The sequence below is a fragment of the Streptomyces sp. NPDC046712 genome, from assembly GCF_040645695.1.
Lineage (GTDB): Bacteria > Actinomycetota > Actinomycetes > Streptomycetales > Streptomycetaceae > Streptomyces.
Genome location: NZ_JBEYYW010000037.1, coordinates 1 through 56,411, shown reverse-complemented (window position 1 = coordinate 56,411; position 56,411 = coordinate 1). Strand labels below are relative to the sequence as shown.

53 protein-coding genes, 1 pseudogene and 2 riboswitches (1 of these 56 running past the window's edge) are annotated in these 56,411 nt (G+C 70.7%); of the genes and pseudogenes, 22 read left to right on the top strand and 32 right to left on the bottom strand.

From position 1 onward, the window contains the following. Positions 1-23, top strand: a riboswitch (TPP riboswitch); it begins 90 nt to the left of the window's first position. The 6 genes and pseudogenes from thiO to ABZ939_RS33430 all read left to right on the top strand — a co-directional run bounded on the left by thiO (position 21) and on the right by ABZ939_RS33430 (position 5,733). Further along, positions 21-1,187, top strand: a complete 1,167-nt coding sequence (gene thiO / locus ABZ939_RS33455; protein ID WP_361863767.1) for a glycine oxidase ThiO — start codon at positions 21-23, stop codon at positions 1,185-1,187. It overlaps the preceding riboswitch by 3 nt. Beyond that, entirely contained in the window at positions 1,184-1,408 is a 225-nt protein-coding gene (thiS, locus tag ABZ939_RS33450; protein WP_361863764.1) for a sulfur carrier protein ThiS, read from the top strand. The genes thiO and thiS overlap by 4 nt, the downstream gene beginning before the upstream one ends. A 5-nt stretch (positions 1,409-1,413) precedes the next feature. Beyond that, positions 1,414-2,208, top strand: coding sequence for a thiazole synthase (locus ABZ939_RS33445; RefSeq protein WP_361863762.1), 795 nt, complete (start codon positions 1,414-1,416; stop codon positions 2,206-2,208). 116 nt (positions 2,209-2,324) lie between these two features. Next, positions 2,325-4,241 (top strand): Stk1 family PASTA domain-containing Ser/Thr kinase, encoded by a 1,917-nt coding sequence (gene pknB / locus ABZ939_RS33440; protein WP_361863759.1) that lies wholly within the window; start codon positions 2,325-2,327, stop codon positions 4,239-4,241. Between the two features lie 6 nt (positions 4,242-4,247). Then, positions 4,248-5,099 (top strand): annotated as a pseudogene (locus ABZ939_RS33435) (deoxyribonuclease IV); the annotation flags it as partial. A 79-nt stretch (positions 5,100-5,178) separates the two neighbouring features. Next, the gene (locus tag ABZ939_RS33430) at positions 5,179-5,733 is read left to right on the top strand and encodes a DUF4396 domain-containing protein (protein WP_361863756.1); all 555 of its coding nucleotides are present in this window, start codon (positions 5,179-5,181) and stop codon (positions 5,731-5,733) included. 31 nt (positions 5,734-5,764) lie between these two features. Here the strand turns inward: ABZ939_RS33430 and ABZ939_RS33425 are convergent, their stop codons facing one another. After that, complete coding sequence (locus tag ABZ939_RS33425) at positions 5,765-6,397, bottom strand: sulfite oxidase-like oxidoreductase (protein ID WP_361863754.1); 633 nt, start codon at positions 6,395-6,397, stop codon at positions 5,765-5,767. Positions 6,398-6,573: 176 nt separating this feature from the next. Between ABZ939_RS33425 and bfr the strand changes: the two genes are divergently transcribed. Then, a complete protein-coding gene (bfr, locus tag ABZ939_RS33420) occupies positions 6,574-7,050 on the top strand; it encodes a bacterioferritin (protein WP_361863752.1) in 477 nt (158 codons plus the stop codon). Between the two features lie 8 nt (positions 7,051-7,058). Here the strand turns inward: bfr and ABZ939_RS33415 are convergent, their stop codons facing one another. Together ABZ939_RS33415 and ABZ939_RS33410 are read right to left on the bottom strand one after the other, a co-directional pair. Then, positions 7,059-7,304: a (2Fe-2S)-binding protein gene (locus tag ABZ939_RS33415; protein WP_361863750.1), complete on the bottom strand. Its 246-nt coding sequence runs from the start codon at positions 7,302-7,304 to the stop codon at positions 7,059-7,061. A 134-nt stretch (positions 7,305-7,438) separates the two neighbouring features. Next, positions 7,439-8,791 carry a class II 3-deoxy-7-phosphoheptulonate synthase gene (locus ABZ939_RS33410; protein WP_361863747.1) on the bottom strand — a complete coding sequence of 451 codons (1,353 nt, stop codon included), beginning with the start codon at positions 8,789-8,791 and terminating at the stop codon, positions 7,439-7,441. Between the two features lie 156 nt (positions 8,792-8,947). Between ABZ939_RS33410 and ABZ939_RS33405 the strand changes: the two genes are divergently transcribed. The 3 genes from ABZ939_RS33405 (at position 8,948) to ABZ939_RS33395 (ending at position 13,906) form a co-directional block, all read left to right on the top strand. Beyond that, complete coding sequence (locus ABZ939_RS33405) at positions 8,948-11,779, top strand: N-acetylmuramoyl-L-alanine amidase (RefSeq protein ID WP_361863744.1); 2,832 nt, start codon at positions 8,948-8,950, stop codon at positions 11,777-11,779. Positions 11,780-11,883: 104 nt separating this feature from the next. Continuing rightward, the gene (locus tag ABZ939_RS33400) at positions 11,884-11,940 is read left to right on the top strand and encodes a trp operon leader peptide (protein WP_361863798.1); all 57 of its coding nucleotides are present in this window, start codon (positions 11,884-11,886) and stop codon (positions 11,938-11,940) included. A 97-nt stretch (positions 11,941-12,037) separates the two neighbouring features. Next, complete coding sequence (locus ABZ939_RS33395; protein WP_361863741.1) at positions 12,038-13,906, top strand: anthranilate synthase family protein; 1,869 nt, start codon at positions 12,038-12,040, stop codon at positions 13,904-13,906. Positions 13,907-14,083: 177 nt separating this feature from the next. Here the strand turns inward: ABZ939_RS33395 and ABZ939_RS33390 are convergent, their stop codons facing one another. The 4 genes from ABZ939_RS33390 to ABZ939_RS33375 form a co-directional block, all read right to left on the bottom strand. After that, positions 14,084-15,112 (bottom strand): 6-phosphofructokinase, encoded by a 1,029-nt coding sequence (locus tag ABZ939_RS33390; RefSeq protein ID WP_361863738.1) that lies wholly within the window; start codon positions 15,110-15,112, stop codon positions 14,084-14,086. 88 nt (positions 15,113-15,200) lie between these two features. Then, positions 15,201-15,887, bottom strand: a complete 687-nt coding sequence (locus ABZ939_RS33385; RefSeq protein ID WP_361863735.1) for a response regulator transcription factor — start codon at positions 15,885-15,887, stop codon at positions 15,201-15,203. Next, positions 15,884-17,095, bottom strand: coding sequence for a DUF5931 domain-containing protein (locus ABZ939_RS33380; RefSeq protein ID WP_361863733.1), 1,212 nt, complete (start codon positions 17,093-17,095; stop codon positions 15,884-15,886). The genes ABZ939_RS33385 and ABZ939_RS33380 overlap by 4 nt, the downstream gene beginning before the upstream one ends. A gap of 36 nt (positions 17,096-17,131) precedes the next feature. Continuing rightward, positions 17,132-17,878, bottom strand: a complete 747-nt coding sequence (locus tag ABZ939_RS33375) for a lysophospholipid acyltransferase family protein (RefSeq protein WP_361863730.1) — start codon at positions 17,876-17,878, stop codon at positions 17,132-17,134. Between the two features lie 186 nt (positions 17,879-18,064). On the opposite strand from ABZ939_RS33375, the gene ABZ939_RS33370 reads away from it, so the two are divergent. Beyond that, a complete protein-coding gene (locus ABZ939_RS33370) occupies positions 18,065-18,847 on the top strand; it encodes an alpha/beta fold hydrolase (RefSeq protein WP_361863727.1) in 783 nt (260 codons plus the stop codon). Further along, positions 18,840-19,478 carry a hypothetical protein gene (locus ABZ939_RS33365; RefSeq protein WP_361863724.1) on the top strand — a complete coding sequence of 213 codons (639 nt, stop codon included), beginning with the start codon at positions 18,840-18,842 and terminating at the stop codon, positions 19,476-19,478. The genes ABZ939_RS33370 and ABZ939_RS33365 overlap by 8 nt, the downstream gene beginning before the upstream one ends. Positions 19,479-19,512: 34 nt before the next feature. Here the strand turns inward: ABZ939_RS33365 and ABZ939_RS33360 are convergent, their stop codons facing one another. The 6 genes from ABZ939_RS33360 to ABZ939_RS33335 form a co-directional block, all read right to left on the bottom strand. Beyond that, complete coding sequence (locus tag ABZ939_RS33360) at positions 19,513-20,256, bottom strand: endonuclease/exonuclease/phosphatase family protein (protein ID WP_361863721.1); 744 nt, start codon at positions 20,254-20,256, stop codon at positions 19,513-19,515. Between the two features lie 132 nt (positions 20,257-20,388). Beyond that, positions 20,389-21,330: an ROK family glucokinase gene (locus tag ABZ939_RS33355; RefSeq protein WP_361863718.1), complete on the bottom strand. Its 942-nt coding sequence runs from the start codon at positions 21,328-21,330 to the stop codon at positions 20,389-20,391. Between the two features lie 66 nt (positions 21,331-21,396). After that, positions 21,397-21,825 carry a DUF5304 domain-containing protein gene (locus ABZ939_RS33350; protein WP_361863715.1) on the bottom strand — a complete coding sequence of 143 codons (429 nt, stop codon included), beginning with the start codon at positions 21,823-21,825 and terminating at the stop codon, positions 21,397-21,399. A 41-nt stretch (positions 21,826-21,866) separates the two neighbouring features. Continuing rightward, the gene (locus tag ABZ939_RS33345; protein WP_361863712.1) at positions 21,867-22,979 is read right to left on the bottom strand and encodes an ArsA-related P-loop ATPase; all 1,113 of its coding nucleotides are present in this window, start codon (positions 22,977-22,979) and stop codon (positions 21,867-21,869) included. A gap of 91 nt (positions 22,980-23,070) precedes the next feature. After that, positions 23,071-23,514 (bottom strand): SRPBCC family protein, encoded by a 444-nt coding sequence (locus ABZ939_RS33340; RefSeq protein ID WP_361863709.1) that lies wholly within the window; start codon positions 23,512-23,514, stop codon positions 23,071-23,073. Between the two features lie 101 nt (positions 23,515-23,615). Then, the gene (locus tag ABZ939_RS33335) at positions 23,616-24,383 is read right to left on the bottom strand and encodes a metallophosphoesterase (protein WP_361863706.1); all 768 of its coding nucleotides are present in this window, start codon (positions 24,381-24,383) and stop codon (positions 23,616-23,618) included. A gap of 257 nt (positions 24,384-24,640) precedes the next feature. Between ABZ939_RS33335 and ABZ939_RS33330 the strand changes: the two genes are divergently transcribed. Further along, positions 24,641-26,437 (top strand): AMP-dependent synthetase/ligase, encoded by a 1,797-nt coding sequence (locus ABZ939_RS33330; protein ID WP_361863704.1) that lies wholly within the window; start codon positions 24,641-24,643, stop codon positions 26,435-26,437. A 156-nt stretch (positions 26,438-26,593) separates the two neighbouring features. On the opposite strand, the gene ABZ939_RS33325 is transcribed toward ABZ939_RS33330, so the two are convergent. Continuing rightward, positions 26,594-27,736 carry a glycosyltransferase family 4 protein gene (locus ABZ939_RS33325; protein WP_361863701.1) on the bottom strand — a complete coding sequence of 381 codons (1,143 nt, stop codon included), beginning with the start codon at positions 27,734-27,736 and terminating at the stop codon, positions 26,594-26,596. A gap of 92 nt (positions 27,737-27,828) precedes the next feature. Between ABZ939_RS33325 and ABZ939_RS33320 the strand changes: the two genes are divergently transcribed. Beyond that, positions 27,829-29,091, top strand: a complete 1,263-nt coding sequence (locus ABZ939_RS33320; RefSeq protein ID WP_361863797.1) for a glycosyltransferase family 87 protein — start codon at positions 27,829-27,831, stop codon at positions 29,089-29,091. Here ABZ939_RS33320 and ABZ939_RS33315 read toward each other — a convergent pair. After that, on the bottom strand, positions 29,055-30,389 hold the full coding sequence (locus ABZ939_RS33315) for an MATE family efflux transporter (RefSeq protein ID WP_361863698.1): 1,335 nt from the start codon (positions 30,387-30,389) through the stop codon (positions 29,055-29,057). The genes ABZ939_RS33320 and ABZ939_RS33315 overlap by 37 nt on opposite strands. Before the next feature lie 95 nt (positions 30,390-30,484). Here ABZ939_RS33315 and ABZ939_RS33310 point away from each other — a divergent pair, with 95 nt between their 5' ends. Then, a complete protein-coding gene (locus ABZ939_RS33310) occupies positions 30,485-31,060 on the top strand; it encodes a PadR family transcriptional regulator (RefSeq protein WP_361863695.1) in 576 nt (191 codons plus the stop codon). Here ABZ939_RS33310 and ABZ939_RS33305 read toward each other — a convergent pair. The 5 genes from ABZ939_RS33305 to ABZ939_RS33285 form a co-directional block, all read right to left on the bottom strand. Further along, positions 31,017-32,231: a hypothetical protein gene (locus tag ABZ939_RS33305; protein WP_361863693.1), complete on the bottom strand. Its 1,215-nt coding sequence runs from the start codon at positions 32,229-32,231 to the stop codon at positions 31,017-31,019. The genes ABZ939_RS33310 and ABZ939_RS33305 overlap by 44 nt on opposite strands. A gap of 40 nt (positions 32,232-32,271) precedes the next feature. Beyond that, a complete protein-coding gene (locus ABZ939_RS33300; protein WP_361863690.1) occupies positions 32,272-33,297 on the bottom strand; it encodes an NlpC/P60 family protein in 1,026 nt (341 codons plus the stop codon). A 186-nt stretch (positions 33,298-33,483) separates the two neighbouring features. After that, the gene (locus tag ABZ939_RS33295) at positions 33,484-34,512 is read right to left on the bottom strand and encodes an NlpC/P60 family protein (protein ID WP_361863687.1); all 1,029 of its coding nucleotides are present in this window, start codon (positions 34,510-34,512) and stop codon (positions 33,484-33,486) included. Positions 34,513-34,768: 256 nt separating this feature from the next. Further along, complete coding sequence (locus ABZ939_RS33290) at positions 34,769-36,133, bottom strand: NYN domain-containing protein (protein WP_361863684.1); 1,365 nt, start codon at positions 36,131-36,133, stop codon at positions 34,769-34,771. Positions 36,134-36,167: 34 nt separating this feature from the next. Beyond that, complete coding sequence (locus ABZ939_RS33285; protein ID WP_260228851.1) at positions 36,168-36,410, bottom strand: hypothetical protein; 243 nt, start codon at positions 36,408-36,410, stop codon at positions 36,168-36,170. Between the two features lie 156 nt (positions 36,411-36,566). On the opposite strand from ABZ939_RS33285, the gene ABZ939_RS33280 reads away from it, so the two are divergent. Beyond that, complete coding sequence (locus ABZ939_RS33280) at positions 36,567-37,316, top strand: rhomboid family intramembrane serine protease (RefSeq protein ID WP_361863681.1); 750 nt, start codon at positions 36,567-36,569, stop codon at positions 37,314-37,316. Beyond that, positions 37,313-37,594, top strand: coding sequence for an Lrp/AsnC ligand binding domain-containing protein (locus tag ABZ939_RS33275; RefSeq protein ID WP_017238849.1), 282 nt, complete (start codon positions 37,313-37,315; stop codon positions 37,592-37,594). The genes ABZ939_RS33280 and ABZ939_RS33275 overlap by 4 nt, the downstream gene beginning before the upstream one ends. Before the next feature lie 118 nt (positions 37,595-37,712). On the opposite strand, the gene ABZ939_RS33270 is transcribed toward ABZ939_RS33275, so the two are convergent. The 6 genes from ABZ939_RS33270 to ABZ939_RS33245 all read right to left on the bottom strand — a co-directional run bounded on the left by ABZ939_RS33270 (position 37,713) and on the right by ABZ939_RS33245 (position 44,811). Further along, entirely contained in the window at positions 37,713-39,092 is a 1,380-nt protein-coding gene (locus ABZ939_RS33270; RefSeq protein WP_361863678.1) for an aminotransferase class V-fold PLP-dependent enzyme, read from the bottom strand. Between the two features lie 160 nt (positions 39,093-39,252). Continuing rightward, positions 39,253-39,369, bottom strand: a riboswitch (SAM riboswitch). Positions 39,370-39,445: 76 nt separating this feature from the next. Continuing rightward, a complete protein-coding gene (gene trpD, locus ABZ939_RS33265; RefSeq protein ID WP_361863675.1) occupies positions 39,446-40,510 on the bottom strand; it encodes an anthranilate phosphoribosyltransferase in 1,065 nt (354 codons plus the stop codon). Between the two features lie 130 nt (positions 40,511-40,640). Beyond that, on the bottom strand, positions 40,641-42,266 hold the full coding sequence (locus ABZ939_RS33260) for a cytochrome bc complex cytochrome b subunit (protein ID WP_361863672.1): 1,626 nt from the start codon (positions 42,264-42,266) through the stop codon (positions 40,641-40,643). Further along, positions 42,263-43,321, bottom strand: coding sequence for a Rieske 2Fe-2S domain-containing protein (locus tag ABZ939_RS33255; protein ID WP_361863670.1), 1,059 nt, complete (start codon positions 43,319-43,321; stop codon positions 42,263-42,265). The genes ABZ939_RS33260 and ABZ939_RS33255 overlap by 4 nt, the downstream gene beginning before the upstream one ends. Further along, positions 43,318-44,127, bottom strand: coding sequence for a c-type cytochrome (locus tag ABZ939_RS33250; RefSeq protein ID WP_361863667.1), 810 nt, complete (start codon positions 44,125-44,127; stop codon positions 43,318-43,320). Before ABZ939_RS33250 ends, ABZ939_RS33255 begins: the two co-directional genes overlap by 4 nt. A gap of 63 nt (positions 44,128-44,190) precedes the next feature. After that, on the bottom strand, positions 44,191-44,811 hold the full coding sequence (locus ABZ939_RS33245) for a heme-copper oxidase subunit III (protein WP_137989839.1): 621 nt from the start codon (positions 44,809-44,811) through the stop codon (positions 44,191-44,193). 177 nt (positions 44,812-44,988) lie between these two features. Here ABZ939_RS33245 and ABZ939_RS33240 point away from each other — a divergent pair, with 177 nt between their 5' ends. Next, positions 44,989-45,390 carry a hypothetical protein gene (locus tag ABZ939_RS33240; RefSeq protein WP_361863664.1) on the top strand — a complete coding sequence of 134 codons (402 nt, stop codon included), beginning with the start codon at positions 44,989-44,991 and terminating at the stop codon, positions 45,388-45,390. A gap of 4 nt (positions 45,391-45,394) precedes the next feature. On the opposite strand, the gene ABZ939_RS33235 is transcribed toward ABZ939_RS33240, so the two are convergent. The 4 genes from ABZ939_RS33235 to coxB all read right to left on the bottom strand — a co-directional run bounded on the left by ABZ939_RS33235 (position 45,395) and on the right by coxB (position 49,815). Next, entirely contained in the window at positions 45,395-46,648 is a 1,254-nt protein-coding gene (locus tag ABZ939_RS33235) for an Ig-like domain-containing protein (protein WP_361863661.1), read from the bottom strand. Between the two features lie 112 nt (positions 46,649-46,760). After that, positions 46,761-47,159, bottom strand: a complete 399-nt coding sequence (locus ABZ939_RS33230; RefSeq protein ID WP_361863658.1) for a cytochrome c oxidase subunit 4 — start codon at positions 47,157-47,159, stop codon at positions 46,761-46,763. Beyond that, positions 47,156-48,892, bottom strand: a complete 1,737-nt coding sequence (gene ctaD / locus ABZ939_RS33225) for a cytochrome c oxidase subunit I (RefSeq protein ID WP_361863655.1) — start codon at positions 48,890-48,892, stop codon at positions 47,156-47,158. The genes ABZ939_RS33230 and ctaD overlap by 4 nt, the downstream gene beginning before the upstream one ends. Further along, the gene (gene coxB / locus ABZ939_RS33220) at positions 48,889-49,815 is read right to left on the bottom strand and encodes a cytochrome c oxidase subunit II (RefSeq protein WP_361863652.1); all 927 of its coding nucleotides are present in this window, start codon (positions 49,813-49,815) and stop codon (positions 48,889-48,891) included. The genes ctaD and coxB overlap by 4 nt, the downstream gene beginning before the upstream one ends. 387 nt (positions 49,816-50,202) lie before the next feature. Between coxB and ABZ939_RS33215 the strand changes: the two genes are divergently transcribed. After that, a complete protein-coding gene (locus tag ABZ939_RS33215; RefSeq protein WP_361863649.1) occupies positions 50,203-51,585 on the top strand; it encodes an aminotransferase class V-fold PLP-dependent enzyme in 1,383 nt (460 codons plus the stop codon). Positions 51,586-51,613: 28 nt separating this feature from the next. Here the strand turns inward: ABZ939_RS33215 and ABZ939_RS33210 are convergent, their stop codons facing one another. Then, on the bottom strand, positions 51,614-52,588 hold the full coding sequence (locus tag ABZ939_RS33210; protein ID WP_361863646.1) for a carbohydrate kinase family protein: 975 nt from the start codon (positions 52,586-52,588) through the stop codon (positions 51,614-51,616). A 132-nt stretch (positions 52,589-52,720) separates the two neighbouring features. Here ABZ939_RS33210 and ABZ939_RS33205 point away from each other — a divergent pair, with 132 nt between their 5' ends. Together ABZ939_RS33205 and ABZ939_RS33200 are read left to right on the top strand one after the other, a co-directional pair. Beyond that, a complete protein-coding gene (locus ABZ939_RS33205; RefSeq protein WP_361863643.1) occupies positions 52,721-52,927 on the top strand; it encodes a hypothetical protein in 207 nt (68 codons plus the stop codon). Between the two features lie 66 nt (positions 52,928-52,993). Beyond that, positions 52,994-54,430, top strand: coding sequence for a hypothetical protein (locus ABZ939_RS33200; protein ID WP_361863641.1), 1,437 nt, complete (start codon positions 52,994-52,996; stop codon positions 54,428-54,430). 73 nt (positions 54,431-54,503) lie between these two features. Here the strand turns inward: ABZ939_RS33200 and ABZ939_RS33195 are convergent, their stop codons facing one another. Next, positions 54,504-54,860 carry an iron-sulfur cluster assembly accessory protein gene (locus ABZ939_RS33195; RefSeq protein ID WP_018848827.1) on the bottom strand — a complete coding sequence of 119 codons (357 nt, stop codon included), beginning with the start codon at positions 54,858-54,860 and terminating at the stop codon, positions 54,504-54,506. Between the two features lie 269 nt (positions 54,861-55,129). On the opposite strand from ABZ939_RS33195, the gene nadA reads away from it, so the two are divergent. After that, the gene (nadA, locus tag ABZ939_RS33190; RefSeq protein WP_361863638.1) at positions 55,130-56,311 is read left to right on the top strand and encodes a quinolinate synthase NadA; all 1,182 of its coding nucleotides are present in this window, start codon (positions 55,130-55,132) and stop codon (positions 56,309-56,311) included. Positions 56,312-56,411: the final 100 nt, after the last annotated feature.

Sequence of the window (56,411 nt, the reverse complement as noted above, 5' to 3'; positions counted from 1 at the left end):
AAGGGAGGGGCTGGACGCCCATGTCGCGTACATGCAGTACATCTGACGTTCTCGTCATCGGGGGCGGAATCATCGGTCTGGTCACGGCCTGGCGGGCGGCGCAGCGCGGGCTGCGCACCGCGGTCGTGGACCCGGAACCGGGCGGCGGGGCCGCCCGCGTGGCGGCCGGGATGCTGGCCGCCGTCACCGAACTCCACTACGGCGAGGAGACCCTGCTCGCCCTCAACCTCGCCTCCGCGCGCCGCTATCCGGACTTCGTCGCCGAGCTCCAGGACGCCACCGGGCACGACGTGGGCTACCGCGCCTGCGGCACACTCGCCGTCGCGCTCGACGCCGACGACCGGGCGCACCTGCGCGAGCTGCACGCCCTGCAGACCCGCTGCGGCCTGGAGTCGGAGTGGCTCAGCGGGCGCGAGTGCCGCCGACTGGAGCCGATGCTCGCTCCGGGGGTGCGCGGCGGACTGCGGGTCGACGGCGACCACCAGGTCGATCCGCGCCGGCTCGCGGACGCGCTGGTCGTCGCCTGCGAACGGGCCGGGGTGGTCTTCCACCGGGCCCTGGCGGAGCGGCTGACGGTGGTACGGGACCGGGCGACCGGCGTACGGCTCGCGGACGGCGCCGCGCTCGAGGCGGACCAGGTCGTGCTGGCCGGCGGCAGCCTCAGTGGCCGGCTCGCCGGCGTACCGGAGGAGGTGCTGCCGCCCGTACGCCCCGTGAAGGGGCAGGTGCTGCGGCTGACCGTGCCGCGGGCGTACGCCCCGTTCCTGTCCCGGACCGTCCGGGCCGTCGTGCGCGGCAGCCATGTCTATCTGGTGCCGCGCGAGAACGGCGAGCTGGTGGTCGGCGCGACCAGCGAGGAGCTGGGCTGGGACACCACCGTCACGGCGGGCGGTGTCTACGAGCTGCTGCGCGACGCCCATGAGCTCGTGCCGGGCATCACCGAGCTGCCGCTCACCGAGACCCGCGCGGGCCTGCGGCCCGGCTCGCCGGACAACGCTCCGCTGCTCGGCCCGACCGCGCTGCCCGGCCTCCGGCTGGCCACCGGCCACTACCGCAACGGGGTCCTGCTCACCCCCGTCACCGGCGATGTGATGGCCGACCTCCTCACCACCGGCGTGCTTCCGGACGAGGCCCGCCCCTTCACCCCCCGCCGCTTCTCCCCCGTACGTCAGGAGCAGCCCGCATGAACGTCCCGACGAACGTCCCGACGAACGTCTCCGTCAACGGCGAGGCACACGTCCTCACCGCACCCACGACCCTCGACTCCCTGGTCGCGACGCTGACGGCGGCGCCGTCGGGCGTGGCCGCGGCCGTCAACGAGACCGTCGTGCCGCGCAGCCAGTGGTCCGCGACCGTCCTCGGCGAGGGCGACCGGGTCGAGGTCCTCACCGCCGTGCAGGGGGGCTGAGCGCGATGTCCGACGACTCATTCCTCCTCGGGGGTACGGAGTTCTCCTCCCGCCTGATCATGGGCACGGGCGGGGCCCCCAGCCTGGACGTCCTCGAACGCTCTCTGGTCGCCAGCGGCACCGAGCTCACCACCGTCGCCATGCGGCGCCTCGACCCGACCGTGCAGGGCTCCGTCCTGTCCGTCCTGAACCGGCTCTCCATCCGTGTCCTGCCGAACACGGCGGGCTGCTTCACGGCGGGCGAGGCCGTCCTGACCGCGCGCCTCGCGCGGGAGGCGCTGGGCACCGACTGGATCAAGCTGGAGGTCGTCGCCGACGAGCGGACCCTGCTGCCGGATCCGATCGAGCTGCTCGACGCGGCGGAGACGCTGGTGGACGACGGCTTCACGGTCCTGCCGTACACCAACGACGATCCGGTCCTCGCGCGGAAGCTGGAGGACGTGGGGTGCGCGGCGATCATGCCGTTGGGCTCGCCGATCGGCTCCGGGCTCGGGATCCGCAACCCGCACAACTTCCAGCTGATCGTGGAGCGGGCGGGGGTGCCGGTGATCCTGGACGCGGGGGCGGGGACGGCCTCGGACGCCGCCCTGGCGATGGAGCTGGGGTGCTCGGCGGTCATGCTGGCCTCGGCGGTGACCCGCGCGCAGGAGCCGGTGCTGATGGCGGAGGCGATGCGGCACGCGGTGGAGGCGGGCCGCCTGGCGTGGCGGGCCGGCCGGATCCCGCGCCGTCACTTCGCCGAGGCCTCGTCCCCGACGGAGGGCCGCGCGGCCCTGGACCCGGAGCGCCCGGCCTTCTGAGCGCGCGCTCGTGGACCTGGTCCGAGTGCCTGTGGACCGGGTCCGCGCGTCACAGGTGTGCTGCGGTCCTGGCCGGTGGGGACGGGGTGTCCTCACCGGCTCGTAAACTCAGGGCCGTGGACACGACCCTTCAGGACCCTCTCGTCGGGCAGCTGCTCGACGACCGCTACCGCGTCGACGCGCGCATCGCCGTCGGCGGGATGGCCACGGTCTACCGGGCCGTCGACACCCGCCTCGACCGGGTGCTCGCGCTCAAGGTGATGCACCCGGCGCTCGCCACCGACGCCACGTTCGTGGAGCGGTTCATCCGCGAGGCCAAGTCCGTCGCCCGGCTCTCCCACCCCAACGTCGTCGGGGTCTTCGACCAGGGCGCGGACGGCGCGTACGTCTATCTCGCCATGGAGTACGTCGCCGGGTGCACCCTGCGTGACGTGCTGCGCGAGCGCGGGGCGCTCCAGCCGCGGGCGGCGCTCGACATCCTGGAGCCGGTGCTCGCCGCGCTGGGGGCGGCGCACCGGGCCGGGTTCGTGCACCGGGACATGAAGCCGGAGAACGTCCTGATAGGGGACGACGGCCGGGTCAAGGTCGCCGACTTCGGACTCGTACGGGCCGTCGGCTCGGCCACGAACACCACCGGCTCCGTCCTCGGCACCGTGTCGTACCTCGCCCCCGAGCAGATCGAGCACGGCACGGCGGACACCCGTGCCGACGTGTACGCCTGCGGTGTCGTCCTGTACGAGATGCTGACCGGCGGCAAGCCGCACTCCGGGGACACCCCCGCCCAGGTCCTCTACCAGCACCTGAACACCGACGTACCGGCCCCCTCCGCCGCCGTCCCCGGCCTCGCCCTCGAACTGGACGAGCTGGTGGCGAGCGCGACCGCGCGCAACCCCGAGGTGCGGCCGCACGACGCGGTCGCGCTCCTGGCCCTGACCCGGGAGGCCCGCGCCGCGCTCACGGAAGAGCAGCTGGACGCCGTACCGCCGCAGGCGCACCCGGCGGACCGCACGGGGTCCGAGGACCGGACCAGCGTGATCCCCAGGGCCCTGCCCGCGGACGCCCAGCAGGCGCAGCCGGTGCAGCACACCAGCCGGCTGACCATGCCGCCGCCCGAGCCCCGGACGGAGTCCCGGCGCGCCCCGCGCCGCCCCCGCGGCCCCCTGCTCGTCGTCGCCGCCGTCCTGCTCGCCCTCGGGCTCGGGGCGGGCGTCTGGTACATCAATTCCGGCCAGTTCACCCGCGTGCCCGCCGTCCTCGGCAAGACCGAGGCGCAGGCCACGAAGCGGCTCACGGACGCGGGACTCGACGTCGGGTCGACGAAGCGCGCGTTCAGCGACGTGTACGAGCGCGGCACGGTCATGGCCACCGACCCCGCCTCCGGCGAGCGGATCCGGGGCAACGGCACGGTCACGCTCACGGTCTCCCGCGGCCCCGAGATCGTGAAGGTCCCGAACCTCAAGGGGAAGCCGCTGGCGGAGGCCAAGCGGCTCCTGGCGAAGGAGGGCCTGGCCCCTGGCGTGATCACCAAGGCGTTCAGCCAGGACATCGCGCAGGGCGCCGTGATCAGCTCCGACCCCGAGCCCGGCACCGAGCGCAGCCCGGACTCGGCCGTGGCCCTCGTGGTGAGCAAGGGTGTTCCGATCGACGTCCCGGACGTGGCCGGCGAGTCGGTGGCCGAGGCCACCAGCACGCTCCAGGAGGCCGGGCTCAAGGTGGAGGTCGCGACCGAGCAGGTCCACTCCCCCGAGGCGGCCGGCACCGTCGCGGCCCAGTCTCTCGCCGAGGGCAGCCGCGCCGCACAGGGCGACCGGATCGTCCTCACCGTCTCCAAGGGCCCCCGGATGATCGAGGTCCCCGACGTCGTGGGCGAGTCCACCGACGCCGCGCGCGCCAAGCTGGAGGGGGCGGGCTTCGAGGTGAAGGTCGAGAAGACCTTCCCCTTCCTCGGCGACAAGGTCTCCGGCCAGTCCGTCGACGGCGGCTCCACGGCCGCCGAGGGCTCCACCGTCACCATCACGATCAAGGGACTGTAAGAACTCATGCGCAACCCCGTCGGCGGTCATGTCCCCGTGGCCGGCGGCCTCGCCACGACCGGTCTCGCCTACGCCCGCGAGCTGGGCGCGGAGACCGTCCAGGTCTTCGTCGCCAACCCGCGCGGCTGGGCCACTCCCCCCGGCAACCCGGCGCAGGACGAGCTGTTCCGCGCCGCGTGCGCGGCCGAGTCCCTGTCGGCCTGGGTCCACGCGCCGTACCTGATCAACTTCGGCTCCCACACCGAGGCCACCGTGGAGAGGTCGGTCGAGTCGCTTCGGCACTCGCTGCGCCGCGGCCGGGAGATCGGGGCGAAGGGTGTCGTGGTGCACACCGGTTCGGCGACCGGGGGGCGTCCGCGGGCGGAGGCGCTGGCGCAGGTACGGGAGCGGATGCTGCCGCTGCTCGACGAGCTGACGCACCCGGATGACCCGTTCCTGCTCCTCGAGTCGACGGCCGGGCAGGGGTTCTCCCTCTGCTCGCGCGCCGAGGACTTCGGCCCGTACTTCGACGCGCTGGACCGCCACCCGAAGCTCGGCATCTGCCTCGACACCTGCCACATCTTCGCCGCGGGCCACGATCTGACCGGTCCGCACGGCATGACGCAGACGCTCGACCAGTTGGTGGCGACCGTCGGCGAGGGGCGGCTGAAGCTGATCCACGCCAATGACTCCAAGGACGTCGTCGGCGCGCACAAGGACCGGCACGCGAACATCGGGGCGGGCCACATCGGCGAGGATCCGTTCCGGGAGCTCATGCGGCACTACGCGACCGACGGCGTACCGCTGATCATCGAGACCCCTGGCGGGAAGGAAGGGCACGTGGCGGACGTGGAGCGGCTGAAGAAGCTCAGGGGGTGAGTTTCCCGTTGAGGAATACCCCTAGGGGGTATACGGTTCCTATGTAGGCAGGAACCGCCACCGGTCATTGGGGGACCTCATGGAGCACGAGGCGCACGCACATCACCACGCGACGCACGACCACGCCGCCCACCAGGAGCACGCGGGTCACGGAGGCCACGACGGGCACGAGGGTCACCACGGGCACACCCCTGACAAGGTCACCTGGTCCATGGCGGCGAAGGCCACCCTCCACTGCCTCACCGGATGCGCCATCGGCGAGGTCCTGGGCATGATCATCGGCACCGCGCTCGGCTGGGGCAACGCCCCCACGATGGCCCTCGCCATCGTCCTGGCCTTCTTCTTCGGCTACTCGCTGACCCTGTGGGCGGTCATCCGCGCCGGCCTGAGCCTCAAGGCGGCCATCGGCGTCGCGCTCGCCGCCGACACCCTCTCGATCGCCGTGATGGAGCTCGTCGACAACGGCGTACTGCTGCTGATCCCCGGCGCGATGGACGCGCACCTCTCGGACGCGCTGTTCTGGGGCGCCCTGGCCTTCGCCTTCCTGGTCGCCTTCCTGATCACCACCCCCGTCAACAAGTGGATGATCGGCCGCGGCAAGGGCCACGCGGTGGTCCACCAGTACCACCACTGAGCACGGCCCGAGGCGAGCCGGCGGGACAGCCCTACAGCTCCGGGCCGTCCCCCGGCTCCTCCTGGTACGAGTACCGCTGCTCCGTCCACGGATCGCCGATGTTGTGATAGCCGCGCTCCTCCCAGAAGCCGCGGCGATCGGCGGTCATGTACTCCACGCCCCGGACCCACTTGGGCCCTTTCCAGGCGTACAGGTGCGGCACCACGAGACGCAGCGGGAAGCCGTGCTCGGCGGTGAGCAGCTCACCGTCCTTGTGGGTGGCGAAGATCGTGCGCTCCGAGGCGAAGTCCGAGAGCCGCATGTTGGCGCTGAAGCCGTACTCGGCCCAGACCATCACATGCGTGACGTTGGCCGCCGGCGGGGCGAGCTCCAGGATCGTCCGGGCGGGCACCCCACCCCATTCGGCCCCGAGCATGCTGAATTTCGTGACGCAGTGCAGATCGGCCACGACCGTCGAGAACGGAAGCGCCGAGAACTCCTCGTGGTTCCAGCACCGCTTGTCGCCGTCCGCCGTCGCCCCGAAGACCCGGAACTCCCAGCGGTCGGGCTTGAACTTGGGGACGGGGCCGTAGTGGGTGACCGGCCAGCCGCGCTGCAGCCGCTGCCCCGGCGGAAGATCCGACTGCCCTGCTTCCCGGTGTACTCCGCTCTCCGGCTGACCCATGTCATCCATGGTGACAGACCGCGAGGGGTGGTCATGACCAGCCAACCTCGCACACCAGCGTGATTCGGGGCAACTCCCACTAAGCGTGCACTTACTGGACGCCCCCCATCCGTGGTGCAAGGATGCGGCCATCCTGCCCAGTCACGACATAGACATGCGTGGAAGGAGCCTCTGCGATGCAGGGCGACCCCGAGGTCCTCGAGTTCCTCAACGAGCAGCTGACCGGCGAGCTGACGGCCATCAACCAGTACTGGCTGCACTACCGCATCCAGGACAACAAGGGCTGGACCAAGCTCGCCAAGTACACCCGCGAAGAGTCCATCGATGAGATGAAGCACGCGGACAAGCTCACCGAACGCATCCTGATGCTGGACGGTCTGCCCAACTACCAGCGGCTCTTCCATGTACGTGTCGGTCAGACGGTCAAGGAGATGTTCGAGGCGGACCGCCAGGTGGAGGTGGAGGCGATCGACCGCCTCAAGCGTGGCATCGAGGTCATGCGCGCCAAGGGCGACATCACCTCGGCGAACCTCTTCGAGGAGATCCTGGCCGACGAGGAGCACCACATCGACTACCTCGACACGCAGCTGGACCTGATCGAGAACCTCGGCGAGAAGCTGTACCTCTCGACGCTGATCGAGCAGCCGAGCTAGTCCTCGGGCTAAGCCGCCTCGGACAGATCCTCAGGGGTCGAGGCCAGCGCGGGCATCCCCTGGTCGAGCAGCTCCCGTCGCGGGCAGTTGCCGCGCCCGAGGATGGCCTGAATGCGTCGTACGCACGAACCGCAGTCGGTTCCGGCCTTGCAGGCCGAGGCGATCTGGCGAGGCGTGCAGGCGCCCGCGTCCGCGTGCTCCTTGACCTGCTTCTCCGTCACACCGAAGCATGAGCAGACGTACACGCGGTTCACCTCCCGCCGAGATCGATAAGGCTAACCTAACCTTACCCGGCCCCTACGAGGTGTAAAGCCCTGGAAATGACTGTGGGGCGCGGATCACATGGATCCGCGCCCCACAGTCGTACGAAGCTACCTACTGATCACGCTCACTGGTCGCGGTACATCTCCGCCACCAGGAACGCCAGGTCCAGCGACTGGCTGCGGTTGAGCCGCGGGTCGCAGGCCGTCTCGTAGCGCTGGTGCAGGTCGTCGACGAAGATCTCGTCGCCGCCGCCCACGCACTCGGTGACGTCGTCACCGGTGAGCTCGACGTGGATGCCGCCCGGGTGCGTACCGAGGGCCTTGTGCACCTCGAAGAAGCCCTTGACCTCGTCGAGCACGTCGTCGAAGCGCCGGGTCTTGTGGCCGGAAGCCGCCTCGAAGGTGTTGCCGTGCATCGGGTCGGTGACCCAGGCGACGGTCGCGCCGGAGGCGGTGACCTTCTCGACCAGCTCCGGGAGCTTGTCCCGGACCTTGTCGGCGCCCATGCGGACGATGAAGGTCAGCCGGCCGGGCTCGCGGTCCGGGTCCAGGCGGTCGATGTACGTCAGCGCCTCGTCGACCGAGGTCGTCGGGCCCAGCTTGATGCCGATCGGGTTCGCGATCTGCGAGGCGAACTCGATGTGGGCGTGGTCGAGCTGGCGGGTGCGCTCACCGATCCAGACCATGTGCCCGGAGGTGTCGTACAGCTTGCCGGTGCGCGAGTCCGTACGGGTGAGGGCGCCCTCGTAGTCGAGCAGCAGCGCCTCGTGGGAGGCGTAGAACTCGACGGCACGGAACTCGGCCGGGTCGGTGCCACAGGCCTTCATGAAGTTCAGCGCGTTGTCGATCTCGCGTGCCAGCTGCTCGTAGCGCTGCCCGGAGGGGGACGACTTCACGAAGTCCTGGTTCCAGGCGTGCACCTGGCGCAGGTCGGCGTAACCGCCGGTGGTGAAGGCGCGCACCAGGTTGAGCGTGGAGGCGGAGGCGTTGTACATCCGCTTCAGGCGCTCGGGGTCCGGGACGCGGGCCTTCTCGTTGAAGTCGAAGCCGTTGACCGAGTCGCCGCGGTACGTCGGCAGGGTCACGCCGTCGCGGGTCTCGGTCCCCTTCGAACGGGGCTTGGAGTACTGCCCCGCGATGCGGCCGACCTTGACGACGGGCACGGAGGCCGCGTACGTCAGGACGGCGCTCATCTGGAGCAGCGTCTTGAGCTTGGCACGGATGTGGTCGGCGGACACGCCATCGAAGGCCTCGGCGCAGTCGCCGCCCTGGAGCAGGAACGCCTCGCCACGGGCGACGGCTCCCATGCGGGCGCGCAGCTGATCGCACTCGCCGGCGAAGACGAGCGGCGGATACGACTCGAGGTCCGCGATCACATCGCGCAGAGCCTCGGCATCGGGGTACTCAGGCTGCTGCGCCGCGGGAAGGTCTCGCCAGGTGTTGCCACCGGTAGCGGTGGTCTTAGCGTTCACGGTCACACCACCACATTACGGGGTCCGGCGACCTGTCCAGAGCCGCGACCAGTGGCTGAGACGGCTGCCCGAATTGTCCGTGGACGGGGTTCACACCTTCAGGTGGTGTTACCCTCACGCGCGTTTTAAACATCTGAATCCACAGAGACCACAGGGGTGGGCGTGAGCCAAGGGCACCGCAGGGACCGCAAAAAGAGACGGCTGCTTTACGGTGCGGCGGCGGCCGTTGTCGCCACCGCGACGATCGGCACCATCGCCGTGGCGTCGCCCGGCATCCTGGGCGCCTCGGACGACAAGAACGACGTGAAGGCGTCGCTGCAGTCGCAGTTCGCGGCGGCGGCGGACGAGTTCGACGTGCCGCAGAGCGTACTGATGGCGGTGTCGTACCGCCAGACGCGCTGGGAGTCGCACGACGGCGAGCCGAGCGTGACCGGCGCGTACAACGTGATGGGGTTGACGGACGTCGATCCGGAGGACGTCGAGTCCGAGACCGACGAGCACCGCCTCGAGCACATGAACCGGAGCGGCGACCCGAACGTCGAGAAGCACTTCGACGCGGCGAAGGCGCTGCGCACCACGCCGAAGGAGACCGTCGACACCGACGATCCGCGGCTGCACACCCTGGACAAGGCCGCCGAGCTGGTCGACGGCTCCGCCGAGTCCCTGAAGGACGACACCGCGCAGAGCATCCGCGCCGGCGCGGCCCTGCTCGCCGAGTACCAGAAGCAGGCGACGGGCGACCTGCCGGACGAGGCCGGTGCCTGGTACCCGGCCGTCGCGCGCTACAGCCAGGCGCCGGACAAGAAGGGCGCCGACCTCTTCGCGAAGCGCGTCTTCGAGTCGATCAAGACGGGTGAGCGTGAGCTCACTGCGGACGGCGAGCAGGTCGTCCTGCCCGCCGACCCCTCGGTCGAGCCCGTGAAGCCGTCGAACGTCCCGCTCGCCGCGACCTTCGCGGCGACGACGGCGACGGCCGACTGCCCCGTGGGCCTGAACTGCAACTTCATTCCGGCCGGGTTCCGGCAGAACAGCACGACCGACCCGACGGACTACGGCAACTACAACGTCGCCAACCGCCCCGAGGGCGGCTACGACATCCGTTACATCGCCATTCACGACACGGAGGGCGGCTACGACGGCTCCCTCTCCGTCTTCAAGAACCCGGCGTCGTACGCGAGCGCGCACTATCTGATCCGTGCCTCGGACGGTCTGGTCACCCAGATGGTCGAGAACAAGAACGAGGCCTGGCACGCGGGCAACAAGACCCTCAACATGCACTCGATCGGTATCGAGCACGAGGGTTACGCCATCAAGGCCGGCTCCTGGTACACCGAGCCGCAGTACGAGTCCTCCGCCGCGCTCGTGAAGCACCTGGCCACCAAGTACTCCATCCCGCTGGACCGCCAGCACATCATCGGTCACGACGAGATCCCCGGCGTGCTCGACGAGAAGGTCCGCACCCAGCACTGGGACCCGGGCCCGTACTGGGACTGGAACCACTACATGGGCCTGCTGGGCGCCCCGACGGGTGTCGGCGGCGCGGGCGGGCTGCTCAAGGCGGGCCAGATCGTCCGCTACGTCCCGCCCTTCACCACGGCCAACCAGCCGACCCTGACGTACGGCGGCGCCTCGGTCTCGCCGCGGCCGTCGAACTTCGGCTACCTCTACTCCTCGCCGTCGACGAGCTCGGCCACCCTCACCGACCCGTACTTCTCGACCACCTGGTCGGAGGGGTCCAACTGGGCGAACAAGCTGGTCGCGGGCGGCGAGTACGTGGTCGTGGAGAGCCAGTACAACTGGACGGCGATCTGGTACGGCGGCAAGAAGGCCTGGTTCTACAACCCCGGCGGCCAGTGGACCGTCCCGGTCGGCGCCGGCACCAGGACGGCGCTGACGCCGAAGGCCGGCCTGGCCTCCGTCAAGGTCTACGGCCGTGCCTACCCGGAGGACGCGGCCTACGCAGGTACGAACGTGCCGGTGCAGACCCGCGGCCAGGAGTCGCTGACGAAGTACAGCAGCCTGCTGCTCTCGGGCCAGAAGTACGTCCAGGGTGGCGCCCCCGTCGCCGGTGACTACTACTACGGCGGCACTTTCGACGGAACGGGCCCCGGCTCGCGCACCCTGGTCAAGGGCACCACGAACCAGTTCATCCCGATCCGGTTCAACCACCGCATCGCCTGGGTGAAGGCCTCCGACGTGGACGTGGTCCCCGCTGCCACGCCGGTCTCCGCCACCAACCGCTACAACGTCATCGCCCGGGACAGCTCCGGCGCCATCTGGCAGTACCAGGGCACCGGCAACGCGTCGTGGCAGTTCCTGAACCGCTACCGCGTCGGCAGCGGCTGGCAGGGCTACGACATCATCACCCCGATGACCGCGCTGCGCGCCGACGGCACCGGCGACGTCGTGGGTCGCGAAGGCCGCGACGTGCTCTGGTACCACCAGGGCAGCGGCAACCCGTCCGCGCCCTTCAAGGCGCGAGTCAAGGTCGGTCCCGGCTGGGGCGGCTACGACAAGATCGTCGGCATGCGTGACCTGACCGGTGACGGCAAGGCCGACCTGCTCGCGCGCGAGAAGTCGGGCACGATCTACCTGTACCAGGGCACCGGCAACCCGTCCGCGCCGTTCACCACCCGCGCGAAGCTCGGCACGGGCTGGCAGGGCTACACCATCATCCTCGGCGCCGGCGATCTGACGGGTGACGGCAAGCCCGACATCCTGGGCCGCGAGGCGTCCGGCGTCCTGTGGATGCACAAGGGCACGGGTAACGCCGCCGCGCCGTACACCAGCCGGGTCCAGGTCGGCACCGGCTGGAACATGCACAACGTCATCCTCGCTCCGAGCGACCTGACCGGTGACGGCAGGGTGGACCTGATGGCACGGGACACCACCGGCGTCGCATGGCTGTACCCCGGAACGGGCAGCGCCACGTCCCCGATCGGCGCGCGCATCAAGATGGGTCCGGGCTGGGGGATCTACAACTCGATCTTCTGATCCGAAGAATCGATCCTGTCGATCTGTGAAGAGGGGCCCGGCTCGCACCGTCCACGGTGCGGACCGGGCCCCGTTTCCGTGTCCGGCTGGGCTACAGTGCTCGCATGTTCGCGCACACGATCCAGAACTGGTGGTGGACCGCTCATCCGGCGGCCCACTGACTGCGCGTACACCGACACACGCGAAGGCCGCCCGAGGGGCGGCCTTCTTCCGTTTCACGGGGCCGTTCCTCTCCCTCACCCGGAAGGAACACGCACCATGGACCTCTCCCGACTCCTGGACCCCTCCTGCCCGCCCTTCGCCCTGCTCCGCAGACGCACACCGGGCCGTGATCACGACACCGTCGAGGTGCTGATCGGCGCGGTCCACGAGGCCGAGCGGCTCGCCGAACTGCCCGTCGGCGCGCTGCCCACGCTCGCCCTCGTGCCGTTCCGGCAGATCCGCGAGCGCGGCTTCGACGTCCGCGACGACGGCACCCCGCTCTCCGTGCTGGTCGCCGAGGAGGCGTACGAGCTGCCGCTCGCCGACGCGCTCGCGCAGCTCCCGACGCACGCCGTCCGGGTCGAGGGCGGCGGGTTCGACGTGTCGGACGAGGAGTACGCCGAGACCGTGCGACGGGTCATCGACGAGGAGATCGGCTCCGGCGAGGGCGCCAACTTCGTCATCCGCCGCACCTACACCGGCGAGATCCCCGGCTTCGGCCGCGCCGACGCGCTCGCGCTGTTCCGCCGCCTCCTCGCGGGCGAGCGGGGCGCGTACTGGACCTTCGTCGTCCATACCGGGGACCGCACGCTGGTCGGGGCGAGCCCCGAGGTGCACGTCCGGATGTCCGGGGGCACGGTCGTGATGAACCCGATCAGCGGCACCTACCGGTACCCCACCGGCGCCGCGCCCACCCCCGAGGACCTGCTGACGTTCCTCGCCGACCGCAAGGAGACCGAGGAGCTCTCCATGGTGGTCGACGAGGAGCTCAAGATGATGTGCACGGTCGGCGACATGGGCGGGGTGGTGATCGGGCCGCGGCTCAAGGAGATGGCTCATCTCGCCCACACGGAGTACGAGTTGCGCGGTCGCTCCTCCCTCGACGTACGGGAGGTGCTGCGCGAGACGATGTTCGCGGCGACGGTCACCGGCTCGCCCGTGCAGAACGCCTGCCGGGTGATCGAGCGGCACGAGGCCGGCGGGCGCGGCTACTACGCGGGGGCGCTGGCCCTGCTCGGTACGGACGAGAACGGGGTCCAGACGCTGGACTCCCCCATCCTCATCCGGACCGCCGACATCTCCGGGGAAGGGCGGCTGCGGGTGCCCGTGGGCGCGACCCTGGTGCGGCACTCCGACCCGGCGGGCGAGGTCGCCGAGACCCATGCCAAGGCGGCGGGGGTGCTCGCGGCCCTGGGGGTACGGGAGGGGCGGCCGTACGACGCGTCCCCGCGGGCGTCCCGGCTCGCGGACGATCCGCGGGTGCGGGCGGCCCTGGACGCCCGGCGGGCCGATCTGGCGCCGTTCTGGCTGCGGATGCAGGTCCGGTCGGCCGAGCTGACCGGCCACGCGCTGGTGATCGACGCGGAGGACACCTTCACCGCGATGCTCGCGCACCTGCTGCGCTCCTCGGGGCTGGAGGTGTCGGTCGTCCGCTACGACGAGCCGGGGCTGCGGGAGCTCGCGCTCGGCCACGAGGGCCCGGTGGTGCTCGGTCCGGGGCCCGGCGACCCGGGGGACGCGTCCGACCCCAAGATGCGCTTCCTGCGCGGCCTGACGGCCGATCTCGTACGAGATCACCGGCACGGGCTCCTCGGTGTCTGCCTCGGCCATGAGCTGATCGCGGCCGAGCTGGGCCTGGAGATCGTCCGCAAGCGCACCCCCTTCCAGGGGGCGCAGGTGCGGATCGACCTCTTCGGGCAGCGGCAGACGGTCGGCTTCTACAACAGCTTCACGGCCCGCTGCGACGACCGGACGGCCACCGAACTGGCCCTGCACCGGATCGAGGTGAGCCGTGACGAAGAGACGGACGAGGTGCACGCCCTGCGCGGGCCCGGCTTCGCGGGCGTGCAGTTCCACCCGGAGTCGGTTCTGACGATGGACGGGGCGGCGCTGACCGCGTCGCTGCTCGCCGGGGTGCTGGTCTAGGGCGTGTCCGACCATGATCCGCCGGACAGGCCCTAGGACGCGGCCGGGTCCAGGACGTTCTCGCCGCGCCGCCCCGCGGTGTGGTCGAGGACGTTCTGGACGGTCGTGTCGATGACCGCCGTCGCCAGGTCCATGGGCCGGACATGCGCGAATGTACGACCCGTGCCGTCGGGGTGCTCAGCCGAAGAAGACCCCCACTTCCGCGTACAGCGCAGGATCGACGGTCTTGAGCCGGGCCGTGGCGTCGGAGATCGGGACGCGGACGATGTCGGTGCCGCGCAGCGCGACCATCTTTCCGAAATCCCCGTCGCGGACCGCGTCGATGGCGTGCAGACCGAAGCGGGTGGCGAGCCAGCGGTCGAAGGCGCTGGGGGTGCCGCCGCGCTGCACATGGCCGAGGACCGTGGTCCGGGCCTCGTTGCCCGTCCGCCGTTCGATCTCCTTGGCGAGCCACTCGCCCACGCCCGAGAGCCGGACGTGTCCGTACGAGTCGAGGGTGCCGTCCTTGAGGACCATGTCCCCGTCCTTGGGCATCGCTCCCTCGGCGACGACCACGATCGGGGCGTACGTGGCCTTGAAGCGCGAGGTGACCCAGGCGCAGACCTGGTCGAGGTCGAAGCGCTGTTCGGGGATGAGGATGACGTTGGCGCCGCCCGCGAGGCCGGCGTGCAGGGCGATCCAGCCGGCGTGACGGCCCATCACCTCCACCACGAGGACCCGCATATGGGACTCGGCGGTGGTGTGGAGACGGTCGATGGCCTCGGTGGCGATGCCGACGGCGGTGTCGAAGCCGAAGGTGTAGTCGGTGGCGGAGAGGTCGTTGTCGATGGTCTTCGGCACACCCACGCAGGGGACGCCGTACTCGTCGACCAGCCGGGCGGCGACGCCGAGGGTGTCCTCGCCGCCGATCGCGATCAGGGCATCGACCTCGCACTTGGCGAGGTTCTCCTTGATCCGGCGGATGCCGTTCTCCACTTTCAGCGGATTGGTGCGGGAGGAGCCGAGGATGGTGCCACCGCGCGGCAGGATGCCGCGGACGGCGGGGATGTCGAGCCGTACGGTGACGCCGTCCAGGGGGCCGCGCCAGCCGTCGCGGAACCCGGTGAACTCGTAGTCGTACTCCTGGACTCCCTTGCGGACGATGGCGCGGATGACCGCGTTGAGACCGGGGCAGTCGCCGCCCCCGGTCAGTACGCCGACGCGCATGGAGCTCTCCTTCGCCGTGGCGGACGGGATGCGCGACCCACGCTAGTAGTGACGTGGGTCACTCCGACACAACGCGAAGGGTGAATTGTCAGGCGTCGTCGAGGCCGCGCTCGATGGCGTACCGGACGAGTTCCACGCGGTTGTGCAGCTGGAGCTTGCCGAGGGTGTTCTGGACGTGGTTCTGCACCGTGCGGTGCGAGATGACCAGACGCTCGGCGATCTGCTTGTAGCTCAGGCCCTTGGCGACCAGCCGCAGGACCTCGGTCTCACGCTCGGTCAGCTGCGGGGCCTTCGGCTCGTCGGCGCCGGCCGCCGGGGCGGGCTCGGAGGCGAGGCGACGGTACTCACCGAGGACCAGGCCCGCGAGCCCGGGCGTGAAGACGGGGTCGCCGACGGCCGTGCGGCGCACCGCGTCGATCAGTTCCGCCGTGCTGGCGGACTTCAGCAGATAGCCGGTGGCGCCGGACTTCACCGCCTCCAGGACGTCGGCGTGCTCGCCGCTCGCGGAGAGCACGAGGACCCGCAGCCGGGGGTTGGCGCCGACCAGCTCCTTGCAGACCTGGACGCCCGGCTTGGCGGGCAGGTTGAGGTCCAGGACGAGGACGTCCGGGCCGGCCGCCCCGGCGCGGCGCACGGCCTGTTCGCCGTCGCCCGCCGTGGCCACCACGTCGAAGCCGGCCTCGGCGAGGTCGCGGGCGACCGCGTCCCGCCACATCGGGTGGTCGTCGACGACCATCACCTTGATCCGCTGGTCCATCGACTGCTGCTCGCTCATCTCGTTCCTGCCTTCCCCCGTGGATCCCGCGGGACCTTCAGTTCGACTTCCGTGCCCTGGCCCGGCACCGAGATCAGCTCGGCCGTGCCCCCCAGATCCCGCAGTCTCCCCCGGATGGACAGGGCGACGCCCATCCGGCCCTCGCCCTCCGCCTGGGCGAGCCGCCCCTCCGGGATGCCCGGGCCGTCGTCCCGTACCGTCACGATCACCTCGTCCGGCCAATCCTCGACCAGGATCCACGCCTGGGCGTTCCCGCCCGCGTGCACCCGGACGTTGTCCAGGGCGGCGCCGACGGCGGCGGCCAGCTCGCGGGCGGCGGGGGACGGCAGCAGGACCGGGGTGCCCGGGTCCGAGAGCGTGACCCTCGCCCCGGCGCGCGGGGCCAGCAGGGCGCGCAGATCGACCGGGCAGTCGTCGTCCGGCTCCTCGACGATGCGGACGACGGCGCCTTCCGACTCGTCCTCCGAGACCAGCGACGGCCGGGTCAGCCCGCCGGCGACGAGCGTACGGAGGGCGACCTCCTGCTCCCCGGCCATCCGGCCCAGCTCGGCGGCCTCGCCGCCCAGGGCCGTACCGCGCCGCTGCACCATCGCCAGGACCTGGAGCACGCTGTCGTGGATGTCCCGGGCGAGACGTTCCCGCTCCCGGGTCGCGGCCTCGATCTCCAGGGCCCGGGCGAGGGTCCGCTCGGAGGCGCGGGCGACCTCGACGACGTAACCGATGGCGATGGACGCCACCCACACCAGCAGGACGTTGTGGAGGGTGTCCCGGGTGGGGTGTCCGCGCTCGATGATGTTGGCGACGGCGACCAGCGAGGAGGCGAAGCCGGCCCAGCGCCAGCCGCCCTTGATGGCGTACGCGAGGACGGCCCCGGCCGTCCATATCGTCGGCAGGGTGGGCCCGTCGACCGACTGGGCCTGCTCGTCCGCGAGCGGGGTGAGCAGGATGCCGGTCAGGGCCACCGTGAGGTCGGCGATCAGGAAGCGCTTGGTGCAGCGCGCCGCGTTCGCCACCTTGGGCAGGGTGGCCAGGGTCCAGACGCACATGACGGCGAGGAAGGCGATGGCCACCCACGGCCGTTCGTACCGCTCCCGGCCGAAGCCGAAGATCAGGACGGCGTAGATCATCGTCCCGATGCGGTACGCGGTGAGCGCGCGCCACAGCGGCTGCTCGACCGACATCCGCACGACACGCTCGCGCTTGGCCATCTCCCCCACCCCTGGGCGCCCCCCTCTACGAGAGGGTCAGGCGCCGGACTCTTCCCGTGCCGCGATCTCGGCCTTGACGGCCTCCTTGGCGGCCTTCTCGGCCTCCGCGATCTGGCGCTTGGCGGCCGTCGCGTAGATGTCCACGTACTCCTGGCCGGACAGCGTCATGATCTCGTACATGACCTCGTCCGTCACCGAGCGGAGGATGAAGCGGTCCCCCTCCATGCCCTGGTAGCGAGTGAAGTCCAGCGGCTTGCCGATCCGGATCCCCGGGCGCATCAGCTTGGGGACGACCTTGCCGGGCGGCTGGATCTTCTCGGTGTCGATCATGGCGACCGGAATGACGGGCGCGCCGGTGGCCAGGGCCACGCGGGCGAGGCCGCCGGGCTTGCCGCGGTAGAGGCGGCCGTCGGGCGAGCGGGTGCCCTCCGGGTAGATCCCGAAGAGGCCGCCCTTCTCGATGACCTCGATACCGGCCTTGATCGCCGCCTCACCGGCGCCCCGCGCGCCGGAGCGGTCCACGGGGAGCTGGCCGACGCCCTTGAAGAAGGCGGCGGTGAGCTTGCCCTTCACACCGGGCGAGGTGAAGTACTCGGCCTTGGCGATGAAGGTGACCTTGCGATCGAGGACGGCCGGAAGGAAGAAGGAGTCCGAGAAGGAGAGGTGGTTGCTCGCGAGGATCGCCGGCCCGTCGGCGGGAATGTTCTCGAGGCCCTCCACCCAAGGCCTGAAGGCGAGCTTCAGTGACCCTCCGATGGAGAACTTCATTGCGCCGTAGATCAACTCGAGTACCTTCCGTGTGCCGTCGGACAGACCTTATCCCGCCTTTTCCCGCCCGCCCGCGCGGGTGCGGCCGTGTGCGGAGCACCTTCGTGCGAACGGACCTGGTCGGTGTCGGTCCGGTCGCGTACGGTGAAGGTCCTTCCCCTTTTGTCGTTGCTTCGTCGAACCCACGAACAGGAGACCCCGGTGCCGGTCCTTCCTGGAGCCGAGCCGTACCGCCATGAGGGCGGAGAGGTCGGCGTCCTTCTCTGTCACGGTTTCACCGGTTCCCCGCAGTCGCTGCGCCCCTGGGCGGAGTATCTGGCCGAGCGCGGACTGACGGTGTCCTTGCCGCTGCTGCCCGGGCACGGCACCCGCTGGGAGGACATGCAGCTCACGACCTGGCACGACTGGTACGCGGAGGTGGACCGGGCGCTGCGGGAGCTGCTCGCCCGCTGCGAGCAGGTCTTCGTCTTCGGCCTCTCCATGGGCGGGGCGCTGGCGCTGCGGCTCGCGGCCAAGCACGGCGACGCCGTGCGGGGCCTCGTCCTGGTGAACCCGGCCAACAAGGTGCACGGCGTCGCGGCGCACGCCCTTCCTGTGGTCCGCCATTTCGTGCGGACGACGAACGGCATCGCCAGCGACATCGCCAAGGAGGGCGCGGCGGAGATCGGCTACGACCGGGTGCCGCTGCACGCGGCGCACTCCATGCGGCAGCTCTTCCGGACGGTGGACGCGGAGCTGCCGCAGGTCACGCAGCCGGTGGTGGTGCTGCACAGCCCGCAGGACCATGTGGTGCCGCCGGCCGACTCGGCGCGGATCCTGAGCCGGATCTCCTCGACGGACGTGCAGGAGATCCTGCTGGAACAGAGCTACCACGTGGCGACGTTGGACCACGACGCGGAGCGGATCTTCGAGGAGAGCTGGGCGTTCCTCGGCCGCCTCGCTCCGGAGGGCGTCGGGGAGAAGGGAAGCACGAGCGGTGGCTGAACAGCAGGACGGCGAGCGCGAGCCGCAGCCGATCGACGAGGAGGCGGCCTGGGCGGCGATCGTCGCCGGGTACGGCGAGGAGCCGGCGGACCCTCCCGGGGCGAAGCCCTTCAGATCGGTGGAGGACCTGGCGCTGCCGGAGCCCGTGGAGGGTGACGACGACGGCGACGATGACGAGGACGAGGACGACGAGGAGGACGAGGACGAGGACGAAGGGGACGCCGAGGGCGAGCATCCCCGGAAGCCCGTCCTCGGCGGCTCGGTCGTCTTCGCCCCCGGGGTGAGCGTGGGCGGCGGCCCGCGCGACTACGAGCTCGCGGACCCGGACGCCGAGACCGGTGAGAAGAAGTCCGGTCGGAAGGGTGACGACGGCGACGAGGGTCACTTCGTCCCGCCGGAGCCGCCTCCGCTGCCGGAGGCGGACGCGACCACGAAGTTCGCGTGGCTGGGCGTCGTCGGCGGCCCGGTGCTGATGCTGCTCGCGGTGCTGCTCCAGTGGGACATGACGTGGTGGCTGACGACGCTGTGCGTGGGCGGCTTCCTCGGTGGCTTCGCGACGCTGGTGGCCCGTATGAAGCACGACGACGACGATGACGGCTTCGACGACCCGGGGCGCGGCGCGGTGGTGTAGCGGACGGCCCGGGCCATGGTGCGCGCGCGGCGGCTCAGCCCGCCGGGAGCCGTACCGCCGCGAGCACCGGGAGGTGGTCCGTCGCCGCCCTGAGGTCCGCCGGGTCGAGGTCCGTGGGGACGCCACACCCCAGGAACTCGACGCCCTCGGTCGCCAGGATCGCGTCGATGCGCTGGTGGGGGTCGGTGGGCGTCGAGGTGTACTCGCCGCCCCAGGGGCTGACGGCCCAGCCGTCCTGAAGCTCCTTGGTCAGTCGGGTGAAGCTCCGGCCGCCGGGACGTTCGTTGAGGTCCCCGGCCACGATCGTGTGCGGGGCGTCCATCCCTGCGACCCGGTCGAGGAGCATCCCGGCCTGGGCGTACCGCTCGTCCGTCTGCAGGCTCAGATGACAGCTGATCAGACCCACCCGGGCGCCCCCGAACCGGACGACGGCGGTGGCGAAGCCGCGCCGGTGCAACCCGGGGGTGAGCGGCAGCAGGACGTCCTCGGTACGTTCCACGGTGGCCCTCAGCGAGCACATCAGCAGCGGTCCGGCGGCCGTCGCGCCGCCGCTCAGGACGACGAGCTCGCTCTTGGCGGCGAGCCGGGCCGCGTGCTTGCGCCAGCGGAAGAAGCGCGGCGCCTCCTGGACGAAGACGAGGTCGGGCGCGCAGGCCCGGATGACCCGGGCGAGGGCGTCCTCGTCGTCCCGCATCGAGCGGATGTTGTAGCAGAGCACCCGGACGACGGCCGAACCGTCCGCCTCGGTGCGGGAGTTGGGCAGCGCGGTGATCGCCATGCGCAGCAAGATACGACAACCGCCCGCCGGTCCCCAGAGGGCGCGACGGGCGGACATGTCCGGAAAGCACGGAACGCCGTCCCGCGCGCGGGCGCGTGACGGCGTTCGTGTCGTACGGACGAGGTGCGGGCGTCAGCCCTGGCGGGCCAGGTCCGCAGCGCCGACCAGGCCGGCCTTGTTGCCGAGCTGGGCCGCGAGGACCTGCGCGTGCGGCCGCCACTGACCGCCGACGAGCCAGCGGCGGAAGGACTTGCGGATCGGGTCGAGGACGAGGTCGCCCTCGTCGGAGACGCCGCCGCCGACGATGAACGCCGAGGGGTCGAAGAGCGACGCCAGGTCCGCGAGGCCGGCGCCCGCCCAGCGGGCCAGCTCGCGGAAGGAGTCCACGGCCACCGGGTCGCCCTGCCGGGCGGCGTCGCTGATGTGCTTGCCCTGGATGCCCTCGGGCGTGCCGTCGCCGAGGCCGAGGAGGATCTCCGCGTTCTCGGGCGTGGCGGCGGCGCGCTGCTTGGCGTACCGGACGAGCGCGCGCCCGGAGGCGTACTGCTCCCAGCAGCCCTGGCTGCCGCAGCCGCACATCAGCCCGTCCGGGACGACCCGGATGTGGCCGAACTCGGCCGCCACGCCGAAGCGTCCGCGGCGCAGCTTGTTGCCGATGATGATGCCGCCACCGAGCCCGGTGCCGAGCGTGATGCAGATGACGTCCTCGTGGCCCTGCCCGGCGCCGAACCTGTACTCGCCCCAGGCCGCCGCGTTCGCGTCGTTCTCGACGACGACCGGCAGGCCGACCCGCTGCTCGACCTTGTCCTTCAGCGGCTCGTGCCGCCAGTCGATGTTCGGCGCGAAGAGGACGGTGGCGCGCTTGTCGTCGACGTAGCCCGCGGCACCGATGCCCACAGCCTCGATCTGATGGCCCTTGCCGGCCTCGGACACCGCGGCGCAGATCGCGTCGACGATGCCTTCGGGGGTCGGCGGGGTGGGCACCTTGTGCGTGTCGAGGATGTTGCCCTCCTCGTCGACCACGCCGGCCGCGATCTTCGTGCCGCCGATGTCGACGCCGATGGTGAGTCCCATGTGTCCCTCAGTTTTCGGTCGAGCCCCGCTAGGGCCAACCGTACCCGAGGGGGGCGACCGTCCTGGTCAGTCCAGGTCGATGTGCTGCCCGGTACCGGGGCCTTCGTCGTCGCGCTTGGGGTCCTCGCGGGGCTCCTCGCGTCGCGGGTCCTGGGGCTCGTCCCGGGTCCAGCGCGTCTCGTGGCCCTCGACCGCCGAGCGGTAGGCGGCCAGCAGCTCGTTGCCGGCGGCGGCGAGGTGGTCGAAGACCTGCGGGTTGCGCTCGATGACCGGCTCGACGGCGGCCTTCGCCTGGTTGACGAACTGCTGCACGGTGCTCTGCGCGGCCATGCCCATCAGCGGGTTCCGCAGCGTGGAGACCTTGTCGGCGACGGCGTCGAAGAGCTTGCGGAACTCCTCCGCGGCCGAGCCGGGCTCCGCGCCGGCGCGACGGCGGGCCTTCTCGGCCTCCAGGTCCTCGGCGCACGCCTTGGCCCAGGCATCCGAATCGCTCATGGCGTACTCCTTACGGCTTATACCGTCGACGGTACACGGCGTCACGGGGTCTTCGGCCAGAGTCCGGCGTCCGGTGTGAACCGGACTCTCAGATCGCCGTCGACGAGGCCGGCGCCGGCGACCGTGCAGCGGCGCAGGACGGGCGGCAGCGGGACGTTGCGGCGGAAGGGGCCGACGGCGAGGAGGAGTTCGTCCCCGCGGCGGACGAGGGAGAGCTCGTCCTTGACGGCGCCGGGCAGGGGGATGTGCCAGACGAGGATGCCGTCGTCGTCCCTGCGGTCCTCGACGGTCCACTCGGGGGCCGGGGCGGGTTTCGCGTCGACGGCGAGCAGGGCGAGGTCCTCGGGGCCGCGGAGGTCCCGGCCGAGGTGCGGGAGGGCGTGCACGGCCCCGTCGTGGGCGGTACGGAGCCGGGCCAGGTGCTCGTGCTGCTGGGCGGTGAGGGCGGCGAACCAGGGGTCGGGCGAGTCGGCGGGGAGCAGCTTGTTGGCCACGACGGCGTCGAGGGCGAGGCGGTGGAGAGCGAGGCCCAGGCGGGCGGTGCGCAGGGTGTCCGTGGCGGCGGGTCCGGGTTCGACGACGAGCCGGACGGTGGTCGTGGGGGCGTCGACGACGGCCTGGACGGCGGCGAGCTCGGCCTCCCAGCGGGCGGTCGTCGCGTACAGCCACTGCGCGGGCATGGGAACGCCGGCGAGCTGGGCCAGCATGGGGCGCAGCGCGCGGGCGGCCTGTCGTTCGGGCGGGAGGAGGCGGCGGAGGTAGCGGCGCAGCTGCTCGGGCAGCGCGAGGAGGGCGAGGGCCTCGGGCAGCGGGGGCAGGTCCACGACGACGAGGTCCCAGTCGCCGGCGGCGTCGCGCAGGGCGCGGAGCAGGGCGAACTGGTGGCTGCCGGGGAGCTCCGTGAGCTCTGCGTCCTCGAAGGGCGCGGCGCCGAGCAGGTCGAGGGCGGCGCCGGAGCGGGCCTGCAGGGCGAGGAACTCGCGGCGGAAGTCGGCGGCGGGGGCGGGACGGAGGATGTCCACGCCGGGTGACTCGCCGGCGTCGCCGGACACCAGCAGGACGCGTCGGCCGGCCTGCGCCTCGGCGAGCGCGGCGGCAGCCGCGACGGTGGTCCGGCCGGCTCCGCCGGCCCCGGTGACGAGCATGATCCCCATGGGCGGGAACGTTACAGCGCCGGGCACTCCCGCCTCGTGGGGTTGCGGGCGATCGTCCCGCGGGGGGCCGCCGCTCCCGGGGTGCGGGGGCTTACGCCCCCGATTCCACGCGCTTCTTCAGGCCCGCCAGCGCGCGGTCGATGATGACCTTCTCCGCCTTGCGCTTGATCATGCCCAGCATCGGGATCTTGACGTCCACCGTCAGCTGGTACGTCACCTCGGTGCGGGTGCCGCCGCCCGCCGGGGCCAGCCGGTAGGAGCCGTCCAGGGCGCGGAGCATCTGGGACTTGACCAGCGTCCAGCTGACCTCGTTCTCGCCGGTCCAGGTGTACGCGAGGGTGTGGTCGTCCTTGATCGCGCCCGCGTCCAGCAGCAGCCGCACCTTCTCCGCACGCCCGGCCGCGTCCTTCTCCAGGACCTCGGCCTCCTTCACCTCGCCCGTCCACTCGGGGTAGCGGGCGAAGTCGGCGATCACGCCCATGACGTCGGCCGGCGCTGCCTCGATGGTGATGCTCGAGCTGGTGTGTTCGGCCATCGCTGTGGCTCCTCCACTGTGCGGTCCGGCGAGAACTCGAAGAAAATCGCAGGGCACGAACCGTGCCGACCGAAGGCTATCGCGCCCTCACCGGGGGCCCGTCACCACTCCAGCGACCAGGGCCGTCCCGTCGCCGCGAAGTGCCCCACGTTCACGCATTCCGTCGCCCCGACCCGCATCCGCCGGGCCAGCGGCTGGTGGACGTGGCCGAAGAGCGCGTACCGCGGCCGGGTCCTGCGTATGGCGTCGAGCAGGGCGGTGCTGCCGCGTTCGAAGCGGCGGGCGACGGTGTCGTAGGTGAGTTCCGGTACGTCCGGCGGGATGTGACTGCACAACACGTCGACCTCGCCGAGCGCCTCCACCTTCGCCGCGTACTCCTCGTCGGAGATCTCGTACGGCGTCCGCATCGGGGTGCGCAGTCCGCCGCCGACGAAGCCGAAGACCAGCCCGCCCAGCTCGATCCGCTCACCGTCCAGGACCGTGGTCCCCGGGCGCGCGAACTCGCTCCACAATCCGGGGATGTCGACGTTTCCGTAGGTCGCGTAGGTGGGGGTCGGGAAGGCCGCGAACAGTTCCTCGTACTGGCGGCGCACCGCGGACTCGATGGCCGTGTCCCGGTCGACGCGCAGTTCGGACCAGAGCCGTCGCCCCAGGTCACGGGCCTCGTCGAAGCGGCGCGCGGTGCGCAGTTCCACGATCAGGTCGGCGTTCTCGACGCCGAAGAGGTCGGGGAAGATGCCGCGGCTGTGGTCGGCGTAGTCGAGGAAGAGCACCAGGTCGCCGAGGCAGACGAGGGCGTCCGCGCCCTCCCCCGCCTTGGCGAGGGCGCCGGCGTTCCCGTGCACGTCACTGACCACGTTGATCCTCATGCGGATCAGCGTAGGGCGTCGGACCTGCGGTTACTTCCGAGTCGGCAAAGCTGTGGATTACTGTGCGCGAAGCACCGCCACAACTGTGTGATGCACCGAACATCTGGCCAGACCCCCCTATCGGGAACCGAGTACTGATGGGTAACGTCCGGGCAGTCCAGTTGTGCTCACCCCCACTGAGCACCTGCCCGATCTTGGACCGCACCGGTGCATTCACACAGAGCCGTGGCGCCGGCGCCCGATGAGGAGCAGCAGTCTTGCGCGAGTTCAGCCTTCCGGCCCTGTACGAGGTCCCCTCGGACGGCAACCTGACGGATCTCATCCGCCGCAACGCGTCTCAGCACCCAGACACCGCCGTGATGGGACGCAAGGTGGCCGGCGTCTGGACGGACGTCACCGCCAAGCAGTTCCTCGCCGAGGTCCGCGGGGCCGCGAAGGGTCTGATCGCCGCCGGTGTGGAGCCGGGCGACCGGGTGGCACTGCTGTCCAGAACGCGGTACGAGTGGGTGCTCCTCGACTTCGCGATCTGGAGCGCGGGCGCCGTGACCGTGCCGGTGTACGAGACGAGTTCGCCGGAGCAGATCCAGTGGATCCTCGGCGACTCGGGCGCCTCGCTCGTCCTCGTCGAGTCCGCGGCCCACCAGGAGTCGGTGGAGTCGGTACGGGCGAACCTGCCGGCCCTGAAGGGCGTCTGGCAGATCGAGGCCGACGCGATCGCGCGGCTCACCGCCACCGGCGCGGACGTCTCCGACGAACTGCTCGACGAGCGGATGTCGAGCGCGCACGCCGACGACCCGGCGACGATCGTCTACACCTCGGGCACCACCGGCCGCCCCAAGGGCTGTGTGCTGACGCACCGCGCGTTCTTCGCCGAGTGCGGCAACGTGGTGGAGCGCCTGAAGCCGCTCTTCCGGACCGGCGAGTGCTCGGTCCTGCTCTTCCTGCCCGCCGCCCACGTCTTCGGGCGTCTGGTCGAGGTCGCCTCGGTGATGGCCCCGATCAAGCTGGGCTGTGTGCCGGACATCAAGAACCTCACGGACGAGCTGGCCGCCTTCCGGCCGACCCTGATCCTGGGTGTGCCGCGCGTCTTCGAGAAGGTCTACAACTCGGCGCGCGCGAAGGCGCAGGCGGACGGCAAGGGCAAGATCTTCGACAAGGCGGCGCACACGGCGATCGCGTACAGCCGGGCGATCGGCACGCCGCAGGGTCCGTCCCTCGGCCTGAAGCTCAAGCACAAGGTCTTCGACAAGCTGGTCTTCTCCAAGCTGCGGGCGGTGCTCGGCGGGCGCGGCGAGTACGCGATCTCGGGCGGCGCGCCGCTCGGTGAGCGTCTCGGTCACTTCTTCCGCGGCATCGGCTTCACGGTCCTGGAGGGCTACGGCCTGACGGAGTCCTGCGCGGCGACCGCGTTCAACCCGTGGGACCGGCAGAAGATCGGCACGGTCGGGCAGCCGCTGCCGGGCTCGGTGGTGCGGATCGCCGACGACGGCGAGGTGCTGCTGCACGGCGAGCACATCTTCACGGGCTACTGGCAGAACGAGGCGGCGACGGCGGAGGCGCTGGCCGACGGCTGGTTCCACACCGGTGACATCGGCACGCTGGACGAGGACGGCTACCTCGCGATCACCGGCCGGAAGAAGGAGATACTGGTGACGGCGGGCGGCAAGAACGTCGCCCCGGCGGTCATCGAGGACCGGATCCGGGCGCACGCGCTGGTCGCGGAGTGCATGGTGGTGGGCGACGGGCGCCCGTTCGTGGGCGCGCTGGTGACCCTGGACGAGGAGTTCCTGGGCCGCTGGGCGAGCGAGCACGGCAAGCCGGCGGGCTCGACGGCGGAGTCGCTGCGCGAGGACGCGGATCTCGTCGCCGAGGTCCAGCGGGCGGTGGACGACGGCAACGCGGCGGTGTCCAAGGCGGAGTCGGTACGGAAGTTCCGCATTCTGCCGGCCCAGTTCACGGAGGAGGCGGGCCACATCACCCCGTCGCTGAAGCTGAAGCGCAACGTGGTGGCGAAGGACTTCGCGGACGAGATCGAGGCGATCTACCGCCCGTAGGGCGCGGTGGGTACCCGGGACCTCGACGGGCCCCCGCGGGGCGCTGAGCGCGCCCTGCGGGGGCCCGTCCCGTTTCGCGGACGGGCGGGGGAACGCAGGAGGCCCTTCGCCCCTCCTGGGGAGGAGAGGCGAAGGAGGGGGCAGTCCGGCGTGGGGCTACAACAGTTCCTTCAGGCGTTCCGCCAGCAGGTCCCAGCGCCAGCGGTCTTCGACCCAGGCGCGGCCGCGGTCGCCCATGCGGGTGCGGAGGGCCGGGTCGAGGAGGAGGGTCGCGATGCGGTCCGCGGACTCCGCCGGGGCGTCGCCGCGGACGACCCAGCCCGTCTCGCCGTCCAGGACCGCGTCCGGCGCACCGCCCGAGTCGCCGGCGACGACCGGGAGGCCGGTGGCCGACGCCTCCAGGTAGACGATGCCGAGGCCCTCGACGTCCAGGCCGCCGCGGCGGGTGCGGCAGGGCATGGCGAAGACGTCGCCGGCGCCGTAGTGGGCCGGCAGCTCCTCCCACGGCACCGCGCCCGTGAACCGTACGGAATCGGCCACCCCGGTCGTCGCCGCGAGCCGCCGCAGGTCCTTGTCGTAGGGGCCGCCCCCGACGATCAGCAGCACGGCGTCCGGCACCCGCCGCAGGATCTCCGGCATGGCCCGGATCAGCGTGTCCTGGCCCTTGCGCGGGACGAGCCGCGAGACGCACACGACGACGGGGCGGTCGCTGAGCCCGAGCCGTTCCCGTACCGCCTCGCCGCCCGAGCCCGGGTGGAAGGTCTTCTCGTCCACGCCCGGCGGGAGCTGCACCATCCGCCCGGCCGCCGCCGGCGTCAGCGCCGTCGCGATCCGCGAGCGCGTGTACTCGCCGAGGTACGTGATGGTGTCCGTGCTCTCGCCGATGCGGCGCAGGAGCTGCCTCGCGGCCGGCAGCTGCGCCCACCCCGCCTCGTGCCCGTGCGTCGTCGCGACGAGCCGCCGCGCGCCCGCGCGGCGCAGCGCCGGGGCCATCAGGCCGAGCGGCGCCGCCGCCCCGAACCACACGGACTCGCAGCCGTGCTCACGCAGCAGCGCGGTCGCCCGCGCGGTGACCCGAGGAGTGGGCAGCAGCATGGTGGTGCTGTCCCGCACCACCGTGAAAGGCTGCTCCGCGTCGAACGCGGCGGTCGCCTCGATCCCCTCGCGGCTGCGCTTCCACGTGGAGGCGTAGACCACGATCCGCTCGGGATCCAGACGCAGCGCCATGTTGTGCAGGAACGCCTGGATTCCGCCGGGGCGAGGCGGGAAGTCGTTGGTTACGATCAGGGTCTTGTGCATCGTCGCCGAATGTACGTGACCGCACCCCCCGCCCGGCAACACACCCTCCGCAGGCGCGGACCGACGGACCCACAGGAATGGACGAGGTAGGAATGACGGGCGTACTGGGTACGGCTGCCGAGCGCGCGAGAAGAAACCCCGTTCTCCTCTGGGGACTCACCCGGGTCGTCCTGCTCCTCTGTGTCTTCAAGGTCGTCACCGTCCCCGGGCCGGACGTCACGAGCGACATAGAGCAGATCTACCAGGGCTGGTTCGAGGTCCTGAAGACCGGCACGTACCCGCTGGACGACGTGACCTGGCAGTACCCGCCGCTCGCCGCCCTGGCGATCCTCTCGCCCGCGCTGCTGCCGTTCCTCGGGTACTCGGCCGCCTTCTTCGTGCTCGCCTTCCTGTGCGACGCCCTCGTCTTCGGCCTGCTGATGTACGCGGGGCGGCGCCGGGGCCGGAGCCCGCACGGCGCGTGGATCTGGATCGCGGGCGTGCCGCTGCTCGGCCCGACCGCGTACGCCCGGTACGACCTGATGGTCACCGCCGTCGCCGTGGCCGCGCTCCTCGCCGGGCTCTCCCGGCCACGAGTGCTCGGCGCGCTGGCCGGGTTCGGCGCGATGCTGAAGGTCTGGCCGGCGCTGCTGCTCGCGGGCACCCCGCGCGGCCGCGCCACCTTCCGCTCCTGGTCGACGGCGGCGGGCGCGGCGGCCGGGCTGCTGCTCCTGTGCGTGCTCGCGGCGCCGGGGGCGCTGGCCTTCCTGACCTTCCAGCGCGACCGGGGGCTGGAGCTCGAGTCCCTGGGCGCGATGCTCTTCCATGTGGCCCGGCACCTCGGCTGGGACGGCGAGGCGCGGATGAACTACGGCTCGATCGAGTTCCTCGGCCCGTACGTCTCCACGGTCTCCACGGCGGCGATGGTGCTGACCGTCGCCTCCTTCGGTTGGCTGCTGGTGTGGCGGATCCGGGCCCGCGCGTTCTCGACGTCGACCCCGGCGGACGCGGCGTTCGTGGCGGTGTTGCTGTTCACCACGACGAGCCGGGTGATCAGCCCCCAGTACATGATCTGGCTCGTCGGTCTGGCCGCCGTGTGCCTGGCCTACCGGGCGAGCCGGATGCGCCGTCCCGCGCATCTGGTGGTGTGGGCGACGGCGGTGACGCAGTTCGAGTTCCCGGTGTGGTTCTCGCACGTGACGGACAGCGATCCGCTGGGCATCACGCTGCTGCTGATACGGAACGGTCTGCTGGTCGCCGCCTCGGTCTCGGCCTGCCGCATCCTGTGGCGCCAGACGGTCACGGAGCCGCGTCTCGCCCCCGTGGTGACTCCGGTTCCTCAGCCGGAGCGGGCGAGGACCCTGCCGGTCGCCTGAGCCCCGGCGGACGTGCGGCGGTGCAGGACGCCGAGGGCGGCGCACTGCCCCGCCGTCGCGAGGCCCATCGCCAGGCAGATTCCGGGGAGTCCGAGGCCGGAGAACGCGTACGCGAGTGGGAGCTGGGTCAGCACGCCGGCGACGGTGATCCTGGCGAGCTTCGGGCTGCCGCCGCTGCCCTCGAAGACCCCGGCGAGGGCGATGAACCCGGCCATGAGTACCAGATGGGGGCCCAGGCAGCGCAGGAAGAGGGCGCCGGCGGCCGCCACGTCCGGCTCCGCGCCGAAGCCGCGCATGACCGGGCCTGCGGTGAGGAACAGCAGGCCGGCGGCGGCCGTGCCGAGAACGCCTCCGAGCAGCAGGGTCTGCCGTCCGACGGCCCGGCGCTCGTCGTGACCGGCACCGAGCAGGTGCGCGGTGTGGATGGCGGCGGCCTGGCGTAGGGCGTAGAAGGCCATGGTGGCGACGTACATGGCCTTCGTGGCGATGCCGTACGCGGCGACCTGGGTGACGCCGAGCCGGGCCACGACGGCGACCAGGGCGAGGGCCCCGGCCATCCGGACGACGAAGTCGACGGACATGGGCAGGCCGGTGGCGACGGTACGGCGCAGGGCGGCGACCGTCCCCTCCGAGGGCCGGGCGGCCCGCGCGGCCTTCAGGAGCGGGTTGCGGCGCAGGGCGAGGAGTCCGGCGCCGAGGGCGACGGTGCGGCCGGTGACGGTGGCGAGGGCGGCGCCCCGCACCCCGTACGCGTGGATGAGCAGCGGGTCGAGGACCAGGATGAGTCCGTTGGCGAGGAAGGCGAGGCGCATGGGGGTGCGGGTGTCGCCCGCGCCCTTGAGGATGCCGTCGAGGACGGTGGTGGCGAAGAAGACCGCCGTACCGGGGAGCGAGATCGCGAAGTAGGCGGTGGCGAGGGCGAGTGCGGGGGTGTCGGCGTCGCCGAGGACGAGCCGGGCGAGGGGTTCGCGCAGCAGGTAGCCGCCGAGGGCGACGGGCGGGACGAGCAGGGCGCCGAGCAGCAGACCGCCGCGGACGGCGGCCCGTACGGCGGCGGGGTCCTCGGCGCCGCGGGCGCGTGCGACGAGGACGGTGGTGCCGGAGGCGGCCATGAGGACGACGCCGAGAGCCACGTTCTCGACGTTGGTGGCGACGGCGACGGCCGCGACGGCGTCGCCGCCGAGGCGGGCGACCCAGACCATGCCGATGATCCCGGCGGCGACCGCGGCGAGGAGCTCGCAGTAGACGGGGTACGCGAGCCGGATCAGTGTGCGTCGATGTGTGCGTCCCGGTTCCATCACAGCCCCCTCTTTTCGAGATACCTCGATCAGAGGTATCTCGAAAAGAGGTAGCATGGCGCACGGGTCCGGGACAAGCGCGAAGGAGGAGCGGGGTGCTGGAGCTGACGATCCTCGGCTTTCTGTACGAGAAGCCGCTGCACGGGTACGAGTTGAAGGACCGCATCCAGGGGCTGAGCGGCCATGTGCGCCCGGTCAGCGACGGAGCGCTCTACCCGGCGATCACCCGCATGGTGAAGGCGGGGCTGCTGGAGCGCCGTACGGAACCGGGCACGAGCGCGGCGCCACGGCGGATGCTGTCGCTGACCGCCGAGGGCCGGGAGGAGCTGTTCGCGCGCCTCCGCGACCCGAAGGACGCCGAGATCACCGACGGCCAGCGCTTCTTCACGCTGCTGTCCTTCCTGGGCCTGCTCCCGGACCGCGCGGCCCAGGCGGCCGTTCTCCGCCGCCGCCAGGCCTTCCTGAACACCCCGGCCAGCTTCTTCTACAAGGACGGCGCCCCCGTGCGCGCCGAGGAGGAGCCGGACCTCTTCCGCCAGGGCATGCTGCGCATCGCCCGTGCGACGGGCACGGCAGAGAAGCAGTGGCTGACGGAGGCGCTGGAACAGCTTGAGGCGCCCGCCCCGACTACCCCAGCCGCGCCCGGAGAAAGTCGCGCCAGTCGGCCGTGAAGGACTCCGGGGTGGTGCCCAGGACCTCCTGAAGGGCCTTCTCCACCGCGCCCGCGCGGCCCGGGTGGGCGCCCACCGCGCGATAGAAGGCGGTCAGTTTCGCCTCGCCCCAGCGTTCGGCGATCAGCGAGCAGGCCAGCCATCCGCCCTCGTACGCGCGCGCCAGGGCGTCCGCGTCGCCGCCGAACGCGAAGGCGTCGTCGCCCGGGAGGACCGCCGGGAGGTCGCCGGCGCGGACCGCGCGGCGCAGCTCCGGGGCCGCCTGGGCGGCCGTTCGGCCCGTGCCCCGGTAGGCGACCCAGTCGGCGAAGCCCTCGGACAGCCACACCGGCGTGGCCTTCGTGGTCTGGACCCGGGTCGCGACATGGGTGGTCTCATGGGTGAGGACCATCTGCCGGCCGAACGCGCCGAGCACCGTGTACGCGTCCGGGTTGATGATCACCCGGTCTGCGGGCGCCTGCGGGCCGCCACCGATCTCGCCGGTGGTGACGGCCGCGATGCCCCGGTAGGAGGTGGCCGGCGCGCCGAGGAGCCCGCCCATGGCCTCGACCGACGCGGGCACGAGGACCACGATCCGGCCCGCCCAGTTCCCCTGCCAGGCGTCCCCGACCGCGGGGACGGCCCGGTCGGCGGCGGCCGCGATCTCCCGCAGCCGCTCCTCGCTCTGGCCGACGCCGAGGACGAGGCTGCGTCGGCCTGTCACGGTCCGGACCTCGCCCTGCTGCCACAGCTGCTGTGGGGCGCCCGCGGCGGGCCGGTCACCGGTGACGTACCAGTGGCCGTCCCGCTCGGTGAGGTCGAGGACCCGCTCGGTGGTGGCGGGCCCGGAGTCGTAGCCCTTGATCCGGTAACCGAGCTCGGCCCTGGCGGTGGCCCGGCCTTCGCCGGCCCGGTCGACGTCGGTGACCCGGTAGCTCCAGCCGCCCAGCGGGATCTTCGCGAGCCGGTCGAACTCGGTGCGCGCGGCGGGTGCGAGCGCGGGGTCGAGCGCCGCGAGGTAGCCGGTCTCGTCCCGGTCGAGCAGCGCCCGCGCGTGCCGGTCGAGGAGCGTCTGGATCTCCCGGGGCGCGGGGTCGGGCTGCTCCGGGGCAGTGCACCCGACGAGGGCCAGCAGGCCGGCCAGCAGACAGACTGCCGCCCTCCGCGCCGCTCCACACCCCTGACCTGCCACGCCCTCGATCGTACGGGCAGACGTGCGGGTGGTCGTACGGTCAGACCCGCGTCACCGTCACGTGCGACATCATCCCGACCGGGTCGTAGCGCACCCGCGCGCCGGGGTAGGGGGCGTGGATCACCTGCCCGTTGCCCGCGTAGATCCCGACATGGCTGGCGTCGCTGCGGTACGTGACCAGGTCGCCGGGCTGCGCCTGCGAGAGCGGCACCTGCCGACCCGCGTACCGCTGCGCGGAGGAGGTCCGCGGCAGGCTGATCCCGGCCTGCCGGTACGACCACACCATCAGGCCGGAGCAGTCGAAGGCCCGCGGGCCGGTCGCGCCCCACACATAGGGCATGCCGATCGCGCTGCGCGCCGCGACCACCGCGGCGGCGGCGCGGGAGGAGGCGGGGCCGAGGTCGGCGAGCGGCGGCAGCTCCTCCTCGCCGTCGCGGCCCGAACGAGAGGCCCGGGCGTCCCGGTCGAACTCCGCCCGGTCCTGCGCGCTCAGGGACTCCAGGACCCGGCGCGCCTCGGCGAGCTTCCGCTCGACGGTGCGCTTGTGCTCGGCGACCTGCGTCCGGCTGCGTTCCAGTTCGGCCAGGAGTCGGCCGGCCTCGGTCCGCTTCTGGTTCAACCGCCGCTGCTCGGCCTGGAGTTGACCGAGCGCCACGCTCTGCCGGGCGGCCACCCGGTCGAGTACGGAGGCCCGGTCGAGATACGAGTCGGGGTCGGCGGAGAGCAGCAGCGCGAGGGCGGGGTCGATGCCGCCGGAGCGGTACTGGGCGCCGGCGACCGAACCGAGCGCGCCCCTCATGCGGTTGATCCGCTCCTGGCCGCGCGCCAGGCCGTCCCGCGCCTGGGAGACGGACGTGCGCAGCGCGTCCGCCCGCTCGTCGGCCTTGTTGTAGCCCTCGGTGGCCCGTTCGGCCTCTTCGAAGAGCCGGTCCACCGTGGCCTTGGTGGCGGCCTGCTGGGCACCGCCCGGGTCGGCGTTCGCGGGGACGGCACCGAAGGCCGTGGCGGCGGTGGCCGCCGCGGCGGTCAGGACGGTGACCCTCGCGGGTCGTCGGTGGGACGCCACGTATCGCGCTCCGTTCGGCTGTTACCCAGACTGGCGCGGCAGACAGTAGCCGCTGATCACTCCGCGTCCAACGAAGGCGCCGGGCACACAAAGTGACGCCCCGCCGGAGACCACAGGTCACCGGCGGGGCGTCAGGTCAGCGAAGGATGCGACGAACCACCCGATTGGGCGTCATGTCGGGATGCGTCAGACGCGCACGCCGAACTGGAAGGTGCCCATGTAGTCCATCGACTCGTAGCGGACCGAGGCGCCGGGCTTGGGGGCGTGCAGGATGGTGTTGTTGCCCGCGTACAGACCCACGTGCGACAGGCTGTTGAAGAAGACCAGGTCGCCCGGCTTGAGCTGGCTGCGGCCGATCTTCACACCATCGTTCTGCTGGGTGTAGGTGGTGCGGGTGAGGCTGACGCCGGCCTGGCGGTAGGCCCACTGCGTCAGACCCGAGCAGTCGTACGAGTTGGGGCCCTCGGCACCGGAGACGTACGGCTTGCCGATCTGGGTGGCGGCGGCGCTGAGCGCGGCCTGGCCGCGCGCCGAGGCCGGGACCTCGTTGCCGAGGTCGACGCGGTCGCCCGCGGCGCGGCTGGCGCGCTGCTCCTCTTCCTGCATCTTGGCGCGCTCGGCGGCGGTGAGGGTGTTGAGCAGCTTCTGCGCCTCGGCGAGCTTGCCCTGGAAGGTCTTCTTCTTCTCGCCGAGGGTCTTGCGGACGTCCTCGAGGTCGGCGAGCTTCGTCGTCGCCTCGGCGCGCTGCTGGGCGAGGGTGCGCTGCTTGGCCTGGATCGACTGGAGCACGTCGGCCTGCTTGGCGCCGAGCTGGTCGATCGCGGACGCCTTGTCGAGGTAGGTGTCCGGGTCGGAGGAGAGGAAGAGCTGGATGGCCGGGTCGATGCCACCGGAGCGGTACTGCGCGCTGGCGACCGAACCGATGTTGTCCCGCAGGGTGTTGAGCTCCTGCTGACCGCGGGCCACCTTGTCCTGGAGGGCCCCGATCTCCTTCTGCAGCTTGCCCCGGCGCTCCTCGGCCAGGTTGTACTGCTCCGTGGCCTCTTCGGCCTCGTGGTGCAGCTTGTCGACCTTCGACTTCACGTCGTCGATCTTCGGCTTCGGAGCCGCCTGGGCGCCGGTCTGGGCGGAGAGCGCGACGGCCGCAGCGGCGGTCGCGGTGAGCACGGTCACACGGGTGCGGCTCGGCTGCTTGGGACGACGGTGGGACGCCACGAAGGCGAGCTCCTTCTTCCTCGAGCCGCCCAACCAGGCTGCGGCAGGCGGTTCCTCCGCTGTCATCCCGGATGGATGATCAACCGCGCGAAGGTTCGAGGCCTGACCCTAGTGACCAAGTTGTGATCAGTTCAAATCCTCATGAGCAAAATCTCGCCCACGCAGCACTTTATTTACATACAGCGCACAGGCAGTAGTGAGCACTTGACCGTGCGCCCTCCAGAATTCGGGCATTAAGCCCAGGAGTTCGGATGCGTCACGAGGTACGCGAAAGCCGCTTGAGCAACAAGGCGGACGTCACCGGGCGCGCACCGGCCTTGGCCACACCGTCGGCGACCTCGCGGTCGGTGGAGACCACCACGACCGGACGGCCCGGCGGCTCGGCGCGCACCAGCTGACGGATCAACTCGTCGGCGGTGACGCCCGGCTTGGAGAACAGCACCCGCACCCCGCGCGGCGGGGCGAGCAGAACCGGGGCGGCGAGCTCCGCCCCGTCGAAGACGCAGGTGATCTCGGCGCCCGAGCGGGCCGCGAGCGCGGAGAGTCCGCCGAGCAGCCGCAGCCGCTGCTTCTCCAACGGCATCGTCGGATAGCCGGTCTTGGTGACGTTGTAGCCGTCCACGACCAGATGCGCCTGCGGCAGCGCGAGCAGCTGGTCCAGGAGCGCCGGGTCGGTCTCGGAGAGCGCGCGGGCCGCGATGTCCTTCGGGGACATCCGGCCCGGCTCCACCGCGTCGACGGTGTCGGCGGGATGGATGGAGACGGGCGGCAGGGCCAGTTCGCGGCGCAGACCCGCCGCGGCGTCCAGGACGGTGTCGAGCAGCAGGCGCAGCCGCATGTCCTCCACGGAGCGCCCCTCACGGGCGGCCCGCCGGCTGGCCTCCAGGGCCGCCTCGACCTCGCCGAGCCGGGCCTTGAGCCGACGGGTCTCGCTCTCGGCGGCCGAGACCTGCGCGGCCGCCTCCGCCTTGACGGTGTCGATCTCGGCCTGCGTGCGGCGCAGGGCGGCCTCACCGCGCTTCACATCGCTCTGGGCGCTGCGCAGCTTGCGGTGAAGCGATTCGGCTTCCTTCCGGGCGGCCTCCAGGTCGTGGCGCAGCTGCTCGGTCTCCGCGCGGCCGCGCTCCTTCGCGGTGGAGACCTCCTCGCGCAGCCGCTCCAGCTCGCGCCGGCCGGCCTCGTCGGCCCGCTCGGCATCCGCGCGCTGGGCCTCCTCGCCCGCTGCGGCGACCAGCTTGACCCAGCCGGTGGGGCGCAGGACGTAGGCGGCCGCGGCGACGTCGACGGGGTCGGCCGCGGCGGGCGGGGCGCCGGACTCGACGGCCCCGGCCAACTCGGGCTGGGCCTCCTTGAACCGCTCGCCGATCCGCTGCCGGAAGAGCGGGTCGCTCTCCAGGGCGGCGGCCATGGCGTTGCCCGCGAACTTGGCCCGCCGGCTCGCGGTGAACCGCGCGTACTGCCGCAGGGGTGCCGGAAGCTCCGCGACGGTCAACCCGCCGAAGGCGTCCGAGACCAGCGCGACGACCTTCCGCCGTACGCCGTCGGGCAGCGGGCGGTCGAGCGTCTCGGCAGCGTCACCTGCCGCGCCGGCCGGTTCACCACCGTGCGCGGGCTGCTCCACGATCCGTCACCCCATTGTCATTCGCGCCGCTCCGTCAGGAGGCGGTGCCGGGCCTGTCCACCAGTTCGATCTGGTCCACCGCGTTGCACCAGCGGCAGCGGACCGACTCGATGGTCTCACTGACCACCTCGCGCTCCTCGACCTTCGGTTCGCCCGCGAGGTCCAGATGGACGTACTCGACGACCTTGGAGGAGCGGGTCACGTCGAACCGGGTCAGATTGCCGCAGAGCGTGCAGCGCCAGCGGGTCTCGGCGGTCGGCAGGGGAACCGTCGTCATCGTGACGTCCTCTTTCATGTGCGTGATGCGGGTGCGGGTGCCGCGGTGCGCCGTCGAACTGCGGAGGTACTGCCCGTAACCCTACGGCCTCGCGGGTACCCCGTGTCGCGGCGAGGCACTCTGTCCAGGTGGGCCCCGTTACGCCATGATCTGTCCATGATCGACTGGCGGCGGATCGACTGGCGGGAGGCGGCCCGGAGTGCGTGGCGGGGTGCCCGGACCGGACCGGTGGTGACGTACGGCCTGATCGCCGCCTGCTGCTGCACGTTCCTGATCAGCCCGGTGTCCGGCCTCGATCCGGTGTACGGGACCGGGGACGCGGCGCTGGCGGCGCAGAGCGCGTACTTCCACCACTGGGGAGTCGTACCGGCGGAGCTGATGAGCAGCGAGCCACGCACCCTGCTCACCCCGCTCACCGCCCTCTTCGTCCACGGCAGCTGGCTCCATCTGCTGGGGAACATGCTGTTCCTGTACGTCTTCGGCGCGATGGCCGAGGAGCGGATGAGAGCTCTCCCGTTCCTCCTCTTCTACCTCGGCTGCGGCTATCTGGCGCTGCTCGGCTACGCGGCGGTGTACGCGAGCAGCGAGCAGACGCTGGTGGGGGCGTCGGGGGCGATCTCGGGGGTCCTCGGCGCGTTCCTCCACCTCTTCCCCCGCTCCCGGGTGACCAGCCTGTTCCCGTTCCTCTTCTTCCTGCCGCTGCGCTTCCCGGCCTGGATCGTGCTGGCCTTCTGGTTCGTGCTGCAGTGGCTCGCGGCGCGGACGGCCGGGTCCGGGCCCGGGGTCGCCTATCTGGCCCATGTGGTGGGCTTCGCCGTCGGCTTCCTCTACGCCTGGGGGAGGTACGGCCGTGGGGCTAGAGTGAAGGCCCAAGCCGCGGCGACCGAGGGAGAAAGCCAGCCGTGATCACCGCGATCGTGCTCATCAAGACCAGTGTGGACCGCATCCCCGAGATCGCGGAGTCGATCGCCGCGCTCGACAGCGTCAGCGAGGTCTTCTCGGTGACCGGCACGTACGACCTGATCGCCATGGTCCGCGTCCCCCGGCACGACGACCTGGCGGACGTGATCCCCGGCCGGATCAGCAAGATCCCCGGCGTCGAGGCGACGGACACCCACGTGGCGTTCCGTACGTACTCCCAGCACGACCTGGAAGCGGCCTTCGCGATCGGTCTGGAGTCCTGACCCCACGGCGAAGATGAACGAACCCTCATCGGGTCCTCATCCTCGCCGGGACCCCGGCGCGCCCGCGCATCCTTGCACCCGTACGAGTGGTCCGCGCGACGGCCGTCGAGCTGACGGGTCAGCCGCGGTCCGGGACGCAACGGCCGTCCTCGGTGCGGTACTTCCACTGCGCGCCGTCCCGGACGAGCTCCTTCACGGCCCGTACGAAACGCTCGACGTGCTCGTCCGGCGTACCGGCGCCGAAGCTGACGCGGATGGCGTTGAGCGACTTCTCGCCGGGCGCGGCCTCGGGGGCCCCGCACTCCCCCTGGGTCTGCGGGTCGCTGCCCAGCAGGGTGCGGACCAGCGGGTGGGCGCAGAAGAGTCCGTCGCGGACGCCGATGCCGTACTCGGCCGAGAGCGCGGCGGCGAAGTGCGAGCTGTTCCAGCCCTCGACGACGAAGGAGATGACACCGACGCGCGGGGCGTCGTCGCCGAAGAGCGAGAGCACCTTCACCTCGGGCACCTCGGCCAGGCCCTCCCGGACGGTGGCGACCAGGTGCTGCTCGCGGGCGACGAGGGTGTCGAACCCGGCCTCGGTGAGCGCCTTGCAGGCGGAGGCGATGGAGTAGACACCGATGACGTTCGGCGAACCGGCCTCGTGGCGGGCGGCGGTGGTGTGCCACTCGACGTCGACTCCGCCGTCCGTGCGACGGGCGACCTTCTTGGACGCGCCACCACCGGCGAGGTACGGCTCGGCGCTCTGCAGCCAGTCGGCACGGCCGGCGAGGACACCGGAGCCGAACGGGGCGTACAGCTTGTGCCCGGAGAACGCGACCCAGTCCACGTCCAACTCCTGCACGGAGACGGGGTGGTGGGGCGCGAGCTGGGCGGCGTCGAGAACGATCCGGGCGCCGTGGGCGTGCGCGGCGGCCGCCAGCTCCTTCACCGGCCAGAGCTCCCCGGTGACGTTGGACGCGCCGGTCACGCAGACGAGGGCGGGGCCGTGGCCCCCTTCAATCGTCACCGTGCGGTCGGCGAGGGCGCGCTCCAGGGTCTCGACGGCCTGGGCCGGGGTGCGGGGCGCGTTCAGGTACGTCACCCGCGCGTCCTTCCACGGCAGCAGCGAGGCGTGGTGCTCGGTCTCGAAGACGAAGACCTCGCAACCGGCGGGAAGCGTGGCGGCGAGCAGGTTGAGCGAGTCGGTCGTGGAGCGGGTGAAGACGACCTGGTCGCCGGGGCGGCAGTCGAGGAACTCGGCGACCGTGGCGCGGCTGTTCTCGAAGAGGTCGGTGGAGAGCTGGGAGAGGTATCCGGCACCGCGGTGCACGCTGCCGTAGTACGGGGCGTAGGCGGCGACGTCGTCCCACACGCGCTGGAGGGCCGGGGCGCTGGCGGCGTAGTCGAGCGCGGCGTAGGTGACCTCGCCCCCGGTCACGAGCGGAACGGTGACATCACGTCCGAGAACGGGCAGCGGGGCACAAACGGACTGGTCGGCGGCAACGGTGGAGACAGACATGGCGAACTCCCGTACTGGGCAGGCGAATTCCCGCGCCGGCGGATACGCGGCAGCGCTGGGGAAGAGAAAAAGGGGTCTGCGAAGAAGGGGCGAAAAGGCCCTATCGCATTCGCTTGCTCACAAGAGGCTCCCTGAGGACCAGGACCCCAAGGGTTCGAGGGGTCCGCGCTTGCCGTAGACCTTGCTGTCTACGGCCTGGTCTTCACCCGGGGCACCCCGCCACGGACGGAGGGTTGCCGGACAGCAAGCCGGGGCTTCGTAGCTGTCACTCATGACCTGGCACAGAACGTATGCCACGTGATCGCCGACGCGCAACCCCGTCCCGGATTCCGGAACGGGGTCGCGCCGCGCCATTACCGGTTGCTGGCCGCGACCCAGCGCTCCAGCGCCTTCCTCGCGGCGCCCGAGTCGATCGACTCCGCCGCCCTCGCGATTCCTTCGCGCAGCTGCTCCACCAGGGTGCCCTCCCCCGGCTCCAGCGCCGTCAGGGCCGCCGCCGAGTTCAGCAGCACCGCGTCCCGTACCGGACCGGTCTCGCCCGCGAGCAGCCGGCGGGCGACGTCCGCGTTGTACGACGCGTCGGCGCCGCGCAGCGCCTCCACCGGTACGAGGTCGATGCCGACGTCCCGCGGGTCGAAGCCCTCCTCGCGCACCGAACCGTCCCGTACCACCCACACCCGTGAGGTGGCCGTGGTCGTCAGCTCGTCCAGACCGTCGTCGCCGCGGAAGACCAGCGCGGAGGAGCCGCGCTCCGCGAGTACCCCGGCCATGATCGGGGCCATCCGCGCGTCGGCGACGCCGGTCGCCTGGGCCTTCACCCGGGCCGGGTTGGTGAGCGGACCGAGGAAGTTGAAGACCGTGCGCACGCCGAGCTGGCCGCGCGCCGCGGCCACATGGCGCAGCGCCGGGTGGAACTTCACCGCGAAGCAGAAGGTGATCCCGGCCTCCTCGGCGACCTCGACGACCCGCTGCGGGGTCAGCTCCAGGTTGACGCCGAGCTTCTCCAGGACGTCCGAGGCTCCGGAGGCCGAGGACGCGGCCCGGTTGCCGTGCTTGACGACCTTGGCGCCGGTTCCGGCCACCACGATCGCCGACATGGTGGAGATGTTGACGGTCTTGGCGCCGTCGCCGCCGGTGCCGACGATGTCCACGCTCGGCCCCGGCACCTCGATCAGGTTCGCGTGCCCGTACATCGCCTCGACCAGGCCGGTCAGCTCCTGGACCGACTCACCCTTGGCGCGCAGCGCCACCGCGAAGCCGGCGATCTGCGCGTCGGTGGCCTCGCCGCGCATGATGCGGTCCATCGCCCAGGCGGCGGCCTCGCTGCCCAGGTCCTCGCCGCCGAGCAGGGTGTTCAGGACGGCCGGCCAGGAGCGGCCCGCCGTGGTAGGTCCTCCAGCGGGGGTCACAGCGCTCATGGCAGCTCCTGGTCATCACGTGACGGATACAGCTCCCACCCTATCGATCCACGGGGACGGCAAAGAGCCCCGTCCATCGAATGGACGGGGCTCTCGCTGTGGCGACCTTCAGGTCGTGTGGATCAGGTGATCAGTGGTGGCCGTGGCCGCTCTGGATCTCCTTGTACTCCTCGGCGGTCGGCTTGGCGATCTGGTTGTCCTCGCCGTAGTAGCCCTTGCTGAGCTTGACGCGGAGCTTCTCCATGCGGCCGACCTTGCGCTCCACACCGTTCTCGTCGACCAGCGGGCCGAGCTCGGCCGGCTTGTTCTGCTCGTGCGCCGTGAGCTTGTACAGCTCACCCTGGCTGAGCGGCTGGTGGACCTCGACGAACTCACCGTGCGGCAGACGCTTGATGATGCCGGACTCGCGACCGTGCAGCACCTTGTCCTTGTCCCGGCGCTGGAGGCCGAGGCAGATCCGCTTGGTGACGATGAACGCGATGACCGGGCCGACGAAGAAGAAGATCCGGACGAACCAGGTGATCGAGTTGATCGACAGGTGGAAGTGGGTGGCCCAGATGTCGTTTCCACCACCCACGAGCATGATCATGTACGCGGTGATCCAGGCGACACCGAAGCCGGTGCGCGTCGGAGCGTTGCGCGGGCGCTGCGCGATGTGGTGCTCGCGCTTGTCGCCGGTGATCCAGGACTCGATGAACGGGTAGACCGCGATCGCCGCGAGGACCAGCGGGAAGATCGCCAGCGGGATCATCACGCCCAGGACGAGCGTGTGGCCCCAGAGGTTGATCTCCCAGCCCGGCATGACACGGATCAGACCCTCGGCGAAGCCCATGTACCAGTCGGGCTGGGCGCCGGTGGAGACCTGGTCCGGCCGGTACGGGCCGAGCGCCCAGATCGGGTTGATCGAGGCGATCGCCGAGATGACCGCGATGACACCGAAGACCAGGAAGAAGAAGCCTCCGGCCTTGGCCATGTAGACCGGCAGCAGCGGCATGCCCACGACGTTCTTGTTCGTACGGCCGGGGCCCTCGAACTGCGTGTGCTTGTGGTAGAAGACCAGGATCAGGTGGGCGACCACCAGACCGAGCATGATGCCGGGCAGCAGCAGGACGTGCGCCGAGTAGAACCGGGCCACGAAGTCGCCGCCGGGGAACTCCCCGCCGAACAGGAACATCGACAGGTACGTACCGATGATCGGCACGGACAGGATCGCGCCCTGCATGAAGCGGACACCGGTGCCGGAGAGCAGGTCGTCCGGGAGCGAGTAACCGGTGAAGCCGGTGAACATGCCCAGGAAGAACAGCAGGAAGCCGAACAGCCAGTTGATCTCACGCGGCTTGCGGAACGCGCCCGTGAAGAACACGCGCATCATGTGCACGAACATGCCGGCGAGGAAGATCAGCGCCGCCCAGTGGTGGATCTGCCGGATGAGCAGACCACCGCGCACATCGAAGGAGATGTGCATGGTCGAGTTGAACGCCTCCGACATCAGCTGTCCCTGCAGCGGGACGTAGCTGCCGTGGTACTCCACCTCGTTCATCGACGGGTGGAAGAACATCGTCAGGTAGACGCCCGTGAGGATGATGATGATGAAGCTGTAGAGGCAGATCTCACCGAGCATGAAGGACCAGTGGTCCGGGAAGATCTTCCGCATGTTGGCCTTGGCCAGGGAGTAGATCCCGAGGCGGCCGTCGGCCCAGTCGGCGACCCGCTCACCGGCGGGTGCCTTCTTCTTGGTGTCGGTCACAGTGCTCATCCGCGCTCCCAGAAGGACGGGCCGACGGGCTCGTCGAAGTCGCCGAGCGCCTCGAGGAAGCCCTTGTCGTTCACGCCGATCCGCAGCTGCGGGAGGGCGTGACCGGCCGGGCCGAAGATGACGCGGGCACCGTCGGCGAGGTCGAAGGTGGACTGGTGGCACGGGCAGAGCACGTGGTGCGTCTGCTGCTCGTACAGGGAGATCGGGCAACCCACGTGGGTGCAGATCTTCGAGAAGGCGACGATGCCCTCGTGCGACCACTCGAGCTCTTGCTTGTCTTTGATGTCGTCCGGCTGGATGCGGACGATCATCAGGGCGGCCTTGGCGATCTGGACCTGGAAGTCGTGGTCGTGCTCCGACAGACCCTCGGGCATCGCGAAGGTCAGCGAACCGACCGCGACGTCCTCGGGACGCAGCGGCTCGTGCGTGTTCATGTTGATGAGCTGCTTGCCCTTGGCCCACAGGGTGGTCCGGAGCTTCTTCTCGGGCAGCGGGCCCATGTCACGCAGCAGCATGAGACCGGAGAGCGGTACGAGCGACAGCGCGCCGAACATCGTGTTGCGGATCAGCTTGCGCCGGCCGAAGCCGGACTCGGCGGCACCGGCCGCGAAGTCCGCCATGACCTTCGCCTTGGTCTCCGGGGAGGCCTGGATCGGGTGACGCTCGTCGGCGATCTCGACGTCGGACATCAGGGTGCGGGCCCAGTGGACCGCGCCCGCGCCGATGAAGAAGAGCGCGGCACCGAGGGTCAGACCCAGCGCGAAGTTGAGCGCGGACACCCGGCCGAACGGCCAGATGTACACGATCTTGTCGACCGGGAAGATCACGTACGAGGCGATGAAGCCGATCGTGGCCAGCATCGACAGCGTGAACATGAAGGCGACCGCACGCTCGGACCGCTTGGCGGCCCGCTCGTCGATGTCCTGGATGCGCGGCTTGTGGGGCGGAAGGCCCGGGTCGGCGAACGGGTCGTCCGCGACCGCGACCTTCACCGCGCCGTGCGCGGTGTCCTGCTCAGCAGGCAGGTTCTCTTCTGGAATCTCTTGGCTACTCATGACTTCTTGGCCTTAGCGGTGTGGGCCGCGACCCAAACGGCAACTGCGATCAGGGCACCCAGACCGAAGATCCATCCGAACAGACCCTCGCTGACGGGGCCGAGGCCACCGAGCTTGAGGCCGCCGGGGCTGTCGGACTTGTCGCTGTTGACAGCCTGGACGTACGCGATGATGTCCTTCTTCTCCTTCTCCGGCATCGTCGTGTCCGGGAAGGAAGGCATGTTCTGCGGGCCGGTCTGCATGGCCTCGTACAGGTGCTTCGGGCTCACGCCTTCGAGGTTCGGGGCGTACTTGCCGTTCGTCAGCGCGCCGCCCTCACCGGTGAAGTTGTGGCACTGGGCGCAGTTGGAGCGGAACAGGTCGCCACCACGGGCGATGTCGGCGCCGTCGGGGCTGTACTGGCCCTCCTTCGGCGTGATCGGGCCGGCACCGAGGGAGGCGACGTACGCCGCGAGCTGATCGATCTCAGCCTGCGTGTAGATGACCTTCTTCTTCGGCACCTGGGCGCCCGGCTGCTGGGCCGGCATGCGGCCGGTGCCGACCTGGAAGTCCACGGAGGCCGAGCCGACGCCGACCAGGGAGGGGCCGTCAGAGGTGCCCTGACCGCCGGTTCCGTGGCAGCTGGCGCAGCCGACGGAGTAGAGCTTCTTGCCCTCCTCGATGGCGAGGGACTGGGCGGTTTCATCGGCCTTCGCCGTGCCCGCGGGCGCGAACGCGGCGTACAGCCCCCCAGTGGCCGCCAGCGCGAGAAGTAGGACGACGACCGCCGCCAGCGGATGGCGTCGTCGTGCGGAGAGCTTTTTCACGGATTACCCCGGTGTCAGGATCTTCTGCGTCGATGCTTGCTGGATGTCTCGGGCGGAGCCCGATTACTTGATCATGTAGATCGTGGCGAAGAGGCCGATCCAGACGACATCGACGAAGTGCCAGTAGTAGGACACGACGATGGCGGCGGTTGCCTGCTCGTGAGTGAACCTCTTGGCGGCGTACGTCCGGCCCAGGACCAGCAGGAAGGCGATGAGACCGCCCGTCACGTGCAGGCCGTGGAAGCCGGTGGTCAGGTAGAACACCGAGCCGTACGGGTCCGACGAGAGCGAGAGCCCCTCGTGCTTGACCAGCTCGGTGTACTCGAAGACCTGGCCGCCGATGAAGATCGCACCCATCACGAACGTGATGATGAACCACGTCCGGAGCTTCTTCACATCGCCCCGCTCCGCGGCGAAGACGCCGAGCTGGCAGGTGAGGGAGGAGAGCACCAGGATCGTGGTGTTGGTCGCCGAGAACGGGAAGTTCAGGGCCTCTGCCTGTTCCGCCCAGAACTCGGCACCCGTCACCGATCGCAGGGTGAAGTACATCGCGAAGAGGGCCGCGAAGAACATCAGCTCGGAACTCAGCCAAATGATGGTTCCGACGCTGGTGAGGTTCGGTCGATTGACCGACGGGTGCGCGTGCCCGGTTTCTACTGTCGTTACTGTCGCCACGACCGACATTATGTCGGTCGCTTATCCCGCCCTCACTCCGGGGGGTGCCGTTCGGAGTGTCAGGGGCGTGTGTCCAGCCCGAACGGCCCATCGAAGCGGTCTCCCTGGCGGTGTCGAACCGGTGTTGACGGGGTGTGGGACGGAGTAGCATCCGCCGCATCGGTTGATGACCTTCACGGAGGAACGATGCAGTCGAGCGCCACGGTCCTGGTCTACAGCGACGACGCGAACACGCGGGAGCAGGTGCGCCTGGCTGCGGGGCGCAGGCCCGCTGCCGACGTTCCGCCGGTCGAGTTCATCGAGTGCGCGACACTCCCGGCGGTGCTGAAGCGCCTGGAGGAGGGTGGCATCGACGTCTGCGTCCTGGACGGCGAGGCCGTTCCGGCGGGCGGGATGGGCGTGTGCCGGCAGATCAAGGACGAGGTCTTCCACTGCCCGCCCGTGCTGCTCCTGATCGGCCGCCCGCAGGACGCCTGGCTGGCCACCTGGAGCCGCGCGGACGCCGCGGTCACTCTTCCGGTGGAACCGATCGAGTTCACGGCGTCCCTGGCCGCCCTGCTGCGTTCCCGTCTGTCCATCGACGCGTGAGCCGCTAGATGGAGGGCCGCAGGCGGGTGGGGTCCGGCTGGTGGGCGGCGCTCTTGGTGTCCGCCACCAGGGCGCTGCCCTGACGCCACTTGTCCCAGGGCAGGTTCCAGTCGCCGAAGCCGTTGCCGAAGGGGTCCATCATGTTGCCCGCGCTGTTGACGGTCTGCACGATGTCGCCGGGGCGGACGGTGTTGAAGAACCAGGCCGCGTTCGCGGTCGACATGCCGACACAGCCGTGGCTGACGTTCGCCACGCCCTGTGAGCCGACGGACCAGGGCGCGGCGTGGACGTATTCACCACTCCAGGTGACCCGGGTCGCGTAGTAGACGGGCAGATCGTACGATTCCGCGCTGCCCTCGGCGATGCCGACGCTGGTGCCCCGCATCCTGACGAAGTACTCCTTGCCCAGGATGACTTTGATCCCGTTTCGGGTGGAGAAGCCGGGCTTTCCGGTGGTCACCGGAATGGTGTTGATCACTTCTCCGTTGCGCCGCACGGTCATGTAGTGCGAGCCGGCGTCCGCGACCGCCTCCACGCGGTCGCCGATCGTCAGCTGCAGCGGCTTCGACTCCCCGCCGTACAGCTTGTCGCCGACCTTGACGCCGGAGAGATTGGCGGCGACCGCGACGGCCGCGCCCGCGGGCCAGTAATCCTTCGGCCTGAAGTGCAGCTTCTTGTCGTCCACCCAGTGCCAGGAGCCGTCGACCGCCGGTGTGGAGCGGACCTTCAGGGCCCGTTCCACGACGGCCCTGGCCGCCCGGTCCTTGACCGGGACGCTGAGATCGGCCGTGATGGGCTGTCCGACGCCGTACGTGCCCGCCTCCGGGCCGAACTTCACCGTCAGCCCCTGCTTGGCCGGGGAGGTCTCGAAGGTGAACGTACGGACGCCGGGGGCGCCGTCCTCGTCCTCCGTGGAGACCTTGACGGTGTAGCGGCCGCCGGCCGTCAGCGAGCCCGTGGAGCGCCAGCGCTGGCCGTCCGCGGTGAGTTCGCCCGCCAGGTGGTGCCCGGTCGCGTCCACGGCCGTGACGTCGGTGATGCGGCCCTCGGAGCCCTTGGCCGTGATCTCCAGGGCCTTGTCCGGGTCGGCCTTCCTGCCGTCGGCCGGGGCGTTGAAGGAGACCTGTTCGGCTGCGTCGTACGGCTTCGCCGACAACGGATGGCCGTCGGGGCCCCCGCAGGCTATGGCGCCCGCGCTCACGAGCAGGGCCAGAAGAGTGCAGCTCAGAACAGTCCGAATGCGCGGCGTGTCGTTCATGACATCACCGTAAGAACATTCCTCGCCGCCAGCGCGCCCAGTACTGCAAACGAGGGGCCCGGGCACTTCGGTGACGAAGTGCCCGGGCCCCTCGGGGTGTTACGGGGTACTGCTACTGGTTCTGGTTCTCACCGCGGTAGAACTCGAACACCCAGCCGAACAGACCGACCAGGATCAGCGGAGCCGAGAAGTACAGCAGCCACCATCCGATCGCGATCGAGAGGAAGGCGAGCGCACCGCCGATGGCCAGCGAGAGCGGCTGCCAGCTGTGGGGGGCGAAGAAGCCCACCTCGCCGGCCTCGTCCGCGACGTCGGCCTCCTTGTCGTCCTGCGCCATCGCGTCGACCCGCCGGGCCGTGAAGGCCAGGTAGTAGCCGACCATGATGGCCAGGCCGAAGGCCAGGAAGAGTGCCGTGGTACCGACCGGCTCCTTCGACCACACGCCATAGAGGATCGCCATGGCGAGGATGAAGACGCTCAGCCAGATGAACATCTTGCCCTGGATCTTCACTTGCCGGCCTCCTTGCCGCCGCTGAGGGCCGCCACCTCGTGAGGCTTGTTCTCGAGCTGGTCGACAGCCGCGATCTCAGGGTGGTGCAGGTCGAACGCCGGGGATTCGGAACGGATCCGCGGCAGGGTGAGGAAGTTGTGCCGCGGCGGCGGGCAGGAGGTCGCCCACTCCAGCGAACGGCCGTAACCCCACGGGTCGTCGACCTCGATCTTCTTGCCGTACTTGGCGGTCTTCCAGACGTTGTAGAGGAACGGCAGGATCGACAAGCCGAGCAGGAACGAGGAGATCGTCGAGATCGTGTTCAGCGCGGTGAAGCCGTCGGCGTCGAGGTAGTCCGCGTAACGACGCGGCATGCCCTCGGCACCCAGCCAGTGCTGCACCAGGAAGGTGCCGTGGAAGCCGATGAACAGCGTCCAGAAGGTGATCTTGCCGAGCCGCTCGTCCAGCATCTTGCCCGTGAACTTCGGCCACCAGAAGTGGAAGCCGGCGAACATCGCGAAGACCACGGTGCCGAAGACGACGTAGTGGAAGTGCGCGACGACGAAGTACGAGTCGGAGACGTGGAAGTCCATCGGCGGCGAGGCCAGGATGACTCCGGTCAGACCACCGAAGGTGAAGGTGACCAGGAAGCCGATCGTCCAGAGCATCGGTGTCTCGAAGGACAACGAGCCCTTCCACATCGTTCCGATCCAGTTGAAGAACTTCACGCCTGTCGGTACGGCGATGAGGAACGTCATGAAGGAGAAGAACGGCAGGAGGACGCCACCGGTGACGTACATGTGGTGGGCCCACACGGTCACGGAGAGACCGGCGATCGCGATCGTCGCGGCGATCAGACCGATGTAGCCGAACATCGGCTTGCGGCTGAAGACCGGGATGACCTCGGAGACGATGCCGAAGAACGGCAGCGCGATGATGTACACCTCGGGGTGTCCGAAGAACCAGAAGAGGTGCTGCCACAGCAGCGCGCCACCGTTGGACGCGTCGAAGATGTGCGAGCCGAACTTACGGTCGGCCTCCAGCGCGAAGAGCGCGGCGGCGAGGACCGGGAAGGCGAGCAGGACCAGCACACCGGTCAGCAGCACGTTCCAGGTGAAGATCGGCATGCGGAACATCGTCATGCCCGGAGCGCGCATGCAGATGATCGTGGTGATGAAGTTGACCGAGCCGAGGATCGTGCCGAAGCCGGAGAAGGCCAGACCCATGATCCACATGTCGGCGCCGACACCCGGCGAGCGGACGGCGTCCGACAGCGGGGAGTAGGCGAACCAGCCGAAGTCGGCAGCACCCTGCGGGGTGAGGAAGCCGGCCACCGCGATGATCGAGCCGAAGAGGTACAGCCAGTACGCGAACATGTTCAGCCGCGGGAACGCCACGTCGGGCGCGCCGATCTGCAGCGGCATGATCCAGTTCGCGAATCCGGCGAACAGCGGCGTCGCGAACATCAGCAGCATGATCGTGCCGTGCATCGTGAACGCCTGGTTGAACTGCTCGTTCGACATGATCTGCGTACCCGGACGGGCCAGCTCGGCGCGCATGAAGAGCGCCATGAGACCGCCGATGCAGAAGAAGACGAACGACGTGACCAGGTAGAGCGTGCCGATCGTCTTGTGGTCGGTGGTGGTCAGCCACTTGACCACGACATTGCCGGGCTGCTTGCGACGTACCGGGAGCTCGTTCTCGTACGAGTCCTCAGCCGCGGCCGCACCCTGGGGTTCGTTGAGGATGCTCACAGTTGGTTCTTCTCCGCATTCCTGGCCGGGTCCGTCTGCTCAATGCCCGACGGGATGTAGCCGGTCTGCCCCTTCTCCGCCAGCTCCTTCAGGTGCTGCTGGTAGCGCTCCGGGGAGACCACCTTGACGTTGAAGAGCATCCGGGAGTGGTCGACACCGCACAGCTCGGCGCACTTGCCGAGGAACGTGCCCTCCTGGGTCGGGGTCACCTCGAAGGCGTTGGTGTGCCCCGGGATGACGTCCTGCTTCATCAGGAAGGGGACCACCCAGAAGGAGTGGATGACGTCACGGGAGGTCAGGACGAATCGGACCTTCTCGCCCTTCGGCAGCCACAGGGTCGGGCCCGGGTTGCCGGTCTGCGGGTTCCGGTCACCGGGGATACCGGCGTCGTAGACGCCACCGGCGTTGTCCGGGAACTGGTCCTGGTACTTGTCCGGAATGGCGTCGAGGTTCGGGGCCGTCTTGGCGTCACCCGTCACACCCGGCACGTTCTCGACGTAGTTGAAGCCCCAGCTCCACTGGTAGCCGACCACGTTGATGGTGTGGGCAGGCTTGTCGGCGAGCGACAGGAGCTTCGACTCGTCGCGCGCGGTGAAGTAGAAGAGCACCGACACGATGATGAGCGGAGTGACCGTGTACAGCGCCTCGATGGGCATGTTGTACCGCGTCTGCGGCGGTACCTCGACCTTGGTGCGGCTGCGCCGGTGGAAGATGACGGACCACAGGATCAGCCCCCAGACCAGCACGCCCGTGACGAGCGCAGCCGCCCACGAGCCCTGCCAGAGGGAGAGGATCGTGGGAGCCTCTTCCGTGACCGGGGTGGGCATACCAAGGCGGGGGAAGTCTTCCCAGTTGTACGAGCAGCCAGTGGCTGTCGCCAGGATCAGGCCCGCAGTCAGCACCTGCGGCAGCTTCCGCCGCATCGGGCGCCGAGACGTGGGGGTACCACCCGCGCCTTGGCTGCGGGGGAGGTCGGAGCCGTTGGGACTCACGTAGCGCCTTCCCGAGAGTCTCGGCCCGCGCTGGTCGGCTACGGCCGTCTCGCTGGTCGGTCGCCGCCCCGGCCGCGGGCAGGGGTTTGGATGTTTATGCGGACCAAACCCTACTGGACGCTATTTGGGGTCGCGCGGGGAGGGTGCCCAACGCGCCGTCCGACACCCCGAAGGGGTGGACGAGATCATTCCGCAGGGGGTCTCCCGGCGGGTCGCGGGGGCGCGATCGGCGGTGCGGCACGGGCATCTGACGCGGGGGCACCTCCAGGCACCCAGGGCTTGGGGGGATTTACAAGGTCGCTGCTCTACCGTGCTCCCGTGCCCTATTTCGATGCCGCCTCCTCCGCCCCGCTGCACCCCGTCGCCCGCCAGGCGCTGCTCGCCTCCCTGGACGAGGGCTGGGCCGACCCGGCCCGGCTCTACCGTGAGGGGCGGCGGGCGCGTCGGCTCCTGGACGCGGCGCGGGAGGCCGCTGCGGAGGCGGTCGGTTGCCGCCCCGACGAGCTGGTGTTCACTCCTTCGGGGACGCGCGCGGTTCACTCCGGCATTTCCGGCGCTCTCGCGGGACGTCGGCGTGTCGGAACCCGGCTCGTGGTCTCCGCGGTCGAGCACTCCTCCGTCCTGCACGCCGGCGAGACGCACGTGGCGGCGGGCGGATCGCTGACGGAGGTGCCGGTAGGCCGGTCCGGCGCGGTGGACCCCTCGGCCTTCGCGGCGGCCCTGGAGGAGGGGACGGCCCTGGCCTGTCTGCAGTCCGCCAACCACGAGGTGGGGACGGTGCAGCCGGTGGCCGAGGTCGCGGAGGCGTGCCGGGAGGCGGGTGTGCCGCTGCTCGTGGACGCGGCGCAGTCGCTGGGGTGGGGGCCGGTGGAGGGCGCCTGGTCGCTGCTCGCGGCGAGTGCGCACAAATGGGGCGGTCCGGCGGGGGTGGGGCTGCTCGCCGTACGGAAGGGGGTGCGCTTCGCGCCCCAAGGCCCGGCGGACGAGCGGGAGTCGGGGCGCGCGGCCGGCTTCGAGAACCTGCCGGCGATCGTGGCCGCGGCGGCGTCCCTGCGTGCCGTGCGGGCGGAGGCGGCGGCGGAGGCTGCGCGGCTGCGGGGTCTCGTGGAGCGGATCCGCGCCCGGGTGCCGGAGCTGGTGCCGGATGTGGAGGTGGTGGGCGACCCGGTGCGCCGGCTCCCCCATCTCGTCACCTTCTCCTGTCTGTACGTCGACGGGGAGACGCTGCTGCACGAGCTGGACCGGGAGGGTTTCTCCGTTTCATCCGGTTCGTCCTGCACCAGCTCGACGCTGACGCCCAGCCATGTGCTGCGCGCGATGGGGGTGCTGAGCGAGGGAAACGTCCGGGTGTCGCTGCCGGTCGGGACGCCGGAGGCGGACGTGGACCGCTTCCTGGAGCTGCTGCCGGGGGTGGTCGCGGAGGTACGGGAGCGGCTGGGCGCCCCGGGGGCGGAGACCCGGGCGGGCGCCTCGGGCTCCCTCGTGGTGGACGCGCTGGGCAAGCGCTGCCCGATCCCGGTCATCGAACTGGCGAAGGTGATCGCCGACGTCCCCATCGGCGGCACGGTCACGGTCCTCTCCGACGACGAGGCGGCGCGTCTGGACATCCCCGCCTGGTGCGAGATGCGCGGTCAGGAGTACGTGGGTGAGGAGCCGTCCCCGACGGGCGGCACGGCGTACGTGGTGCGCCGGCTGGCGTAGGGCCCCGCCGCGGGCGGGGCCCCACGGCTCAGCCCAGGTGCGCCTGGACCTCGGCGGCGGCGTCGCTGCCGTACGCCTTCGTGAAGCGCTCCATGAAGTGGGCGCGGCGCAGCGTGTACTCCTGGGTGCCCAGGGTCTCGATCACCAGCGTCGCGAGCATGCAGCCGACCTGGGCCGCGCGCTCATGGCCGACACCCCAGGACAGACCGGTCAGGAAGCCGGCGCGGAACGCGTCGCCGACGCCCGTCGGGTCGACCTTGGCCTCCTCCTCCGGGCAGCCGACCTCGATGGCCGGCTCGCCCACGCGCTCGATGCGCACACCGCGCGAGCCGAGCGTGGTGACCCGGTGGCCGACCCGGTCCAGGATCTCCGCGTCGCTCCAGCCCGTCTTGGACTCGATGAGGCCCTTCTCGTACTCGTTGGAGAAGAGGTAGGTGGCGCCGTCGAGCAGAGTGCGGATCTCGTCGCCGTTCATCCGCGCGATCTGCTGCGAGAAGTCGGCGGCGAAGGCGATCCCCCGCGTCCGGCACTCCTCCGTGTGGCGCAGCATCGCCTCCGGGTCGTCGGCGCCGATCAGGACCAGGTCGAGGCCGCCGACGCGGTCGGCGACCGCCTTCAGCTCGATCTGCCGGGCCTCGCTCATCGCGCCGGTGTAGAAGGAGCCGATCTGGTTGTGGTCCTTGTCCGTGGTGCAGACGAAGCGGGCGGTGTGCAGGACCTCGGAGATGCGCACCGAGCCGGTGTCGACGCCGTGGCGGTCGAGCCAGGCGCGGTACTCGTCGAAGTCGTAGCCGGCCGCTCCCACCAGGATCGGGTTGCCGCCGAGCTGGCCCATGCCGAAGCAGATGTTCGGGCCGACGCCTCCCCTTCTGATGTCGAGGTTGTCGACGAGGAAGGAGAGGGAGACCGTGTGGAGCTGGTCCGCTACGAGCTGGTCTGCGAACCGGCCGGGGAAGGTCATGAGGTGGTCGGTGGCGATGGAGCCGGTGACTGCGATACGCACGGCTGGGCGCTCCTGCGGGATGGAAAGGGGTTGACAGTTCACGCTACCGGGTGGGAAGCGCCCTGCCGAACAGTGGAAACTACCTCAGAGTAGGTCTTTTCCCCGGAGTCATGGCGTGCGTACGGTGCGTTTATGTCCACGTACCCCGCTCCCCGTGAGCATCAGGAGTCCGAGTTCAGCCTGGCCCAGCTGCGCGGCGACAGCGCGCGCATGGCACCCCATTGGGTGGTGCCCGCGGCCGACGCCCCCGCCCCGGTCTCCCCCGCGCTCATCCACGGAGTCGTCGTCCCGCCCGCCTCGGCGCGGCTGATCGCCGCCACCTCCGAATACGGGGCCTGAGGGAACCACCCGCTCGCCCGTTCCGTCCCACCGGTGTCTTCTGGACGGGAGTGAAGGAGCGATGCGGTGAGCGGTACGGAGAACCGGCGGATGCGGCACCGGCCGCTGCTCGTCGCCTCGGTGGCGGCGAGTGTCCTGCTCGCCGGGGGCGGCGGGGTGTATCTGGCCACCACGGCGTCCGACGGCGACGCCACCCGGCCTGCCGGGGCGGCCGCTCCCCCGCCGCTGCGGCTCGACGGCAAGAGCGGCGCGGACGGCGGGCCGGGCGGGCCCGGGATCGCGCCGGGTGAGCCCGACCCCAACGGCGGCGGCGTCGTGTACAAGGCCAAGGGCCCCCTCCCCCAGGGGCCCTCCTCGGCCGCGGTCCACCTGCCCGAGGGCCGGGTCACCGCGGCCGAGGTGACAGCGCTGGCGAAGGCCCTGGGCATCGCGGGCGCGCCGAGGCTGGAGGGCGGGGTCTGGAAGATCGCGCCGGAGAAGGACGGGCAGGGGCTGCGGCTCGACGTGGCGGCCGAGGCCCCGGGCAGCTGGACGTTCTCCCGGTACGACGGAGGCCCGGCCGGCGACACCTGCCTCAAGGGCAAGGCGTGCCCGCCCCCGGGAGAGACGAAGCCCCCGAGCGGCGGCCCGGTGAGCGAGGCGGCGGCGCGGGCCGCGGCCACCCCGGTACTGAAGGCGATCGGCCAGGAGGACGCGAAGCTGGACGCGAGCCAGCTGATGGGCGCGGTACGGGTGGTCAACGCCGAGCCGGTCGTGGGCGGGCTGCCGACGTACGGCTGGACGACCGGGATCCATGTCGGTCCCGGCGGTGAACTGGTCGCGGGCAGCGGCCAGTTGAAGGATCCGGTGCAGGGGCACAGCTATCCGGTGATCGGGGCGGGTAAGGCGCTCGAGGAGCTGAACAAGGCGTCCGCGGGTGCGGGCCCGATCGGCATCGGCGGCTGCGCGACGGATCCGCCGGCGGGTGCGGACATGCCACAGATGACCTGCGAGCCGGACGCGAAGCCGAAGGAGCTGGCGGTCACGGGCGCGGTGTTCGGTCTCGCGGCGCGATTCGTGGACGACAAGCGGGCGCTCGTCCCGTCGTGGCTGTTCGAGGTGCAGGCGGAGGCGGGCGCGAAGCCCTCGACCGTCGTGCAGACGGCGGTGGCCCCGGAGCATCTGTCGCCCCCGGCGAAGCCCGCCCCGACGCCGCCCCCGACCCACACACCGGGTCCGGACGAGGGAACGGCGCCCGAGCGGCGCATCGAGTCGTACCGGGTCGACGGCGCCGGCACGAAGCTGTCGGTGACCTTCTGGGGCGGGGTGTGCAGCGAGTACACGGCGACGGCCGGCGAGAGCGCCGACAAGGTCGCCGTACGGGTGACGGAGCGGCCGACCGAACCGGGCAGGGCGTGCATCGCCATCGCGGTGGAGGTGACGCGGACGGTGACGCTGGAGCAGCCGTTGGGCGGCCGGGTGGTCGTGGACGCGGCGAGCGGGGATCCCGTGCCCCGTAAGTGAGGCACGAGGACGTACGTACGAAGGCGGCCGCCCGGAATTCCGGGCGGCCGCCTTCGTACGTCCTGCTGACGACTCAGCTGAACGAGTCGCCGCAGGCGCAGGAGCCCGTGGCGTTCGGGTTGTCGATCGTGAAGCCCTGCTTCTCGATGGTGTCGACGAAGTCGATGGAGGCGCCGCCCAGGTACGGGGCGCTCATGCGGTCGGTGACGACCTTGACGCCGTCGAAGTCCTTGACGACGTCGCCGTCGAGCGAACGCTCGTCGAAGAAGAGCTGGTAGCGCAGGCCGGAGCAGCCGCCGGGCTGTACGGCGACGCGCAGCGCCAGGTCGTCGCGGCCTTCCTGGTCGAGCAGGGCCTTGACCTTGGCCGCGGCGGCGTCAGACAGGAGGATGCCGTCGCTGACAGTGGTCTTCTCGTCCGATACGGACATCTGCTTCTCTCCCGGGTTGTACGGAGACTGCTTGCCGACGGTTGCAACCGGCGGGGCCCGGGATTCATTCCGGGCGAGGCTCGTCTGCACGTCTTTTCCCTTTCATGCTCGCACACCCGCTCGCGAACCAGCACCGACCGCGTCCCACCACCGCCGAACGGTCGACCGCGAATTCGTCACATCGACACTATGGCCATCGTCAAACTGACGTGAAGCGGTTATGATAGATAGCGTCATTTAGACGAAAAGGTCTTCCGTAGAAAGAAAGGGTGCGTGACGTGACCACCGCCCAGCCCCTGGACGTCCAGCCGACGCCGCTCGCCCTGCTGCTGCTCGGCCGCGAGGCCGACCCGAAGAGCGAGCGCGGAGTGGAGTGTCCCGGCGACCTTCCGTCGCCCTCCGATCCGGACCTCGTGGAGCGTGCTCGCGCCGCCAAGGAGAAGCTCGGGGACAAGGTCTTCGTCCTCGGCCACCACTACCAGCGCGACGAGGTCATCCAGTTCGCCGATGTCACCGGCGACTCCTTCAAGCTCGCCCGCGACGCGGCGGCCCGCCCGGAGGCCGAGTACATCGTCTTCTGCGGTGTGCACTTCATGGCCGAATCGGCCGACATCCTCACCACCGACGACCAGAAGGTCGTCCTGCCCGACCTCGCGGCCGGCTGCTCGATGGCCGACATGGCCACCGCCGAGCAGGTCGCCGAGTGCTGGGACGTGCTGACCGAGGCCGGGATCGCCGAGCAGGTCGTGCCCGTCTCGTACATGAACTCCTCGGCCGACATCAAGGCCTTCACCGGCAAGCACGGGGGCACGATCTGCACCTCGTCGAACGCCAAGCGCGCCCTGGACTGGGCCTTCGAGCAGGGCGAGAAGGTCCTGTTCCTGCCCGACCAGCACCTGGGCCGCAACACCGCGGTGCGCGAGATGGGCATGTCGCTCGACGACTGCGTCCTGTACAACCCGCACAAGCCCAACGGCGGTCTGACCGTCGAGGAGCTGCGGAACGCCAAGATGATCCTGTGGCGGGGGCACTGCTCGGTGCACGGCCGGTTCTCGCTCGACTCGGTCAACGACGTGCGCGAGCGGATCCCGGGCGTGAATGTGCTCGTGCACCCGGAGTGCAAGCACGAGGTCGTGGCGGCGGCGGACTACGTCGGCTCGACCGAGTACATCATCAAGACGCTGGAGGCGGCCCCGGCCGGCTCGAAGTGGGCGATCGGCACGGAGCTGAACCTGGTCCGCCGCGTGGCCAACGCGCACCCGGACAAGGAGATCGTCTTCCTCGACAAGACGGTCTGCTTCTGCTCGACGATGAACCGGATCGACCTGCCGCACCTGGTGTGGGCGCTGGAGTCGCTGGCCGAGGGCAACCTGGTCAACCGGATCGAGGTCGACAAGGAGACGGAGAGCTTCGCGAAGCTGGCGCTGGAGCGGATGCTGGCACTGCCGTAACGGTTCTCCCGTACGTACGCCGAGGGCGCCCCGCATCGTGCGGGGCGCCCTCGGCGTTTGCGGACTCCGCCTCGCCCCGCGGAGCGCCGGAGGCCCGGCT

Coding starts and splice junctions, on each gene's coding strand:
- ABZ939_RS33345 (WP_361863712.1), bottom strand. CDS start 22,979: ATGGGGATCATGCTCGTCACCGGGGCCGGCGGAGCCGGCCGGACCACC.
- thiS (WP_361863764.1), top strand. CDS start 1,184: ATGAACGTCCCGACGAACGTCCCGACGAACGTCTCCGTCAACGGCGAG.
- ABZ939_RS33335 (WP_361863706.1), bottom strand. CDS start 24,383: ATGAGGATCAACGTGGTCAGTGACGTGCACGGGAACGCCGGCGCCCTC.
- ABZ939_RS33195 (WP_018848827.1), bottom strand. CDS start 54,860: ATGTCCGTATCGGACGAGAAGACCACTGTCAGCGACGGCATCCTCCTG.
- ABZ939_RS33245 (WP_137989839.1), bottom strand. CDS start 44,811: ATGTCGGTCGTGGCGACAGTAACGACAGTAGAAACCGGGCACGCGCAC.
- ABZ939_RS33445 (WP_361863762.1), top strand. CDS start 1,414: ATGTCCGACGACTCATTCCTCCTCGGGGGTACGGAGTTCTCCTCCCGC.
- ABZ939_RS33280 (WP_361863681.1), top strand. CDS start 36,567: ATGATCGACTGGCGGCGGATCGACTGGCGGGAGGCGGCCCGGAGTGCG.
- bfr (WP_361863752.1), top strand. CDS start 6,574: ATGCAGGGCGACCCCGAGGTCCTCGAGTTCCTCAACGAGCAGCTGACC.
- ABZ939_RS33340 (WP_361863709.1), bottom strand. CDS start 23,514: ATGGCCGAACACACCAGCTCGAGCATCACCATCGAGGCAGCGCCGGCC.
- ABZ939_RS33350 (WP_361863715.1), bottom strand. CDS start 21,825: ATGAGCGATTCGGATGCCTGGGCCAAGGCGTGCGCCGAGGACCTGGAG.
- trpD (WP_361863675.1), bottom strand. CDS start 40,510: ATGAGCGCTGTGACCCCCGCTGGAGGACCTACCACGGCGGGCCGCTCC.
- ABZ939_RS33355 (WP_361863718.1), bottom strand. CDS start 21,330: ATGGGACTCACCATCGGCGTCGACATCGGCGGCACGAAGATCGCGGCC.
- ABZ939_RS33395 (WP_361863741.1), top strand. CDS start 12,038: ATGGACCTCTCCCGACTCCTGGACCCCTCCTGCCCGCCCTTCGCCCTG.
- ABZ939_RS33205 (WP_361863643.1), top strand. CDS start 52,721: ATGTCCACGTACCCCGCTCCCCGTGAGCATCAGGAGTCCGAGTTCAGC.
- ABZ939_RS33425 (WP_361863754.1), bottom strand. CDS start 6,397: ATGGGTCAGCCGGAGAGCGGAGTACACCGGGAAGCAGGGCAGTCGGAT.
- ABZ939_RS33260 (WP_361863672.1), bottom strand. CDS start 42,266: ATGAGCACTGTGACCGACACCAAGAAGAAGGCACCCGCCGGTGAGCGG.
- ABZ939_RS33320 (WP_361863797.1), top strand. CDS start 27,829: ATGACGGGCGTACTGGGTACGGCTGCCGAGCGCGCGAGAAGAAACCCC.
- ABZ939_RS33430 (WP_361863756.1), top strand. CDS start 5,179: ATGGAGCACGAGGCGCACGCACATCACCACGCGACGCACGACCACGCC.
- ABZ939_RS33235 (WP_361863661.1), bottom strand. CDS start 46,648: ATGAACGACACGCCGCGCATTCGGACTGTTCTGAGCTGCACTCTTCTG.
- ABZ939_RS33325 (WP_361863701.1), bottom strand. CDS start 27,736: ATGCACAAGACCCTGATCGTAACCAACGACTTCCCGCCTCGCCCCGGC.
- coxB (WP_361863652.1), bottom strand. CDS start 49,815: ATGCGGCGGAAGCTGCCGCAGGTGCTGACTGCGGGCCTGATCCTGGCG.
- ABZ939_RS33315 (WP_361863698.1), bottom strand. CDS start 30,389: ATGGAACCGGGACGCACACATCGACGCACACTGATCCGGCTCGCGTAC.
- thiO (WP_361863767.1), top strand. CDS start 21: ATGTCGCGTACATGCAGTACATCTGACGTTCTCGTCATCGGGGGCGGA.
- ABZ939_RS33240 (WP_361863664.1), top strand. CDS start 44,989: ATGCAGTCGAGCGCCACGGTCCTGGTCTACAGCGACGACGCGAACACG.
- ABZ939_RS33360 (WP_361863721.1), bottom strand. CDS start 20,256: ATGGCGATCACCGCGCTGCCCAACTCCCGCACCGAGGCGGACGGTTCG.
- ABZ939_RS33385 (WP_361863735.1), bottom strand. CDS start 15,887: ATGAGCGAGCAGCAGTCGATGGACCAGCGGATCAAGGTGATGGTCGTC.
- ABZ939_RS33390 (WP_361863738.1), bottom strand. CDS start 15,112: ATGCGCGTCGGCGTACTGACCGGGGGCGGCGACTGCCCCGGTCTCAAC.
- ABZ939_RS33270 (WP_361863678.1), bottom strand. CDS start 39,092: ATGTCTGTCTCCACCGTTGCCGCCGACCAGTCCGTTTGTGCCCCGCTG.
- ABZ939_RS33255 (WP_361863670.1), bottom strand. CDS start 43,321: ATGAGTAGCCAAGAGATTCCAGAAGAGAACCTGCCTGCTGAGCAGGAC.
- ABZ939_RS33285 (WP_260228851.1), bottom strand. CDS start 36,410: ATGACGACGGTTCCCCTGCCGACCGCCGAGACCCGCTGGCGCTGCACG.
- ABZ939_RS33380 (WP_361863733.1), bottom strand. CDS start 17,095: ATGGCCAAGCGCGAGCGTGTCGTGCGGATGTCGGTCGAGCAGCCGCTG.